Below are 51,729 nucleotides of genomic sequence, written 5' to 3'. Positions count from 1 at the left end.
TTAACTTGAATAAGGATTAGCGTCCGTTTACCTTTTGAGTTAAGGTTATATAGTATTAATGGAAAGTTCACAGGAAAAAAAGCAAAGACTGAGTGTTAGCTTTTAACAATTAAATGCCTCCGAAGAATCCATAGAAGGTTCTGCCAAACTTACTTAACCTAATTCTTTATTTTGATTTTTGTTTTATTCTAACTTTTGATATCTTTGGAGGCTTCATTTTACTTTTTCCATTTACATGTTCTATATATTTAACAATCTTATTAATTCCATCTTGTAATTCACTCATGTCATTGTCTATATCATCTTTTACTTCGAGTTCTAATAAACCACTCCGTTTAAGCGTTTCTCTAACCGAATTATATTGGTCATAAGACATTCCGTGTTTTTCCATCACATCTTTGAATGTTTCACGATTTTCCTCACTGTCAAATAAATACGAGCTTCTATAGTACAATCGCAGCACAGAGATATCGACCATTCGCAATTGTTTCAACAAATCATAATAGTGCATCACAAAATCAAATGTAATCTCGGTGTGGTCAGTCAAACAAATGTATCCATTTACCATATATTCAATTTTCTCTTCTTGGTGTTCCTCTGTCGCTATTTCTAAAACAAACAGAAGCAATTCATCTAGTTTTTCTCTATTTTCTTCTGTTTGTTTACTTAAATTTTCTATTAGTTTTTCATGATTATCATGAAGGTGATAAACGAGTGCTTTTAAATTTTTCTCTGCTCTTATCCTTTTATAAGAGGAGATAGTTCCTCCTACACCTGGAACAAGCGAACTGACGGTGTCTACCAGTAGTTCGCCCGCTGAATGAGTGATTGACTCTTTTGCCACCTCCGCTCCCATATCAGTACCTGCCGCTAAAAGAGAATCGGTAAGAAGACCAAACCCTGCTTTTGAAGCATCTGCAAAATTCCCTTTTTCTTTTTCTTTTTTCATTATCTCACCCTTTTAACATGGTTATGTTAGCATAAGATTACAACAAAGGTGAACGTTCGGTAAAGTGATTAACCAACTAATATGAATAAGGCTATGGCGAGATTACAAAGAAACTTAAAGTTAGCTAAAACTCGATACAGATTATAGACATAGACACAATGGGGTGAATTGGCTAAAGAAGAAGTGATAATATCCAAAAACATCAGAGACAATTATTCAATAAAGGGGCGCAATTCTGGAATTAGCCCTAATTTGGACAATATGAATTTAGCTTATATCGTTTTTAATGAGGGTGGTTAAATGAGTAAAAAAACTTTCAACATAATTGGATGTATTATACTTTTGGGAATGGGTATCTCGTGGATATGGATTGGTTATTCAAGTTGGTATTTATTATCACTCCCAATGGCATACATTTCTTTTTCCATTAACGATGGCAGCATTAAAAAGCTAGGAAAGATAAAACAGATATCCATATTACAAGCTATTCTAATCTTGTTTGCATTTGTCGTGTCGGTGGCTATTGTGTTTGGTCTTATTCAATTAGTTAATTACCTGATAAACGATGTATTTCATTTAACAGGGGGAATAAAGACACTCAGCGTGATTATTGCTATTATTCTTTCGCTATACCCTGTTAAGTTTATTTTTGGCAGTGTTGTTTATAAAGTAATGGACGCTACAAGATAAAAGGATTGCGAGTTTTGAAGGACGGGTGTAATTCCACAAAAGGGCGCAATTCGCTAACAAGAATTAGCGCCCAACATTAAAGAGACGGACCATTTAGTTTAATGACTAAGAGTATTAGAAAATTGGTGTTACTTGATGTGTAAGTAAAGAGGTGTTTTTTTGAAATTATGGGAGAAAGTCCTTGTTGTAGTGGCAATGACTTTACTAATCGTTGTAGCATTAGCTGTTGTTTTTGGCGGAATCTTTTTAGGACTTACAGGGTTTTTTTCACTTATTGGTGTTACATATGAATCAAATGGTTCTTTACTGCTATTTCTTTTTTATTGTTTTTTAGTAGGGATTTTCTTTGAAATAATAGAGCAGATTATCTTGTTATTTATCAAGAAGGCAAATTTACGTAGTAAAGAAAAATGGATTTGGATAGCCTTAATTAAGCTAGTTTTAACTTGGGTTGTTATACATACGGTTAATGAATTAATGACTACAGTAGTATTATCAAGTTTTGCAGAATTCCTGACAGCTCTACTTATAGTAAGTATAGATATAGTGTTTGACGATGATGAATAGTTAAAGAAAAATAGTTAAGGTTCAATTAACGGGCGCGATTGCTTAAAAAGAGATGTGCCAGAATCGAGCCAGATTCTATTAAATAACGAAAAGTGCTTTCTACTAAGGGGGAGGTGTTGAAAATAGGGGTGTTTTTTAAAAAGGAACAAGGGGAAGTTATAAAGCCGATGATAATAGTTAGAGTTATAATCGCAATATCGATGGCAATTATATTTGTTTTTGGCATTATCAATGATTTTGATTTCGCCTTGTTAAAATGGGTTTTTGTACTGGCAGGGATTGGTTCTGTATTCGATGGTATTGCAAAATACTTTCAAAATTACTCCAGCAGGGGATATGTTTTAGAATTTGTATTTGCTCTACTTTGGTTTGCGTTGGCATTTATTTAGTCTCTTTTGAATTGTGTTGTATCAGAATCGGGCGCAATTCTGTGATTGTACAAGGAGGGATAATATGAAAAATAGAAACAAATTAATTATACTAATCGGCACTTTGTCTTTTGTAATGGTCGCATTTTTAATTAGTACCCAATCTTATTTCAACAGTAAGGAAATACGTCTGGCGAGTGATAGATGTTATGAAATAGACGGTACGCCAAAAGTACAAGCGGACTCTTTGAATTTGAGTTATTCGTTTTCTTGTGAAAAAAACAACTGATTTTAAAAGTATGCTTTCTTCAATAAGCGGGCGTAGTTGTTGAATAACGGCTGTGCCTCAAATGAGCCTTATTGAGGAGAAATTTAGAAAGAAAAATGAAGGTGGTATGACATATAATGGGTGCTGGTTGGCTTAACCTCGGCAGTTTGATGCTTGGTTTAATAGCTTGGATAATTCCTTTTATTAATCTTGCGGTAGGTAAAAAACAGATGAATAAGAAATGGATTGCTCTTACCATTATCAGTTTCAGCGTTTGCGCTATCGCAATATGTTTTCAAATTTTTTATAACCTTTACTTGGTAAAAATTGAAGACTTTGCTGCTCTGGCAGATACAATGCGCGGTGTAGCTGTTGCTTCAACGGTGCTTGTCATTGTTACCATTTTGTTAAATGCACTTACGTTGCGTTTATATCGCAAAAGGAGCGCATTATAAAGCAATCGAGCGCAATTCTGGGGCGATATAAGCTACTTGGAGGTGAGTAAATGAATATAATTGCTAATCAAGATAAGGTCGGCACTTCCAAATTTGACCTTTACTTATTTAAATTTTTGTACTTGTTAAGTTTTAAAAAGTCAAAATGGCTAAAGAAACAAATCGTTCAAGTTACTAAAGAATTTGAAACAGTTAAAAATGGGAAAATATTCTAATTCAAAATTATTCACAATCGGGCGCTATCATCTAATATATTGCGCCTGAAATGGTCCATTTTTAAGGGAGGAGAAAAGAATTTGGTTACGTTCAAAAGATTAAGTTACATTACAATAATAATGACTGTGATTGCCTTAATTTCAGGGATTATATTTTTTTTTAGTTCGTGGTCCGGAAACTCAAGCATACCAGGATTTCCAATTTTTATTATAATGATTTTAACGTCAATTACAGGTATGGTTTTTGGAATAATTGATTTAGCAAAAAGTACCGGAAAACGGTCCAAAATTATTGGTACAATTAGTGTTGCTGTAGGAATAGGGCTTTTAATATTTTTGGCACTTATCATATGGATAGGTAGCAATTTCGCCCCTTAAAAAAGATTTTTGAGATAAACTTAATAACGAAAAGTGATAGAAAACAAAGACTATGCCAGAATCGGGCGCTTATCAGGAATAAGTGTGTCCTTCGAAATTGGGCTAGATTGTCGAATTAAAGGGGGAGATAAATTGAAAGAGTTTATTGGTACATTCGTTTTTTGCCTTATTATTAGTTGGATTCTCGCATTTTTTATTGTTTTTTTCTTGGAACATATTTACATATCAGCAACTGTATTCGCATTCATATTGGCACTTCTCATTACTATTTTTATAAAACAGGAATCCCGAATTGAAGAATTAGAAAAGAACGTGACAAAGCTCTTAAATAACCAACAAGACTCAGAAGAATAAACATGCTTCATCAATCGGGCGCGATTGTGGTATATCGATAAAACAACTTTTTTATCATAAATTGCGTACATCTCAAAGTTTGGAGTCTTCTAGACTTTCCGTGATCTTATCTTGGGTAATGTCGATATATCGCTTGGTGATGCTGGGGGTGGAATGATTCAAAATGTCGGTTAGCTTCATAATGTCTTTTGTATGCCGGTAATAATGGTACCCGAACGTTTTCCGCATCGTATGCGTGCCGATGTCGTGACGGCCGATCCAATCGCCGACGTCCCGTAACATCCGGTACACTTGGGTGGTGGTCATGGGCTTGTCGCCTTTTTGAGACCGAAACAAGTATTCCTCATTGGTTTTCCCCTCGACATACTGCGCAATTTCTTCTTGTAAGCCCGCCAGCAACACCTTCCGAGGTTTCGCGGCTTTTCCTTCCCGAAGCATCATCGCATCTTTTCCTTTGAAAAACACAAAGTTCGATTGATTTTCAATGCCTCCTGTTGTGTCACACAAAAGTAAAAGAAGAAGTGATAAAGGAGCTGCGGATCGTTACCTGGCATTTGAATCAGAATCGAAGTGATATCGTTCGACAAGCTATCAATCATTTTCGACAAACAGGATTCATAGGTGGTCAGAGTTATGTGAAGGTGTTGGCTGATGCGCAAGGTCAGATGGTTCAATCCACTTGGTAGCTCTGATAAGGTCTAATTTTAAAGGGACATGTTAGAATAAGACAATGATAGTTTTGCTTAGTACAGGTTGATTTCGACATTATCCCTATGAAAGAAGGGGATAGAAAGAGGGGGAGAGAATGAGAATGCGGGGAAAAAAGGTCATATCGGCAGGTTTACTCGCTGCCGGTATTTTTACAACGATACCAGCAGGTGCAGAGCCGGGATTTACGGACGTATCGAAAGGATTCTGGGCGGACGAAGCGATTTTCTATTTGAGCGAACAAGGAATCATTAGTGGATATCCGGATGGAGCTTTTCGGCCGAATCAATCGATTACTCGGCATCAAGTCGCAGGTATGATCGCGAAGGCTTTAGATTTAGATCTCGGAAACAGGCCAAACCCGGGATTTACTGATGTGAATACAAACAGTACCAATTATCGTTCGATTGCAGCTGTCGCAGATGAAGGGATTATTCGCGGGAGTAACGGGGCTTTCCGTCCTGGAGAAACCGTAACCAGGGGACAAATGGCGGCCATCTTGGCAAGAGCGTTTGACTTAGACAGAGTAAGAGGCCAGTATTTTACGGATATCGATCCAAGTCACTGGGCTTACTCTGATATCGGAACAGTAGCGGCGGCCGGCGTCGCAGGAGGATACGAAGAGGATGGCACTTTCCGGGCCTCGAATCCGACGACGAGAGCCCAGTTTTCGACTTTTCTAACGCGTGCTTTGGATGAAAGGAAACGAGTGGAAGAGCCCGCCACTGCTCCAACCGAGAAAGGAGCATTTGTAACAGAAGGAGACTGGCTTTACACTGTGGACGATGATGCACTTATTAGAAAACACCTCGACAGCGGGGAAATCGAGACTATTTTAACACGCCGGGACATTGCCGGTGATTATGAGGCAACCGATATTGATGGGAATAACGAATTTGCCGGTGACGGATTTAAACCGGGATCCGCCGTCCATGTAAAGGATGACTGGGTATACTACTACATTGAGGATTTGACTAATGGGATAACGAATTTTCCCAATTCGGTATGGTACCGGGTGAAAACGGATGGCACCCATAAAGAATATATTGGTGGAGGGCCGAATCCTAAAATTATCGGTAATCATCTATACTACGGGGAGCCTCAGGATTTTGAAGGTAACGTCCGTTCCGTAGCGCTGCAGCAGGCGAAACTGGACGGTAGTGGAGAAGAAAGCATTAAGACCTTTAAGACGGTGTTGGCACCGGCATACAGTCGTTACCGGGGAGAATGGTATCTGTTCGATTATTTAGGTCGGGCATTGATTAACTATAACGGAAATACTGTTACGGCATCAGATGTTCAGTCCGAGAAAACAGAGACGTTGTACAAGGGTGAAGTGAAGGATCTGTTTGTGCTGGGGGAGAATCTTTATCTGTATACCGGTGATAAGCTCATCCGTATGAAAGGGGATGGCAGTAATCAGGAAACGATTAGAAAAGCAGAACGATTGAAAAGAACTCCTGCGCAAGACGGGATGTATGTGGAAGTACAGAACAACGGCCAGGAAGAACTATTGCTGATTCATTCGAACAAACACATAGAATCTATTTTTACGGGTGACAAAGTAACAAACCTTTCCGTCCGTCATGACGGGATTACCGCAGTCTCCCAAAAGAATAACCGTACTGTGGTGCAGAAAACGGTTGATGGCAGCTATACAGAAATTGAAGTTGGTGGCCCGTTGCGTCGTGTTGCTCATATCTATGAGACGGAAACCGGAATCTATATTTTGGGTGAAGACGAGGATTTTAACGACCATCTGTATTACGTCGATCCATCCTTGAATGAAGCTGCTGAAGTGATGAGCCGTCCCCATATTTCTGTACGTGTGATCGATGAGAAATTGTATGGAACGACCACAGCCGCTAACGAAAAAGAAGGAAGCGTATTATTTGAGATAGACCAGAACAATGTGAAAGAATCCGAACGATATACAGGGGATGTATCTATCAAGGCCTATGAGCAGAACAACGTATATTTCGAGTCCGCGGATATGTTGAAGAAATGGGATACAACCACAGGCCGTGTCACCACGTTTGCATCGTACGACAAAGAAGAAACCGATTATCATAGACTGATAGCGGCTGCTGCTACGAATGATAAGGTGTATACCTTGCTCAGTTACGGTCTAGGGGGTGGCTATGAGAAAGTAGGTTACGAACTTTTTGTTTACGATCAGAATGGGGAAGAGTTGGACCGTGTTTATTTCACAACAGAGGCTCATTTGTATTATGAAGCGAAAGTAATGGATAATACTTTTTATTTCTTTATTAACAAAGAAGATTTCATAGGGGAAGAACCAGCAGTTACCATTGATTTAGAAACACTCGAAGTTTCCTTTTAAAAAACAGGTTGTATGAATAGGGTCATCTCCCCGCAGCTTTAACGTGTGCGAGGGACTGATCCTATTTCTTGATTGAAATGCATCTAGAGGAAGCACTGAAATCAGCTGTTCGTGAAAATAAGAACGTCAAAGCCCCTGAATGATGTCGCGAAAAACGTGATGAGCGGAAATAGAAGCATCATAGGGTCGCGATGGCGTCGTGAAAACGGTAAAGAGCTAAAATAACAGCATCATAGGGGTTCGATGATGTCGTGAAAACGAAGGAACCAAGAAATAAGGACGTCCAAACGCCTGGATGAAGCATTGAAATCAGGTGGTCGTGAAAATAGTGGTCTCTAAGCCTTGGTAGCTGGACCTTTTCCAATAAAAAAGAGTCACGTCTATATGAAACGAGCGACTCATTCTATAATCCTAAATATCGTTTTAATTCTGGATAAAAGTTTTCTCGTGTTCCTATCATAACTACTAATACCAACTCTCCGTTATCATCCTCTTCCAAGGTGTAACAAATTCTATAACTTGTTCTAATATGCTTCACGTCTAAACAAGAGAACCCTTTCAAATCTCCTTTTTTTGATTCTCCAATTAGAGGATCTTTCTGCAGACTATAAATGGCATCATTTATTTTTTCGTACAATGTTATATCGGTTTTTCTTATTTTTCTTAGGTCTTTTCCAGCTTGTTTACTAAGTTTCAGGGGCAAAAGGTCACTCATCTTCGTCTTCGTCCTCCACAGCATCTAAATACTCGTCGAGACTCCCTGTAACAGTAGGTTGTTTCCTTGTTTCTTGTTTCAAATAATCAAGTGCTTTCGAGATATTTGACTTTATCCTTGTAAACTCCTCTATTAATTGGTCTCCTTCATACCCCTGACTGACTAAGTCTCTTAAGATATCTTCAGAGAAATCAATTACTTCAGGATCTGCGGGACGAATAATGATTTCTTTTCCTGTAAACTCCAAGAAGGCTTCATCTTCTAAGTTCAAAGCTTCGTGGTATTCTTTGGGAATGTTAATTTGCCTTTGACGTGATATTTTTACGCGGCGCACTGATTTACCATTCTTCATGGCAAGTCTTCCTTTCTTGGTAGTGGTTACCATTAAGCTATGTCCCTCTCCGTTAAAAGTATTCTTTATTTCTTTAAAAATTTATTTCTTTAACTTTGTTATTTTTATTGTAGCACATATATTTCCCCGTGTTCATTAAAGGTTAATTCTAAGGAGAATAATCTGCGTCAAGATTGAAACGGTCCAGAATAGACGTTCTGAAATCAAGTTATTGTGAAAATAAGAGCGCCAATGCCCTTGTATGACGTCGTGAAAACGGGGGAGGGGTGGAAATAGAAGCATCATAGGGTCGCGATGGCGTCGTGAAAAGCAAGGCTCTTCGAAATAAAGACATCAAAGCGTGTGGATGAAGTAGTGAAATCAAGCCATTGTGAAAATAAGAACGTCAAAGCCCCTGTATGACGCCGTGAAAACGGGGATGAGCGGAAATAGAAGGATCAAGCGACAGTTACAACCAATTGGCTGAAGGTATCGTTGTATTAGCCATAACCCGATTATTCAGAAATAAGGGAATCAAAGGATTTAATATCAGATACTAAAGCTGACAAGATTTACACACTGTTTCCTTATAAGCAACACTTGTCAGCCATAGCCGCGCAACAGTAGTGGCAAAGATAGGCTCTAGATAAAATATGTTTATTACAGACCCGGTGTCCCCGACATAGCTAGCGGCTATCGTTTACATTACTACAAAATAACCCATACAAAGAGCTACTGTCGACAGGATATAAAGAAGAGCATGTAACCATTCTTTATGCTTGAAGTTCACAATCACATTTAAGCTTCCAACAACTATAACAGCTGCAACAGCTATTAACCATGAAAACATTCCTCTTATTAAGGTAAACTCTAAGACTGCTAATACTCCTACGAATAAAAATGCAACCTGCAAATACTTAATACTCTTCATTCCCTGCCTCCTTTGTTATCCTCATGCCTTCTAATGATAAATAAAAAACGATAAAATTTCTAAGATTTCGTCTGCTAACAAATCAGCTTCTTATAATTTCTCATCCTCAGAAGGGCTCTCTACCAACCGAATCAAGCTGCTCTTTTGTTTAATTTTTGATTTATACAATTTATTTCTGACCAATACCGGCCTCTTAAAACGAGGAAAAAACGTACGCTATTATCTCAAAACGTACGTTTAAAAGCCTATGTTTGGTTTTAGTAACTCAAAAAAAGTACTCGTCTTAAACTTTTAAGTGGATACGATTTCCAGAAGGGTCCGAGGTAATAAAAGTACCCTTTTCTTCTGTGACGGATGCACCTATCTTCTCCAGGTTCTCTGCCACCTTTTCTCTGGATTTCTCATTGGGTAAAATCAAAGTATAAAATTCTAATCCAACACTATTCTTGGCGGGCGCAGGAGCTCCTATTCCCATCCAAGTATTCAAGGCAATGTGATGGTGATAGCTGCCTGTAGAGATGAACAGTGCCTGATCTCCGAATCGGTTCACCACTTCAAATCCGAGTCCCTTTGTGTAAAATTCCTCTGTTTGTTGTAATTCTGATACATGCAAATGGATATGTCCCATGATTGTACCGGCAGGCAAACCTTGCCATGACTCTTCTTGTTTTACTTCGGAAAGAAGGTCTCTGAAATCCAGCGGATCTACAGTCATTGCCACTTCTCCGTTATTCCATTGCCAACTCGCGGGATCGCGGTCAGTGTACACTTCCATTACATTCCCATCTGGATCTGTCAAATAGAGGGCTTCACTTACAAGATGATCCGATGATCCAAGTCGAACGTTCTTTTCAATAAAATGCTGGACGATATTCGCTAAATCCGAGCGGTGTGGTAAAAGAATAGCAAAATGATAGAGTCCCGTTGTGTTAGGTTGTTTCGGCGAGGGTTCCGCCGGCTGTTCCAGGGACAAAATGTTCGTTTTGCCATCGGCTGTTAATTTTGCTGTTGTTTCGGTTTGTTCCAAAATGCTAAAACCAATCATTTCCTGGTAGTAGGTAAGCGATCGTTCTAAATTACTCACCTTAATCCGCACGTGGTTTACGAACGTATTGGGTTTACTATGGAATCCCATTTTTGTTCCTCCTTTGATAGTCTTCCTTATCCGCTTAAGAATCCTAATATCTCGGGAAGTGAGACATTAGGCTTCTCCTGCGTGTTGCTATTGCTGTCCTTTTTTCACCCATGAAGCGACGTCTGCCGTTCGTTTCGCTTGATGCTTCACTGCTTCTTCGACATCCTCTTGCACGTTACCTTCCTGATCGACCGTTAAACTGGTTTGCTGGTAAGAAAAGCAAAGTGGGATAATATATTTGATGTGGAAGCATTGTTATTTTTTTAAAAAAATAAGCAAATCATTTCACTGTATACCTGATCGGGTATATAGTGGGGGTGTGATTTGATACAAGAGTGTATGACACATTGTGATTTAATCGGAAGTCCGTTATCATGATGTCGATGCCACGGGGTTTGGTTATGCGTATGGTCAGGTTCCGCCGATGAGCTGATGAACGCATGATGAGCCTTACTGAAAATACAGCAAAGCAAAAGACAAACTTATTTTAAACATGGTGAAGGAGATGAAGGATAATGAGTAAAGAATTCGCAAACGTTGAAAGTTTTGATTTGGATCATACAGCTGTTAAAGCTCCCTATGTTCGCCTGGCAGGTAAGATAGAAGGAACGCATGATGTCGTCTACAAATATGATATTCGTTTCTGTCAGCCGAATGAATCCCACATGGACATGCCAGGATTGCATTCCATTGAACACTTGATGGCGGGTCTTATCCGGAATCATTTGGATGACGTCATTGACATCGGCCCTATGGGATGTCAGACAGGGTTCTACATGACGGTCTTGAATAATGACAGTTATGATGATGTGTTGGCAGCATTAGAAAAAACATTGGAAGATGTACTGGAAGCCGATGAAGTTCCTGCATGCAATCCGAAGCAATGTGGATGGGCCGCTAATCACAGTCTTGAGGGAGCCAAGGACATTGCCTCCAACATGCTGAAAGGTAAGGACGAATGGTCACAAGTGTTTGCAGATGAACATTAATCAATTTGCTTCACTTCTGATGATGAAAGGGAAAGGATGCATTATCAGGGAACGGATCCGGATGACCTGACCATTACGATGCGTATATGCCGGCGGGTATGAGCCTGTTACTGAAACACTGTTTGACGTGATTTACGTTGTCGGCTTCTTTTTGCCTCGACAGAAGAACGACAGTGGGCAAAACTAAGACACGTCACCAGTATGACACAGGACATTTGGAAATAATCAGGTAAGGTGATCATGAAGTATGTCAAAAGAACAGTGGGATAATAGTTTTTCAGACCAGGATTTTGTTTATGGTGAAAAAGAAAATGTGTTGATACACGATAGGAGTGGTTTCATTCCGGAATATTCAAAAGTTGGTTGCCCTGCGGAAGGTGAAGGGGCGCAATGCCGTTTATTTAGCAAAACTCGGCCACGATGTAACGAGCTATGACCAATCGACAGTCGGCCTCGAGAAGACGAAAGCATTAGCCGGGCGAAATGACGTCGACGTTGCAACCGTTGAAATGAATTTGACTCAAGAAAAGGTACCAACAAGGATCCTCGAAATAAAGCCATCAAAGCGTGCATCAAAGCCCCTGTATGACGTCGTGAAAACGGAAATCATCTGTGATGACTACTGGGAAATGACATAAGTGCCTGTCACCACCTGTATGATGTCTCATTCAATGACATAATTCAGGGAGTGACAGGCACTGTTATTTGATTTATATTAAGAGTCCATTCTTTCATTTCTTGTTAGCTTGCCGGTTTATTTTTCACGTATAATTCAACACTTGGAGATTTGTGTTTCGTTACTAGATGTAAGGTAAGACCGGTTAATAGAAACCCACTTAAAAAGTTCCCGATCGTTACGATAATTTGGTTCCACATCCACCAGTCTAGTATGGTTATATCCGCTCCAAGCATCATGCTTGTTGGGATCACAAATAAATTTACCACGGCGTGCTCTAAACCCAGCGCAAAAAATAAAAAGACAGGAAGCCACATAGCAACAATTTTCCCTACTGTAGAATTGGATGTGAAAGCCATCACGGCCCCAAGTGTCACCATCCAGTTACAAAGAATCGCTTTCACAAAGGCAACGAACATTCCTGCCGCACCATATTCTTTATAGGCAAGTGTTTTGCCTTCTGCAACTGCTATAATTTTGTCCATAATACTTAGACCTGTGATGTGGCCGAATTTCGTTATATAAATGCTAAACAAGATGGCAAAGAATACACTGCCGATGAGGTTGCCAGTAAATACCCAAAAGAAGTTTTTTAATATTTTTTTGTTATTGGTTTTTTTTCTTAGCCTTGCTAGAGGAAGCATGGCAAAGTTACTTGTCACAAGCTCCATATTCAATAAAAGGATCAGTACAAATCCAACTGGGAAGACAAGGGCCCCTAAAAAGTCGAGACCGGTTTGTGTTGCCGTCGTATAAGCTAATACGGTGGAATAGCCAAGAAAAGCCCCTGACATTCCCCCTTTTAAGAGAAGGATGTGAATCGGTGAATTTGATTTTTTCGCGCCTGTTGTTGCAACGTTTTCTACCATTTCCTCGGGTCCAACGTAGTCCAAAATACTCCCCTCATTTCCTGATTGCTATCTTTTTGATAAGTTAACTAATGGTTGTTGTTTCTAGTATAGACGAATTTCATTTATATCTATGTGATGGATATCACAGGTGGAGGTTGAAACAGAACCGTTGATCAAAGCGCCATAGCATCTGTATGGAGTCGTGAAAATGGAAATGAGCAGGAATAGCGTTATCAAAGGGGTTCGATGGAGTCGTGAAAATGTAGAAATCGAGGAATAAAGACGTCTAAGCATCTGGATGAAGTACTAAAATTAGCTATTCACGAAAATAACAACCTCAAAGCCATGGTATGGAGTCGTGAAAACGAAAAAGAGAGGGAATAGTGACTTCATAGGGGTTCGATGGCGTCATGAAAATGTAGAAATCGAGGAATAAAGACGTCTAAACACCTGGATGAAGCATTGAAATCAGCATATAGTGAAAATAAGAGTCTTAAATCCTTGTATGAAAGGTAAAAAGGGCGAACCCCTGGCATTTACAGTCGTTGAAAAACAAGAATTTCTCATCTATCCAAATTGGATTTTACTATTATAGTTGGTTGTGGGGCATTGGCTTCTTCATCGGCAAGTAAAGCGTGAAGAACAGTCATTAGTTCACATTTATGGTGATGAATATAAACAATATTGCAGAAAAGTCCGTCGATATCTTTAATTAAACGGATATTATTGGGAAATCGGTGTTTAGCGGTAAGGAGTTAATCCATTTAATTACAGGAGGATATATATTGAGCAAACACAAAATCTACACGATGAGCGTGGCAAGTGTCTATCCACATTATGTTACGAAGGCGGAGAAAAAAGGACGCACGAAAGCCGAAGTCGATGAAATCATCCGGTGGTTAACAGGGTACAGCCAGGAAGAACTCGAAGCACAACTAGAAAACCAAACAGACTTTGAGACTTTCTTTGCGGAAGCTCCGCAATTAAACCCCTCGCGAACGTTGGTTAAAGGTGTGATCTGCGGCGTTCGAGTGGAAGATATCGAGGAACCTCACATGAAGGAAATTCGCCATTTGGATAAACTAATCGATGAATTGGCAAAGGGAAAAACGATGGAGAAGATTTTACGTAAAAATAATTAAAACAATAAAGAGAAAGTTTAACATGACAGAAAGTAACAAAACCAGCAACCAAAGGGTGTCCACTAGAACAGAATTAATCAGAGCACAATGATCTCCCTGGAACAAAATGACCAATGTTAATTCAACTCTTTTTCTTAGGAAACACAGAATATGGGCCAAAGGGCAGCCGCATACTTCGGAACGGTATCAATGTTTAATGAAAAGGTGTGCGGCACCGATCAGGCGCAGAAGCTCATCGAAAAGCTAGAAAATACACATAAGAAAAGACCGGCTTTCATTGATGAACTGAGCAAAATGAAATAATGCCAATGAACGAATCAGCGGTGTTACCGGAAGAGTCATGCTGTTGCGCAAAAAATAACCCACCCTTGTGTTACCGGCTCTACGGGTTTTCATCTTGGCCGATATCCCTTGAAGGGAATCAAACTATTGTGGAGCGTAGGTGTTGTAAGTACCTATGGTCTCTTTTAATGTATGGAGTATTTACTCATCGTATATCCGAATTTTAGTGTGATGGAAACTATATTAACTATTTTTTCTAAAATCACCCAGGTCTGCCTCCGTTACTACACGAATGAAGCTATAAAATCGAATATTTATAAAAATAACATCGCCATAGCACCTGTATGAAGACATGAAAATAGGGATGAGCGGGGATAGCAGCATCAAAGGGTATCTATGGCGTCGTAAAAGCGAAGGATCCCTGAAATAAAGTCATCAAAGCGTTAGGATGAAGTCCTGAAATTATCTATTCGTGAAAATAAGAGCGTCATAGCTTCAATATGAAGTCGTGAAAACGAGAAAAAGCTGGAATAGCGGCATCATAGGAGTTCTATGGAGTCATGAAAACGAAGGGCCTCTGAAATAAAGTCGTCATAGCGTCTGTATGAACCCTCGAAGCAAGCGTCTAATAGGCGAGTGTGACTAATAGTTAAAAACTTCAAATAATCATATACTGATTTTTTTGCTGACTGTGACAAATTCTTCACCATTTCAACTAATTCTTCCTTACTGATAGCCGTATTTCAAACTCCTTTGTTCCGCATTCTTCCTTACATTTTACCTCATACAATACGCTTTTATATACAACTATATTTCTGAATTTTTAAACATCAAGTGTAATTTTTATGATAGGTCAACCCCCTTTTTACTGAGGGTTCGCTAGTGCTTGATTGAAACCATTCGCTAACTATTTATCTTTACTTCTTATCTGGCAGGGGTTTTGACTTTGTTTCTCATGAACAGTTTACATTACAAGTGAAAGGAAGTGAAAAATTTCAACGCTGATAAGAATAATTTCAAGATATTGTAAGAAGATATTAGGAAAAAACACAGAAAAACGGACGATAGAAGGTGCTTGGCCGGTGTTTGTAGGGACAGTTATTTTTATTATAAGTTGGATAGCGTTTCTATTTTTTTCTAAGAAAAAGAAATTCCCGCTGTACGTGCTCACCGGATACACAGGTATTATTTTGGCATTGACTTCAGATTTAATAATGTTTGTTTATCCATTATGGGAGTATCCAGGAACAAGTTTAGAAACATTTTTAATTCAATTATTGAACGGATTTGGGATATATTTTGTAGTTATTTATTTCTTTCTTCAAACGTTACCCAAAATACAAACAGTTTTATCGGTGGTGCGCCATGTATTTTATTGGTCGGTATTCGCTATTATACTTGAACTGTTATTAATGTCTGTAGACTTTATTGTACATGGGTTGTGGTGGAATATAGGTTTCTCCTATCTCGCTGACTGGATATTATTTACGGTTTTTTTCCTCCATCATAAATGGATATCCAATCATTCTTTAATTAATACGTATTGACCCCAATTTTGGAGCGTGACGAGATGCAGCCTACTTGGCAATATGTTAGAGAATTAACACAGCAATATCGGAATGCAAGAGTAGAGTATTGGTTGAATGAAAGCTTATTTACTTTCGGTTGGTGGACCCTTGTAGTGACAACCATTGGTCTATTTATTGTGTGGATTTTTATTTTAGATAAAAAGAGGATTTTTGAGATTGTCACTTACGGGTTGATGGTAACAACTATTGCCACATTTGGAGATACGCTCGGTCTCTCTTTGTTATTGTGGGATTATCCAAAGGCCTTAACACCGATACCGCAAATTGCCGAAATACATAACGTACAAATGCCTATCATTTATATGATTATTTACCAGTATTTTACTACATGGAAAGCTTTTCTGATAGCTGCGGCAATTAATGCGTTTGTCTTTGCATTAATCTTAGAACCTTTATTAGCCTGGTTACAAATATATCAACTATACGATTGGAATTCGTTGTATTCATTGGTGCCTTATTTTGTCATAGCCGCTGCCCTCAAATGGATAATCAATAAATTTAAACAAATGGACCAACATTATCAATAGCTGCTATTGGCAGGTAATATTTTATGCAACTGGCTTGATACCGATTTTTGGGAAAGGACAGCAGAAATGAGAATATTGGAATTAATAAACACTTTCAACGTTTCATTTTTTACGCTCATTCCACATTTCCTCTCTGACAGTTGAATTTTCAATACAAAGTAAAGTTCTTAAGTTAGGTCAACCTCCCTTGTTACCGAGGGCTGGTTTTCATGCGACTGAAACTATTACTTTAAAAGTAAAACCATGACTATTATAATAGATAAATAAGTACAGGGATAATTTAGAAACGGAGAAGATAGGGGTAGCGGGATGATTATTTATAATGAGCGGGCTTCTGATTTTTTGGAGCACGTATATGAGGATAAAATCGGGTATGTCTTGAAAGAAAATATGTTGAAAAAGATGAACAGAGTGGTGGCGGAGAAGGAATTTCTATCTTGGGAGAGGTCACTCCCTGAGATGGCTAAAATCATTCGGGATGCTGACTTGGAGAACGATCCGTATATCTTGTTGGAATATAAACTGCCGTCGACGGAGAAACGTATTGATTTTCTCATTACGGGCCATGATTCGGACAATAAGGAAAACGTGCTTATCGTTGAGCTGAAACAATGGCAGCGAGCGGAAGTAGCGGAGGGGAACGGGGTCGTGCAAACCTTCCTCGGCAATAGAGTAAGAGAGACTGTTCACCCCTCTTACCAAGCGTCTTCTTACCGAAGATATTTGCAGAATTTTAACGAGTCGCTGCATATGAATCCGTCTATCAAAATGAATTCATGCGCTTACCTACATAACTACACTTCTGCTAGGACGGAACCGCTCCTTGACAAGAGGTATGAGGAGTATACGAAGGAATCACCGATCTTCTTCCGATTTAATGACCGGGAGCTGACAGCCAAAATACGAAAGCACGTGTCGAATGGCAAGGGAAAGGACATAGCGGAAAAAATCGAGAACGGGCGAATCCGGCCATAGAAAAAGCTGGTCCAAACCGTCGGCTCCTTGCTGTAGGGAAATGATGAATTTATTTTGTTGGATGAACAGAAAGTGGCGTATGAAAAAGTCGTGTCTTTATACATGGAACACCGGGAAAGGACGAAAACGGACCTGAAAGAAGTGATACTGTTGAACTACCCACCACTTATCGACCTTACGGTCTGATTGAAGTGGGAGATTCCTAAGAACACCAACCTAACGGTTAGTTATGGATTAGGCTATCCCCGCAGTTCCTGCGGTTAATCGTAATGCCTCGTTACGAAGATTCATACTTGCGTTAATATCTCTTTGGTGATGCGTTTTGCACATAGGACATTCCCATTCACGCAAAGCAAGATTTTTAACGTCTTTATGCTTGTGACCACAATTCGAACACAACTGACTGGAAGCAAAATTTTTAGCTGCGGTCACAACTTGTTTTCCGTACCATTTCGCTTTATATTCGAGCATTGTTCTAAACTCTGACCATGCGACTTCACTAATCGCCTTTGCAAGATTATGATTTTTTAACATATTTTTAATAGACAAATCTTCAATCCCAATGATGTCGTGGTTTTTGACAATATCGGTAGAGATTTTATCTAACATATCTTTTCTTGCATTAGAAATTTTTTCGTGAAGGCGAGCCACTTTTATTTTTTGCTTGTTCCAATTAGAAGAGCCTATTTGTCGTCTTGAAAGGGTACGTTGAGCTTTTGCTAATTTTTCTTCTAATGTACGAAAGAATTTTGGGTTAGCATATACCGTTCCATTTGAAAGCGTGGCAAAGTCTTTCAATCCTACATCAATCCCGATGACTGAACCGGTCTTTTTTAATGGTTCAACTTCTGTTTCAGCTAAAATGGAAGTGAAGTATTTACCCGAAGGGTTACGTCGAATCGTTGCATTCATGATACGCCCTTCCACTTCACGACTTTTAGCAAAACGAACGAGACCGAGTTTTGGTAATTTAATATGCTTATCCAAAACACCAATATTCCCGTTTACACACTTTGTTGTATAGGATTGAATAGGATTCTTTTTTGATTTAAAACGTGGTTCACCATTTTGTTTTTTATAATATCGAGTGTAAGAATCATTTACAATTTCAACGGATTTTTGTAGGGCGATACTATCAACTTCTTTTAAAAAGGAATAGTGCTTCTTTAGTTCGCGAACCGCCTTAATGGATTGATTTTTATTAAAGAATTCACCCTTCCAACTGTTTTCAGTAAGTTGACCATTCTGCACCATTTCATTCACGATATACCAATACGCATCTTTCTCTTTTTGTTTTCCGACAAAATAATTGTATACAAAGCGAGAACATCCAATCGTTTTGTTAATCAGTTCAATTTGTTTTTTGTTTGGATAGATGCGGAATTTGTACGCTTTTTTTACTAACATTGATTTTCACCTCCCTCTCATGTATTATTTTAATATACAATGATTATACCATATGTTATTTTAATACACAACATAGGAGGTTTAAAATGTCACAGGTTTTAAATATGCGTTATCCAAAAGAACTATTGAGACGAATTGATGATTTTAAAGAAAAAAAGGGTTTTACGACTCGTACCCAAACAATTATCTACCTCATTCAATACGCTCTCGAACAGTCGGACAATCGAGATAGCTGAAGCTATCCCTTGTTCGAAGGCGATTCACCCCCCACTTACTCATTGGGCTTCGCCCTTCACATTCCTTGAAGATGGGGGTTTTCTCGCCTATTTCAGATAAAAGGCGGACCCGGCACCGGAAAGTCCGTGATTGGCTTACATGTGATGAGGCACATGCTGGAGGCGGGCGCCAATATGGAGTACATCACCCCGAATCAGGCATTCCGTGAAGTATTGCGCAGAAAGCTAATCGGCACATCAGGATCACTTGAAGTGAGAGACCTTTTCAAGGGATCAGGAAGTTACGTGAAAACACCGGAGGATCATTTTGATGTACTGGTGTGCGATGAAGCACATCGTTTAAAAGAGCAAGGACATATGCAGAAAAAAATTCCGGGAGAAAATCAAGCAACCCAAATTATCCGCTCTTCCAAACTCAGCGTATTTTTTGTCGATGACACACAAGTAGTATCGAAAAAAGACATCGGCAGCTACGATATGCTGAGACAAGAAGCTGAAAAAGCGGGAGCGAATGTGCACACCCTTGAACTCGACTCGCAATTTCGGTGCAGCGGGTCAGGGAATTATATCTCCTGGGTTGAAAGTTTACTAGGTTTTTCCGACCAATCGATGCAGTTGGAAGGAGACTTTGATTTTCAACTCGTCGACAGCCCGCATACGTTGAAAGAAGAAATAGTCGATAAAAGAGACGGCCGGCTAGTGGCGGGATACGCGTGGACCTGGACGAAAGACCGGAAAGGCGACGACCTCGCCAAAGACGTAGCGATCGAAGACCATGATTTTGCGATGCCTTGGAATGACCCGAATCGAATCGACTGGGCGATACACCCGGAATGCAAGAACCAAGTTGGCTGCATCCACACCGTCCAGGGGCTAGAGATGGATTACGTCGGCGTTATCATCGGAAAAGACTTAGGATACGATGAAGAAACGGACTCAATCATCGTAAGAAGAGACGAATTCCACGACCGCGGAGCCCGTCCAAAAAAACCAAAAAAAGGCGAAACAGACCCCTTATACGATCTCGTGAGAAACACCTACAAAACACTCCTAACGAGAGGAATGAAAGGTTGTTACGTGTATTGCTGTGATGAGAAGTTGGCTGAGTATATAAAAAGTAGATTGTAGTTTTGTTTTCTCTAAAATTCTATCTTTTCGCTTACAAAGTCAGCAATCTACACAATGTATTATATGTTAGACATGGAGAGGATATTATTTTGGTACAAGAATGTTAAGATAAATTTCTATTCAGGCAACCTTACGGAAATGTTGAATAGTAAAAATACAACGAGCATGCCCGTTAAAAAAACGGTTGTTATCTTAATGATACAGACGATAATAAAGGGAAAGTGGGATTGAGAACATGGACTTTAGTAAAATTAATCAACTAAAAGATGATCTAGACCGTTTACGTCCATTACCGCCTACTGCATTGAAAAACTTAAAAGAATACTACAGAGTGGAATGGACGTACCATTCTAATGCCATAGAGGGAAATACCTTGTCCTTAATGGAAACAAAAATCGTACTAGAAGAAGGATTAACGGTTGGGGGAAAAAAGCTTCGGGAACACTTTGAAGTGATCAACCATGCAGAAGCCATTGACTACATTGAAGAGCAAGTAAAACAAGACAAAGAAATTAATCATGATCTAATCAAAAACCTTCATTATCTTGTGTTAAAGAACATAGATAATGAAAATGCTGGCCAGTATCGACAAGTGAACGTTCGCATCTCGGGTAGTAAACATACTCCTTCGCATTTTTTACAAGTGAAAAACGAAATGGATCAATTAATATCGTGGTATGATGAGAATCAAGATAAGCTGCATGCAGTAGAATTGGCCGCTTTGTTTCATTTTAAGTTTGTCTATATTCATCCTTTTTCTGACGGGAATGGACGAACGGCACGTTTGCTTATGAATCTTATCCTCATGGCGCAAGGTTATCCGCCAGCTGTTGTAAAGGCGGAAGATGAGAAACGATACCAATACTACGAAACCCTTGAAAACGCTAGTGTGAATGACAATTATTCTCCGTTCATCCAATTAATTATGGAATGTGTTGAGGAAAGCCTTTCGATTTATGTAGATGCTGTTAGATAATGATTTTATTACTTGTTTTCACTGGTGATCTCGTGTCGCAAGGCTGTTAGATCACTTGTGGAGAAAACCATGTAGTCTCCATTTATTTTGTGCTCTGCATATATTGGATATGAGAAGTTCACTGATTGTATTTGTTTATCTTAGAAGCATAGGAAACACTGTTATTCCAACAGGTTACAAAACACAAATACCAGCTGATAAAAAGAAACTAAAAAATAAGTTCTTAAACGTTAATACAGGAATTACATTACTATCCGATGTCCATTCGTCAGGCTATCTCCTATAAAAACCAAAGGAGGCCTATCTATGTCTTGTCCTTTCTGTCATTTACCAGCCGCTAAGATCCTCGATGAAAACGAGGAGGCTTTTGCTTTCTATGACCTGTACCCTGTTCAAAAGGGGCATACGTTGATTGTTCCGAAGCGGCATATTGCCACTTATTTTGAAGCGAGGGAAACGGAGATTTTGGCTATCCACCGGCTTTTAGCTTCGCGAAAGAAAGTGCTGGATGAGGAGCTGCAGCCGGATGGTTATAACATCGGCGTGAATGTGGGGGAGGCTGGCGGGCAGACGGTGCCGCATCTTCATTTTCACTTGATTCCTAGATATAATGGGGATATCGAGGATCCGAGAGGGGGCATCCGGAAAGCGGTGCCTAATTTGGTCTCTTATCCGTGAGGAAGGTATACCGATGAGTGAATCTATTAAGTTAATAACGAAGCAGCTGTACCAAGAGCTGCAGCCCCGGTTAGCAAGGGCTTCTTCTATATACATACTTAGTTCGTTTATTATGAAGTCCGGTGTTGCGTTATTGCATTCCTCTCTACGGGAAGCGGCGGAACGCGGGTCGGATGTGAAAGTGCTCGGGGGTGATTATCTGTATGTCACCCAGCCGGATGCGTTGCGCACTTTACTTGCGATTCACTCGGATGTGGAAGTGCGCTTAAAACAAAGCGGTGGTGTCTCCTTTCATCCGAAAGCTTTGATCCTGAAGGAAGCGGATCAGGGGCAGCTCGTTGTCGGTTCGTCGAATCTTTCCCGCTCTGCTTGGACAGAGGGGACGGAGTGGAATGTGGCGATTGAACGGGAAGCAGCGGAATCCGTACACACGGAGGCTCTTGAGGAATTTACAAAATTATTTTACGGCTCTAACACGATACCGGTTAATAAGGAAACCATTAAGACCTACCAGGAAAACTATGATGCCTTCCACCGGGAAAATCCCAGTCTTGCTTCTACGTGGTCTGAAATAGAAGAGAGTGGTTTGAGGCTTCCGGTAGGAGGTGCAGGGTCTGGGTATGTTAAGGAAGATAACGCAGCTTATCCAGTAGAAAAACTGGAGCCACGCTTTGCGCAGCCAGAAGCGTTAGAGACGTTGACGGAGATGCGAGAAGAAGGGTATACGAAAGCACTGGTCGTGATGGCAACTGGGTTGGGGAAGACCTATTTGGCGGCATTTTTTGCGGAACATTTCCGAAGGGTCCTGTTTGTCGCGCACCGCGAAGAAATTCTGAACCAGGCGGAGGCTTCTTCTCGCCGCGTCCACCCTCGCCGGTCTACCGGACTTTTTCATGCGAAACGAAAAGAGTCGGAAGCAGACTGTGTGTTTGCGTCTGTTTTTACGTTAAGCATGAAGGAGAATCTGGAGCAGTTTTCCTCCTCGCAATTTGACTTGATCATTATCGATGAATTCCATCATGCGGCAGCGGCTACTTATCAACGAGTGCTGGACTATTTCGCTCCGGACTTCTTGCTGGGTATCACAGCGACCCCACACCGATTGGATAATAAAGATGTCTATGCGATTTGCTGCGGCAATGTGGCGTATGAAATAGATTTTTTAACCGCTATTCGTAGAGGCTGGCTGGCTCCGTTTGTTTACCATGGCGTTTACGATGATACGGATTATACTTCGCTGCGCTGGATTGGCAATCATTACGATCCCGAGCAACTCGCGCAGGTGCAACTGCGGGAGGGGCAGGCGGAGAACATTTATCAAAGTTGGCTTAAGCACCGGCAGTCCCGGACGATTTGCTTTTGTTCATCCATAAAACAGGCAGAGTTCTTGCAGTCGTATTTCCAACAACAGGGCGTCCAGGGGGCAGCGGTTCATTCTCAGTCAGCGGTCGGTCGGAACGAAGCGCTGGAGAAGCTCGAGAATGGTGACTTCGCTATTCTCTTTACGGTTGATTTATTTAATGAAGGAGTCGATATTCCGTCTATCGATACGCTTCTTTTTGTACGCCCGACCGAGTCCCTTACGATCTTCACCCAGCAAATCGGCCGCGGTCTTCGTTTAGCTGAAGGGAAAGAGTACTGCACCATTATTGATCTTATCGGCAATTACCGCAATGCCGATGTCAAGCTGTCTCTGTTTGATACCGAGGGGCGGGACTTAGCACGGGCGGGGAGCTATCCGGCCATCCCGGAAGTCTGTGAGTTCCACCTAGATACCAAGGTGATCGATCTACTCGATGTGATGAGACGGAAGCGGAGCCCGCGGAAGGAGCAGCTTCGCCATGAGTATTTTCACCTCAAGCAGGAATTAGGCCGGCGCCCTTCGTACATGGAAGCGGGAACACAGACAAGTGCCGGTGAAAGTGAATTCAAACGGACGTACGGCGGTTATTATGGTTTTCTTCATACCTTGGATGAATTAACGGAACATGAAAAGGCAGTTTACGTGGCCAATCGGGAGCTTGTGGAGGAAGTGGAGAAGACCGGGATGACGAAGGCGTATAAAATGGTGCTGCTTCGTATTATGCTGTCTCGCGGGGAAGAGAACATGCTTGCGCCGATCCGGCAGGAAGAAGCAGCGCAACCGTTTCATGCCTTTTACATGGCAAAAGAATACCGGCGGAACACCGACTTTAACGATAAGACGACGAAAGAGCTCTGGGAGTTTAACGAAAAAAGAACCGCCCGCTTAATCGCCAGCATGCCAATGACCAAGTGGGCCGGCAGTAGTAAAGGTATGTTTCAATTTGACGGGGACGTGTTTCGTACGAATGTGGACGTGAAAAGGGAGCATGCCGCCGAGCTTCGCGCCATGCTAATGGAAATCGTAGACTACCGGCTGATGATGTATTTTCGCCGGAAAGGTAGCAAAAAGGAGCGTAACCATGACCGTACACAATAAACTCGTTCGCGGCAAGATCTTAAATGGTGTCCTTTAAGGTAGAAAGATGAGTAATTATAGGGGTGATACGAATGAAGATTACAATAGAGATGAGTAAAGAGGCTTATGAAATTGCCAAAAAAGTATATTCTGGGCAAATGACAAAGAATGAAGGGAAAATTGAAATAAATAGATGTACTGGAATGAATGAAGGTTCCGCGGCAGCTTTTATTACAATATTTCTATCTATGATGAATGGAGAAGTATATAAAAGAGCATTCAATAACGATACAAACAAATTATTGTTTGAGAGTATTAGAAGAGATTATGGCCAAAAGTACTTGGAAAATGCTTTAAATGCAGCACAGAAACACATAGATTATTATTCTACCTTTGGAAATGGAAAATTAGTAGGTTTACAAAAGATTGTCAATCAAATGCGAAAGCACAATACTTAAAGTTGAAGTTGGATAAATATTCAATTAAGTACTTCTTTAAATTATGTTAAGCAGAAATCAGGCGCCACACTTCGTATGCGGAAGCGCCCAGGGTGCCGATGAAGATAAGTTCGAAAGTGGATAAAATGGTGCTGCCTCGTATTATGCTGACGCACGGGGAAGAGAACATGCTTGCGCCGATCCGTCCGGAAGATGTGGCGCAATCGTTTCATACCTTTTACATGGCAAAAGAATACCGGCGGAACATCGATTTTAGCGAGCGACGAAATCGCTCTGGGAGTTTAACGAAAAGAGAACCGCCCGTCTAATCGCCAGGATGCCAATGACCAAGTGGGCCGGCAGTAGTAAAGGTATGTTTCAATTTGACGGGGAAGCGTTTATTACTCATGCAGAAGTGAAAAGGGAGCATGCCGCCGAGCTTCGTCTCATGTTAATGGAAATTGTAGACTACCGGCTGATGATATATTTTCGCCGGTTAGGCAGTAAAAAGGGGTAATAATGATGACCGTACATAACAAACTCGTTCGCGATAAGATACCAGAAGTGATAGAGCGCGCAGGCAAATCATGCACAACCACGACGCTGACGGAAGCCGCATTCACTAGCGCGTTACGGGAGAAGCTTCAGGAAGAAGTAGCCGAGTATCTCCAAGCCGAGCAGGATGCAGAAGCACTGGAAGAACTGGCGGATATCACCGAGCTTCTTCATTTTCTCGCCGAAGCACACGGAGGCAGTATGGAAAGAGTAGAAGCGATACGGAAAGACAAACAAGAACAACGCGGCAGCTTTCACAAGCGACTATTTCTTCAAGAAGTACATAACAAGTGAACAGAGTAAGAGGGGCAGGATGTAGCCGGTGTTTACTGGTCTCCTGCTTTTCTCTTTTAGATAAAAAACAAACCAAACGTGTCCATCCTAGTAGTACTAATTAAATGAATGGGATAAAAAATTAACAATTTTGCATATAGTTTATACTATTTTGCCTTTAAACGTGGTAGTATTACATAGGTAGTAAAGCCCATATGAACGATAGGATAACACCTGTACCTATGAATAGACCTAAAGATGAGGAACCTTCGTTGTACAAGAAGCATATACAGGCACTATATGAAAAATAGATGATGATCGTGTGACAAGTAGTGAAAAACATGGAAGAAGGGGATTAACAAATGGGACGGTACAACCAATGGTGCCAGTTACATATCACACTTTTGTGCGCCGTCTTTTGTGTCCTCATCTTGTTGTTGCATCCTCTTTCGGCCGAGGGATCTTCCGACGAAAATCGTATGGTTCTTGGTCCTCATTATGAGGTGTTTCACGATCCAACGAATGATGTGACGGTGGAAGAGCTAATGGCCGGGACATATGATTCCTCCTTTCTGCCAAGCACGCAAACCTACCCTTTTTTTTGGCATACTACGGGTACGATGTGGCTTCGTCTGCCTCTTCATGAACTCATTCAAGGAGACACGAGTGGGTATGTGATCGAAGGCATTGATAAACAAGATCATGTCGAAGCGTACTTCGTTAAAGAAGACGGGTCTTACACGGTGCAAGAAGGGGGCATTGCCGGGGTGGATCATCAATCCATCCGGTACCGCTCCGCCGTGTTCTTTGTGGAAGAGCCGAATGTGGAGGAAGTATATATCGCGCTTTCTGGTGTATTGCCACTTATGTTCAGTTCTATTCTGTACACTGATGGCGGCTTTCTTGAAAGCGTGATGACGTATAAGTTTTCAATTGGGTTGTTTTACGGATTTGTATTGGCCCTGATGCTGTATAACTTGTTTTTGTTTTTTTCTCTTAAAGAAAAAGCGTATTTTTACTATGTGTTATATATGCTTAGCTTTATGGCGTACCAAGCTGCGATGAATTCCTTTGATCTTGAACTGGTGGGCCGTGCTTTTCCGGACTGGCTCCTATACCGGACCTTGCCGATAAGTTGTAATGTTTTAGTTGTCTTTATGATTTTGTTTGGGAAAGAATTTCTAGAGCTAAAGAGACATTTGCCGACCCATAACCGTGTGCTGAACATCTTTTTAGGTCTCTCCTTTCTTTCGCTGCTATCCGTCTTTATCGTGCCCAACGTCGAAGCTATCAATAATGTGACCACTTCTCTTACCGTGATCGTGTTAGCTTTTCTTTGGTTCTCCGGTTTAACGATGTTATTAAAGGGTTTTAAGATGGCTCGCTTCTACATGATGGGCTGGACAGCTTTACTTGGATCGATGCTTATCCAGGGTTTCGGGTTTTTAGGCTGGATTCCGTTTCATCCAGGACTCTATGAAACGGTGCCTGCCATTGCTGCCTGCGTGGAAGCGATTTTTCTCTCATTGGCCCTGGGTGATAAGATTAACCTAATAAAAAAAGAAATGAACAGTCACCTAGAAGAAAAAGTACAGGAGCGGACGCAACAACTCGAAGAAGCAACACGAAGGCTGGAACAGCTTGCCAATACTGACCGCCTCACCAATATTCCAAACCGTATGAGCCTTGATTTAGACTTGGATACGCAGCTGCAGGAAGCGACGGCAAATGGAACGCCGTTCTCCCTCATTTTGCTGGATGTGGATCATTTCAAAGCTGTCAATGACCAATATGGCCATCAAGTCGGGGATATGGTACTAACGGAAACAGCAAACCTTTTAAAAGATAATGTTCGTAAAACCGACAAGATCGGGCGCTGGGGTGGAGAGGAATTTCTCGTGATTTCCCCTCATACAGAAATAGAGGAAGCGCAGGAGCTTGCAGAGCGTATCCGGCAATGCTTTGAAACTCATTCTTTTGAGGAAGTCGACCAAACCACTGCTAGTTTTGGCGTCGCTTCCTACGTAGAAGGGGATACACTTAAATCCTTGTTATCTCGCTGTGATAAGGCGTTGTATGAGGCAAAAGAAAAGGGGCGGAACCTGGTCGCTGTCCAAAAGCTCTGATGATCCTGGCTAGTCGCCTTGTATTAGTACGTTGGAGAAAGGAGGGGATGGACATGACATCAGCAATGTCCTGGATTGTGGTAGGACTTATGATAGCTGTCTTATTTTATGCTATTTTCAGCATCTATTTGAAGAAGCCGGCTGGCTTGTATATTGCCGCGGCTTTTCATATTGTTTTGGGGATATTATCACTTCCTTCCATCGGATTATATGTATTCGGCTTAGCGGTCCTAGAAATCATCACAGGGATTATTATGATGGTAACGAGCCGTCGTTCCCGTTAAATGACTCGCTCCCTCTCCGCTTCTCGCAAGATGTTTAGGTTTGCCTTTTTGTCCATCTGCTTCACATAGATCCAGTAAGAGTAGTCGTACATTACCAAAGGGTGAGGTCATTGAATCGTAGCAAAGCTTATTTTATCGCTGCAACTCTGCTCATGTTGATCGTTATAGCTTTTTATTATGTGAGTGCCATGGAGAAGACACCACATGTTAAACGAGGAGAATTAGACCTTGCTCATACTGATTTTGATAATGAAGGTGTGATTGCTCTTAACGGGGAGTGGGAATTTTATTGGAATCAATTGTTGGTTCCGTCCGAATTCACACATGCGACACAACGAGAATTTCATTATGCGTATGTTCCGGGTAACTGGTTACAGGATGTAGAGGGAAATACATATCCTGATAAGGGCTATGCTACTTATCGGGTGACAATAAAGAATATTCCTAACACCACGTATTTTGGTTTAAAAAAGGCAAATATACGAAACGCCAGCAAGATATATGTGAATGGAGAGTTACTGTTACAGGACGGAAAGGTAGCGAAGAGTCTGGATGGAAGTGTTGCTGGTAATAATTCAGAAGTTGCTTATTTTGACATAGAGGATTCTACAGCGGAACTTCTCATTCAAGTAGCGAATCACGAGTACATCGTTGGTGGAATAGCCAAGCCGATTATCTTTGGTACGCAGAAGGAATTAATGCAACAAAACAATCACAAAATCATGTTTGAATTTGCGATGATTTTAATCGTTATTATTATCGGACTATTTTATTTATTGCTATTTTTAGTGAGTAAGGATTACCGAACAAAAGAGCCTGTGACACTTCCGCTTGCTCTCAGCAGCCTTTTTTTTGGTGTCATGAACGGTATATATAGTGAACGAATTATCATGAAGCTGTTTCCAGACATCACCTTAGATTTAACGTTTCGTTTTGGTCATTTTATGAATGCGTTATCTGTCATAATGGTTGTGATCATTGTGAATAAAGTGAACTCGTCTTTTGTACCTAGTAAAATACGAAACGTTATCATTGGTTTCTTTGGTTTATTTTTAGTTTTTGTCTTGACCTTACCGATAGAAATATATCTTAGCACGTTAACTTTTTACATGTTTTCCGCAGTAGGTATCTTTTTTTCTATATGGTTGCGAATCGTTCTTCTTTACTTCAAAAATAATAGGGCTGCGAGTAATGATGTCGAGCATATGACCCTTATCGTTGTTGCATTTTGTACGTTTCTCTTTTGGTTTGATATGACCTTGTACAGCATCGGTGTAAAGGTAGACCTGCTCGTATCTTTTCTTACCATTCCCGTTTACAGCATTGCTCTTGCTGCTCTGTTAATGGTGAGGTATACCAATTCCTACAAAAAAAATGAGGAACTCTCTCATCAATTAATAGAGACCTTTTCCACATTAGATCAAACAACGAAAAAAGTAGAGAGGAATGAGCTCGCATTTTTACAAGCACAGATCAAGCCCCATTTCTTATTTAATGCACTGAGCAGTATTATTAGCCTTTGTTACACGAATGGGGAGAAGGCTGCTAAGTTGCTGATGAATTTATCTAATTACTTGAAACGTTCTTTTGATATCGATTTACAAACAGACATGGTTACCATTGAAAACGAACTGAAATTGATTGAGGCATATATCGAAATCGAGAAAGCTCGATTTGGAGATCGCATTCACGTCACGTATGACATAGATCCGGACGCATTACCTGTGCAGATTTCACCGTTAATCATCGAGCCGCTAGTCGAAAATGCGATAAGACATGGCGTTCTGAAAAACAAACATGGCGGCGAAGTGAAACTTACGATAAAAAAACGGCACCAGGCTGTCATTTTAAGTATAGAAGATAACGGAAAAGGCATGGATATGGAGCAGATTAACGCGATTCAGAACGGGGAAAGGAACCATTTGATGTCTTCGCAAGGAAATGGTATCAGCTTAATGAACGTGTATGCGAGATTGCGAAATGTGTACGGGGTGGAGTTGCAATTTGATACGACGGAGAGCGGAACAACAGTGTCTTGTACAATTCCGGTCCAGGAGCACGATGGTAAGGAGGAGGACCATGATTAAAGCAGTGTTAGTCGATGATGAAATTCTTGTATTGAATCTATTGTACAAGGTTATCGGGGAAAGAGAAGATATCGAAATCATCGAGACGTTTACAGATCCGGAAGAGGCCTTGGTAGAGATTCCGAAGCTTCAGCCCGATGTCTTATTTTTAGATGTCGATATGCCTGTATTAAACGGGATTGAGCTTGGCACAAAATTATTGGAAGCACGTGGAAACGAAACCATGGCGATTGTCTTTGTGACAGCTTATGAGCAGTATGCCATCCATGCGTTTAAGCTTAATGCCATTCATTATATTTTAAAACCGGTCGACCCTCAATCTGTCGAGGAGATCATGAGTCGGCTCCATCAGAAAAAGGGAAGGCAAGAAAAAGCGAGCAGTGACGGGGGTGAGATTCATCTGTTTGGTCCCATGCATTTAAAAGTGAATGCTGGCAAGATTGATTTTTTGACAGCAAAAATGGAAGAGCTTTTGGCGCTATTAATCATTCATAGAGAAAAAGGGATTAGTAAATGGCGGATTATCGATGAATTATGGGAGAAATCGTCCCCGGAGAAATCACAGCAGAATTTATATACAATGATGTTCAGGCTGAAAAAGAAGTTGAAAAGTGCGGGAATCCAGGCCACAATCATGTACAAAAATAGTATATACACCATGGATCTGAAGGATGTGTATTGTGATTTACTCGAGTTCGATCAATTTATCGAGCAAGAGTTACCCGTAAACGAACAACATATTGCGGAGTATGAAAAGGTGATCTCCTTATATACCGGAGATCTACTAGAAGAAAAAGACTACGCATGGTGTGTACATGATAGAGAGAGGTATTACCACCGTTTCGTGGATGTTGTCATGACTGTTGCGGACCATTACAAGAAGAAAAATCAGCAAGAGCTTCTCGAAAAGCTGTATCGCCATACCGAACCTATCCTTATCGATGAAGATTACAGCCTGTTAAAACTGAATACTCCCATTTAATGCAGAGGCTGGAACAAAAGTATATCACCCACGAAATAATCCGAACGATTGAATACAATCAGTTCGGATTTTTAATAACTGGATTCCAATTATGAAATTGACTCATGTTACTGGAAATGTAAGAAAAATGTAATATCTCTTTCGTATACTAAAAGAGGCCTATTTCAATAGTAATAACACAAGACGACTTGCAAATTACTGTAGCAAGGTATCCAGGTAGTGTCACGCGACTGGAGGGCATGTATGGAGAAGCGACGTATATGGCAACTGTTTTTCCTAGGAGTGGTGATTGTTTTCTTAGTTGTCAGGTTGTATACGGAATCAGCTCAAGAACAATCAAAGCGTGCCATTTTCTCGTGGTCAAGTAAGGAAGTAACAAACAATCAAACACAATTCCTGCATGATTTAATAACATACCAATTTGACCGTGTGTTTCAATCGTTTTCGAGCGACGTAACCGTTGAAGAAATTGCCTCATTTGTTGCGGATCTAACCAATCAAAACATTAACGTATACGGTTTGTCTGGGACACCGGAGTGGGCGCTTGATCCAACGGGTAAAGGCATGTTGGAACAGTTGGAACAAATTGTAGAAGTGAATCATCAGTTATCTGAAGAGCAACAGATAAAAGGATTGGTTATCGATGTGGAACCGTATGTGTTGGATGGCTTTCAATGGGAGGACCAGTCTGTTCAACAATCCTATATATCAGGCATGAAACAGCTGTATCAAGCGGCCAAACGGGAAGGCCTGGAACTGCTTGTCGTCGTGCCGTATTTTTACGATACGCAGGGCTATCAGGAAGTTTTACGAACCATTATCCGGGAAGCGGCAAGTGAAGTGGCAGTGATGAATTATTATCGTGATCATGAAATTGAGCATCTCACGTTTGAAGCGCAAGAAGCCAGAAACGCACATATACCGTTAACGACGATCTACGAATTAAAACGGCCTGGTGACCATGATTTGACGGAGAAAAATACGTACTATGAGGAAGGGTTGTCAGCGGTACGAGAAAATGCGGATCAGGTAATACAGCATTACGAAGATCAGACAATCCATATTGCCTATCATGATTATCATGCATTTCGAGAGGTGTTAGAAAATGAATAATGTATTTCGTGAGGAAAAGAAGTACGTTATCACAAAAGATGTTTATTATAAACTGCGTCATTATATTGCACAAGTGATGCACCGTGATACTCATAGCGAGAAAAATCATTATCGCTATCGCAGAGGGGATGGATATACCATTCGGTCGCTTTACTTTGATTCATTGGACGATCGTGATTTCCATGAAAAAGTGGATGGTATTGAACTGCGCCGTAAATGTCGTTTACGAACGTATATGCATGATCCGGATTTTTGCTTGCTCGAGTTAAAGAAGAAGGAAGGTCATCATCAAAAGAAATCATCATACCGGTTAACGAAGGAACAAGGGAAGCGGTTAATTGCTGGTGATTATCAGCTTTTATTAGAATTAAATCATCCGTTTTTACTCGAGTGTTATTACATGATGATGCAACATGTGTATCGACCTAAGTCTATTGTGACCTATGAACGGGATGCATTTGTGGCAAAAGAAAATAAAATTCGTGTGACATTTGATCAGGCAATTCGTGGAACGGAGAGTAATTTTGATCTATTTTCTGAACAATTACAGGAAAATGATTTGATGGATGCAACCCATGTCGTACTTGAAGTGAAATATAATGGTTTTCTCCTTCAATATATTAAGGAGTTATTAGAAGAGGTAGAGAAGGATCAACTGTCTGTAAGTAAGTATTGTTTAAGTCGAAAAATCAGCAAGAATTATGTGCTTTAGGGGGAGATGCCATGCGTGAGTTATTAAACCAACTTTCTGACCAATCACCTAACCTGACATTACCTGATATTCTAACCAATCTTTTAGCAGCTACTGTGATTGCGTTTGCCATATTTATTTCTTATTGGTATACGCATGTTGGCACTGCGTATAGTCGCAAATTTAATGTTTCGCTTATTACGCTAACGATCTTAACCGCAACGGTCATGATGGTTATTGGTAATAATATTGCGTTATCCCTAGGGATGGTCGGGGCGTTGTCCATTGTCCGTTTTCGTACTGCGATTAAAGACTCTCGGGATACGACTTATATCTTCTGGACGATTATTGCCGGGATTGGTTGTGGAGCGGGGTATTATCTTGTCGCTACGGTAGGGACAATTGTTGTGTTTATTATTTTATTGTTCCTAGGTCGGGTGACGAATAATCAACGTTTACTATTAGTTATTAAAGCAAAGCGGTCGAGCGAGATGGAGATCGAAGGCACCGTTTTTCGACATTTTCATAAGAGGGCGTTATTAAGAGTGAAGAATACAACAGAAGAAAGTGTTGAATGGATTTATGAGTTGTCGCGAAAAGATTACGAAATAGGAGAGAAAAAAGATCAAACCATTACGGATGCCCTCTATCTAATAGGAGGTATTGATTATGTTAACACTGTGGCACAAAGCGATGAAATTAGTGGGTAGTCGATGAAACATCGGTTGATTTTTGTCTTCACTATTTGTGGCTTAATCGGTTTTGTTTTGGTCGTAACCGTTATGGACGAAACTGATTTTAATAAACGCTATCATCAACACGAGGAATGGAATACGGCAGTTCAGACCGCACTTGATTCTTCAGATAGTAAGACCCATTTACCTGTCATTAAGATCGATACAGCAGGACAGCAAATACCAAGTAACCGGATAAAAGGGTCAAAGACGAATTCATTAGCTGAAGACGGTGAAGGTGAAATAGAGACTACTTTTACACTGTACCAGGGGGAATCATCCCCGATATCCCTCCTTACCAATATACATTATCGCGGGAATTCGTCCCAGTCTTTTAGAAAAAAATCGTATTCTCTGCAGTTTGTTGATCAGAACAACAAGGAAAAAGCCGTCACTTTACTCGGGATGGAGGCGGATAATAATTGGGCGCTTCATGGGCCTTATTTGGACCGTAGTTTCATTCGTAATTATGTGGCGATGAATATCGCGGGTGAAATGATGCCTTACGCGCCAGATGTTCGCTTTGTCGAACTGTTTATCGATGAAAGCTATGAAGGACTGTATCTTTTAATGGAAAAGGTAACAAAAGGAGAGGGACGCGTCCCCCTCACCACACCGGAAACTAACAGTCGGCAAACGAGTTACATCGTGGAAGTCGATCGTCCCGATAAAATGAAATATAGGTTGAATGAATTTGTAAGCTATACGAATAAATCCTATCCATCGGGCACTGAGTTCATATATCCGACGGGTAAACAGTATACGGAAGAACGGCAGCAATTTGTGGAACGTGATTTTTCTTATATTGCCCATTCTATTTATCAAATACCGTACGCCCAAGAAGGCGATCGGTATCAAGACCTATTGGACGTTCAAGCTTTCTACGATTATTTCATCATAAATGAGCTCTTTCGTAATGTCGATGCCGGGCGCTATTCCACTTACTTTTATCGTGATATGAGAGGGAAATTAACGCCGGTGGTGTGGGATTTTAATAATTCCTTAAATAACTATCAATCTACCGTGTTTGATGAAACGGGTTTTTCATTGACGCAACGTATTTTTTACGAACAGCTTTTACAGGATGAAGACTTTGTGAATGGCCTAATTCGACGTTATGATACGCTACGGAAAACAAAGTTAAAGACGGAACGGCTTCATCATTATATGGATGAAACTGTCGCCTTTTTGGGCGACTCGATTACACGTAATAACGAGCGTTGGCGTAATATGTATGATTTAACGGAGTATGACACCTTTAATTACCTGCGGCCGATGGAACGTAATGTTACTAGCCACCAGGAAGCTGTCCAGCAAATGAAACGGTACGTGGGGAAACGTGCTGCATGGCTGGATGCGCATATCGGTACACTCCACCAATATGCGCATCCATCTCGTCATAGTCACGAGTCCATTAAATGACGTTTGCCTGACATGTGGTGGCGAACGAAAGGGGGGAGGGGATGAAGCGATTTATTATCACGATGGTTGTATTATTACTGGTTATTGTGGCGGGACATTATCTTTATTACATGGAAGGCTTTTATATGAACGTTGATCAGGATGCTCCGATCTCCACTCCTTTCTATATGGAAAATGACACGATCTACCATAAAAATGGGGCAGACGTGAAGCCTTTTATTATAAAAGGGGTGGAAGTAGACAGTGCTTACGGTCCGAAGAGGGGAACGGACTTTTCCATCGAGGAAGAAACGTGGTTACGATGGTTTCAAATGATTCAACAAATGGGAGCAAATACAATTCGGGTTTCAACGGTGTTGGATGACCAATTTTATAATGCTTTTTATCACTATAATAGAGATCGTGAAGAACCGCTTTATCTGTTTCAAGGCATACGCGTTGCGACAGATGATTGGAAAACAAATAAAGACAAGGAAAATCTACTGTTCTATCAAACATTAAAAAAAGACGGAAGAGATATCGTTGATATGATTCACGGTAGAAAAGTACGGCTCGTTAACGAGCATAAAGGCACGGGTATATATCGCCATGATATTTCTCAGTGGGTGATCGGATTTTTAATTGGCGATCACTGGAATCAAGACATGGTTGCCTATATCAATCAAACCTTGGATACAGGGGAAGCTTTTACTGGAGATTATGTGACTGCGACACAAGAGGCGACAGCGTTTGAACGAATGATGGCCAAAACGATGGAACATATCGTGAGTTATGAATCAGAGAAGTACGGCAGCCAACATCTTGTATCGGTTAACAGCTCCTTTATTATGGACCCTTTTCAATATGAGGAACCGTATGCGCTGCAGCTCGGTAAATATAATACGTTTTTGATCGATCATATCAAGCCGACAAAGAAGATGAAAGCTGGTTTGTTCGCGAGCTATGCATATGAAGAACAAACATATCCGTTGGTGACGATGCTTGCGGACGAAGAAAAAGCTAGGTATCCACATGCTTCCAATTATCTTGACCTGCTTCAGCAGGTACATGAGGTCCCTGTTGTCATCAGCAGTGTTGGATATCCAAGCGCTAGTTATGTTCATCACACCGGACAACAAGATAGAGAGATCATGGAGGATCTGAAACGATTTGATGCGAACGGGTTTAACGGGGTATTCATTCGTTCTTGGCAGGATGTGTGGGATCGGCGTGTTCTTGAAACATCCTATTCTGTGGACCTTCAACAAATTAACAAATGGCATGACCCTCTGACGCGGACACAACACCTTGGGTTACTTGGATTTAAACCTTACCGTGATGATGTGTTAATGACGGTAGATGGCAAAAGTGACGATTGGCAGGATGTAACCGCCGATTATCAAGATGAAGCGACAAGCGTAACGATGACTCGAGATCATGCTTATGTGTATTTTTGGATCGAGGATGCAAGTATCACAGAGGAGAAGCCACTTTATGTAGGACTGGATGTACATCCTGAATTAGGTAGTCAAACACCAGATATAGTGGATCTCACCTTCGACCGGAGAGTGGACTTTGTCATAGAAGTGAAACCAGAACAGGGGGCACTTGTCTATGTCCAAGATCGTTACCAAAGTGTGAGGCAAAACTTTTTAGAACAGGTGACCGGCGAGAATCCGTATGTCTCCTATCCGAAGCAAGAGTCCGATACATTTGAAGTGGTGAAGTACGTGGAGAAAGAAAAAAAAGTCTTTACAAAAGAAGAAATGGATCAAAAACCAAACGTCTATCCCTATAAGTTTGCAGAGATGAAGCCGTTGAGAATGGTAAATGGGAAAAACGCAGAAGAGGCGGATGTTGCGATGGGAGACGGGCGTCTGGAAATTCGTTTGCCCTATCAATTGCTTCATATATACGATCCCTTAACGTTTACCATTCATGATGATTATTATGAGCATTACGGTGTTGAACCACGTAACGTGGACGCTTTTTATGTAACTCTTGCTAGTGGTAAACAGAGACGATCACCAAGTGTGAAAATTCCTGTGCAACAACTGGAGCCATTAGCCCGTGTAAAAGAATATGTGAAACCATCTTACGAAAAGGTGAAAGCGTATTGGAAAGGAGAGGATTAACGATGTTTATGATAGTAATTTATGTTTATTTTGTCATTTGCTTGTTAATTCTCTTCTATACGATTAGTTATATTACCTATCAATCGCACTACTACTTTCGCGAAGCACAACATGTCCAACAATTTGTCCGTATGATCTCTGATCAACAACAGTTGCTTCGGCAAGGGGCTTTTATTGATCGTACGCATCGCAACTTACTTTGCAAACGGCTCAAGCAAATAAATCAATTAATCGCTTTTGAGAAGGCCTTGAATCAACTTGACCGAGAAGACGGCACACATGCTGTTTATGTAAAGCAACTAGAGCCTGTCATACAAGAACTAGTCATCCATTATCAATCTCATGATGAAATAAAACGGGCGTTTCTCGCTAATTTCATCGCGTCCTATGCCAAGGATAAGTGGTATGATCCATTCATTTATCAGACGCTTTTTTCCTACATGGATGATGCGGCCATTTATCTGCGTCAAAATGTGTTATTGGCGATGTATCAACAACCAGATCCGAAGTTGATTATCAAAGTGTTCCATTATCTAACAGAAAATAATCTGTTTCATCATGCGAAGCTCATCCAAGACGGATTACTAAAGTACCCTTACGACTGTGAGGAATTGTTTGACGCATTATGGGAAGAGCGTGAAACGTTTCATCTATCCATTGTTTTAGGATTGATTGGTTTTATCACGTATCGAAGTGATCGCTATAAAGAGACATTTTATCACTTGTTACAAGAGGAACAGGTTGATCTTGAGGTCCAAACACGGGTGATGCGTTATTTTAAAAGACATCATGATTCGAGAGTGGAGCCTCTATTAGTAGCTTTGGCATCAGATCGTAAATCTCCACTCAGAATTGTAGCAGTTTCTGTGTTAGGGGAATATCCCTCTGAAAAGGTTATGGCGACGTTGAAGAAAGCACTGAAAGATGACAATTGGTATGTACGACGCAATGCCGGTCAATCATTGGCAGCGATGAATGGGTCTGCATTCGACCAAGTAGAAGTTGTAACTGGATACAACCGCTATACGAAAGAAGTACCTCGTTACGAGCTTCCCGTCGAAGGGGGAGTGGATGCATGAATCTATTTATGGAGCGATTTCTGGAATTCATAGCTCTCTTCTTTGTTGGTTATATGATCTTGTATACGACCTTTTTGTTTTTATCGGTATTATTTGGTGCTATCCGACTTTTTGAAAAGGATCGGAGGGTGAGGTTAAGAAATGAAATAAAACATGACTATTATATGCCAATATCCATTTTAATGCCTGCTTATAACGAAGGTGTGACCATTGTCGATAATGTCAGACGCTTACTGCAATTGGACTATAAGTTATATGAAGTTATTATCATTGACGATGGGTCAACAGATGAAACAACAGACCTATTATTGGAAGCTTTTCCTTTTCAACAGGCAAGCAGCCCCATTCATCGTGTGCTGCCTTGTAACAAGGAAACAGCAATCTATGAAGCCACGATACACAACGTCAAGTTAACGTTAATTCAAAAGGAAAGAGGAGGAAAAGGTGATGCATTAAATATGGGCATTAACGCTTCTCTCTATCCTTATTTTGTTACCTTAGATGCCGACTCTCTTCTTCAAAGCAATGCATTAGAAAAAATCATTCAGCCTGTATTTGCGGATGACCAAATTATCGCGGTTGGTGGAATGGTACAGCTATCACAATGTGTGGAAATGACCGATGGACACGTACGTCATTATTGGATTCCCTGGCAGCCCATTGTCGGCATGCAAGTGATGGAATATGACCGTTCCTTTTTAGCTTCACGCATTTTATTTGATCAATTTAGTGGGAACTTGATCATTTCAGGTGCTTTTGGTTTATATAAAAAAGATATCGTGCTTGCTGCCGGTGGATATAAAACGGATACGATTGGGGAAGATATGGAGCTTGTGATGCGGCTTCATTCTTACATGCTGCATAATAAAGGGTCCTATAAAATTCGCTATCAGCCAGAAGCGATTTGTTGGAGTCAAGCACCTAGAACACTTCGTGATATTGTGAAACAAAGAAGCCGCTGGCACATAGGATTATTTCAATCGTTAATTTCTTACCCAGAGATGCTTCGTCGTTTTCGCTATAAACCGGTTGGCTTTATTTCCTATTTGTATTATTGGGTCTTTGAATTATTAGGACCGTTCATCGAAGTATTTGGTATCTTTACCATTCTACTATCTTTACAATTTAATATATTGAATGTCCCGTTCATGATTAATTTATTTTTCATATACACGGGTTACGGCATTGTATTATCCTTGACCGCTTTTTTTCAACGAGTCTTTTTTCAAGGTATCAAACTAAAAGTTATAGATATTATGAAAGCGATCCTTTTTGTTGTATTAGAAAACACGATCTTTCGCTACTTTCTTTCCTTTGTCCGAGTTACGTCTTTTATTGGGTATAAAAAGAGACGCAACATCTGGGGCTCCATTACACGGACGACACATAAGAACGGTTCTCGTGCTTGATCAGGAGCGAGGCGCATTCAAGAGAAGTAACCTCTCAAAAGCCTGCAAGCACACGAGGGGTTATTTTTAAGTTTTATCGGACGTGATAAACGCAATTAACATGCCGAATGAAATCATCAGCGTTAAAACGTTTGCTATGTCCATAAGCGACACCCCTTGGAGTTTTTCCAAAGAAGGTTAGTCGGTGTGCTCCCCTTTCATAGGACGTCAGTCTATTGGGTCTTATTCATCTATTTTAAACATTTGGACAAGCTAATTAGAAACATATGTTCGTATAGCGTTCGGTATGCTATAATAAAAGAACAATAGATTGGGATATTCAAGGGTGGTCGGCCTCATCTCCTTCGAAAGGAGGTGATGTCGGATGACAGTATTCGAAAGCTTGATCATTATGATAAGCTTTTCCAATCTCATCGTGATCATACTGTCATGTAACCAAAAAAAATAATCCACCCTTGAGCTGACAGGCCAGGTGGATTATTCATACTGCCTATGCCGATCCCCCTTAGAGGGAACCAACTATTGTGAGACCATAGGTGTAGGAGCACCTGTGGTCTTCTTAATAATATGCGTTCATACTACTTTTATTATACCTGAAAACATGTGATTGTCAAAAGATGAAGGGAACCATATTTACGCATTTGAATAGGATCACTCTAATAGAAAAGATAATAGAAGAGAACGATAGGTTGGAATAATTCAAGGGTGATTTCGGCAAGCAGGGTGACTTATTCACTCGCATGCCGATCTCCCATTGAAGGGAATCAACTATTGTGGACCGTAGGTGTTTGCGCACCTATGGTCTTTTTTTGCTATATGACTGGTTTACTACCACTATACCCGAACTGAAGAATGTTGAAAAATTTTTTAATGAAGGTTAACGGATTCTCAAAGATTTCTTTCATGAAGAAAGTAAAAAAAATTAACATAAATTATCTTTAACAAAATGACAATTTTTGTTGACTTAATGTCAATGATCATTTACATTTAATGAGCAGGAAATGGTAAGAGGGGTTGCGAATGACATGCTGAAAAATCGAGTGAAGGAATTAAGAGCGAGACATCATTTTACCCAATCGGATTTGGGGAAATTGGTCGGAGCCACCCGCCAGACAATCGGCATGATTGAAAAAGGGGATTATGCTCCTTCCGTGCTGTTAGCGTTGAAAATTTCCAAAGCACTGGATGTCGATTTAGAGGATGTGTTTTGGATAGAGGGGGAGGAGGAATAAGGATGGAACGGTTTTTGCGCTCGCCTTATACAATGAGTGTTTTTCTCATTGGTCTGGCATTGATATATTCCACGAGTTCTTTAATGAAACAGCAGAACGATCTGTTTATCGTCATTTCTATGGCATACGCGATTTTTGTCGCTTTTTACTTTGGACTAATGGTGTATTACAACTACAAGTTTCCGGAGCGGAAGATTCGCATTTTGACGTTCATCCCGTATGAGCTAAAAGAAGAAGATGAAGGGCATCAATATGTGACGTACCGGGCTTGTCGAAAAGTCTACATTTATTATTATTTTGCGATTCCGGCAGCCATTGTGGTACTCGTTCTGTTTAAAGAGTTCGAGCTGCTCCCTGTCATCGTCTTGACGGCGCTTGGGATCGGGCAGTATTTTATTTTCTGGTCGGAAGTAAAACAGTTATATGACTAAGAAGGGGAATGGGGACTATGTTTTTATCGTATTTGTTTGTATTTGTCTTGGCAGCGATCCCGTTATTTGAGCTTGTTGCGGTGATCCCATTAGCCATTATTGGAGGCCTGTCTCCATTACCGACAGCCATACTAGCTTTTTTAGGGAATGCACTGACCGTGATTTTGTTAATTGTTTTTGTTGACCACGTAAAGAAATGGAAGAGAAAGCGACAACGAAAGCGGATAGAAGAGATTGACCTAGAAGAAGGAATAGAAGAAGACTGGGAAGCGGAAAAAGAAGAGTCAAAGAAAGGGAAACGCGCAAGAGCCCTGTTTGATAAATATGGTTTGCCAGGCTTAACGATCATCGGCCCTTTCTTCGTCGGCTCGCACATCTCTGCCTTTATGGGGATGAGCTTCGGTTCGAAACGAAAAATGGTGACCAGCTGGATGATGGTGAGTTTATTACTATGGACCGTCGTTACAGCAGTTGCTTCCCGTTACGGAGTCACCTATTTCATGCCGAATGTAGAAGAAGATGGCTTTTTAATACGCCTTTTTAGCAGGTAACATCTGTAGGTTGACCAGGACACTTTGGATAAGTTTAGTGATGAGTTAGCGAAAGGGAAAGCGATGGAAAAAGTGTTGCAAAAATAATGGTTGAACTTCTGGAGTAACTTAGCTTGTGGGCATAGTGGGAAAACCTGCAGCAGCCGAATTTATGGAGACCTACATGTTCCTATCTCTATTCTCCAATAGCTCTGTGATAAAGGGCTGGTGCACTCATTTTCTCTCCATAGCCTTTAGTGTCACAACTTTAGGGTATCGAAAGAGAGAATAGAGTGCACTTTTTATATTCTCTTGAACGACCGATAGAACAAGCTAGACCACCATATTAATGGGAGAATCCTGCATCATTCAGATATATATAAAGCGAAAACAGGCGCGAGAATAGACAAGGGAGATTGTCGAACCGATTCGGCGCCTTGGGGAATCTATGGCACGATTAATAAAAGGGAAGTCCCCAACTGTGTTTTCACAACCCTATCAGTGCGCTTCAATGAGACAGACAAAAGCGGGGTACAAAATTTTTTTAAAAGAGGTTGACAACATACCTATAGGGGTATATGATAGTGGCAGAAATCGAAAAACAACGCATCACATAGAATGACAGACAAGGAGTTATCAGTCATGGAATTCGATCAAGACGTTAAAAATAAAATCAAATAGTAGTTATAAGAAAGCAACTATTATTTTTTAGATTTTTATATACCCATACCTGTATATGTAAAAAAGGATAATTGGGGTAGTGGTAATATAAAATGCAACATTCAGGGTAAGATAACGAGACAATGAAATTACCGGTGCTTGGCATATCCAGCTTGTAGAGGAGCCGTGTTTTTGACCCAGGAAGGATACAACGTCACGAATGCATGGTGATAAGCTTGAGTGAAAAGAGGAAGAAGAACAATAGGAGGGTCTCTATGAATATTACTGCAAATGAAACGTTGGATGCGAAAGGTTTGGCGTGTCCAATGCCAATTGTACGAACAAAGAAAGCCATGGCGGATCTGGATCCAGGTCAAGTGATGGAAGTGCAGGCGACTGATAAAGGCTCGACGGCTGATTTGAAAGCCTGGGCACAAGGTACGGGTCACCAGTATCTCGGTACAGTGGAAGAAGGGGAGGTTCTTAAACATTACGTCCGAAAAGCAAGTAATGAAGAGACGAAAGAAGAAAAAAAACATGAGGATGTCATTGATTTAGAAGAACTTCGCAGCAAAGTAGACAGTCAGGAAGCGATTACCATATTAGATGTGCGTGAGCCGGCAGAATACGCGTTTGGTCATATTCCAGGTGCCATAAATATTCCGCTTGGCGAATTAGAGGATCGAATGGTTGAGATTAATCAGGAGAATGACGTCCATGTGATTTGTCGGACGGGGAACCGAAGCGACTTGGCGTCTCAAAAATTAACGAAAAAAGGGTACAAAAAAGTAAGAAACGTGGTCCCGGGTATGACAAAGTGGGACGGGCCGACAGAACGCAGTAATTAAAGAAAGGGTGGATAAAAATGGCAAACACAAAAGTAGCGATTGTCGCAGCAAACGGCACTTTGTTTGATGCATACAAAGTATTCAATATAGCGAGCGCGGCTGCAGCATCCGATGCGGAGGTAGGGATTTTCTTTACATTTGAGGGATTGAACTTGATTCACAAGGAAGCGCATAAGGACCTGCCTCTCCCTGAAGGGAAAGAACATTTTCAAGAAGGATTCCAGAAAGCGAATGTCCCTTCGATTGAGGAATTGGTAAGCATGGCAGAAGAACTAAATATAAAACTAATTGCCTGCCAAATGACGATGGACGTGATGAGCTTGGAGAAAGACGCCTTCGTGGATGGAATTGAAGTAGGCGGTGCAGCAACCTACATCGATTTTGCCAAGGATGCAAACATCACATTGTCATTTTAATGAGGGAGGTAAGCCGGAATGACACAACCAATAACGAGCAAGGAGTTAGCAAGCAAAATTGTTAACGATGAAAAAACGTTGATTTTAGACGTACGAAATACCGACGAATTTGATAATTGGAAAATTGAAGGCGGTAATGTAGAAGTTATCAACGAACCGTATTTCAATCTCCTGGATAGCGTGGATCCGGTGATGGGCAAACTAGATAAAAACAGTGAAATTATTGTGGTCTGTGCGAAAGGCGGCTCCTCCGATATGATAGCGGACATGATGGAAGAAGCTGGTTTCCGCAATGCACGTAATCTAGAAGGCGGCATGAAAGCTTGGAGTGAACATCTCGAGCCGGTGAAATTGGGCGACTTAAAAGGTGGAGGAGAGCTATATCAGTTCGTCCGAATTGGGAAAGGCTGTCTCTCGTATTTCATTGAATCTAACGACGAGGCTGCCGTAGTGGATGCCAGCCGCATGATTGACGTATATGAAAGCTTTGCAAAAGAACGCGGCGTACAAATCAAGTATACGTTCGATACCCACTTGCATGCTGATCATATTTCTGGAGGGCGGATGTTGGCGGAAAAAGCAGGAGGGACCTATTACCTTCCTGAAAAAGACGCCAGCGACGTCACATTTGATTATGCAGCGTTGGAAGAAGGAAATGATATCACCGTGGGAAACACGGCAATTAGAGTCCAGCCGCTGTACTCTCCTGGCCATACCATTGGGAGCACGTCCTTAATTATCGATGATCAGTACTTGCTGACTGGAGACATTCTATTTGTACGATCCATTGGCCGCCCGGATCTTGCCGGAAAAGCGGAAGACTGGGTGGACGATTTGCGCAATACTTTATACAACCGCTACAAAGAGTTATCCGATGATCTGATTGTACTGCCGGCTCACTATTCCTTCGCGGAAGAACTGGGCAAGGATGGAAGTGTTTCTGCACGATTGGCAGATTTGTATCAACAAAACGCCGGACTGCAGGTAGAGAACGAAAAGGATTTTAGAAAAATGGTGACAGAGAATCTGCCGCCACAGCCCAATGCTTACGAAGATATTCGTAAAACAAACATGGGTAAAATCACACCGGCAGTGGAAGATCAAAAAGAAATGGAAACCGGTCCGAACCGCTGTGCGGTCGAAGGATAATTATAACTATAGGAAAACACTCGCTCGGAAGGTGTTCAAATGATGAGCTGTAATCAGAATGGGTGACGTACATGCGCCTTCGAGCAAACTAGACAATGAATGTAGAACGATCAAAAGATTTACTAAGATGGAGGAGGAATTAGAAATGGAATCAACAAAAGTATTAGATGCAAAAGGACTGGCATGCCCAATGCCGATTGTGAGAACGAAGAAAGCAATAGAAGAACTGAACACGGGAGATATTTTGGAAGTTCATGCGACAGATAAAGGATCGAAGAGTGATATTACAGCTTGGACGAAATCTAGTGGCCATGAACTACTGGAGAATACAGAAGAAGATGACGTATTGAAATTCTGGATTAAAAAATCGTAAGAGATGGCCCATTCCAATGGGCCCCTTTTTATGAAAGGAGGGGAAGGCATGATGGAGTATAGCATTTTATTTATCATCACTCTTTTTCTTATCGGTTTTATCGGTTCTTTTATCTCGGGCATGGTTGGTATCGGCGGTTCAATTATTAAATACCCGCTGCTTTTATACATCCCTCCCCTCATCGGTTTGTCCGCTTTTACGGCCCACGAAGTATCCGGAATCAGTGCGGTTCAAGTGTTGTTTGCTACCATAGGAGGAGTGTGGGCTTACCGAAAAGGGGGCTATTTAAATAAAACGCTTATTCTTTACATGGGGGTGGCTATTTTACTTGGAAGCTTTATCGGCGGGTATGGTTCTGAATTAATGACAGAAGGTGGCATTAACCTGGTATATGGTATATTGGCAACCATCGCTGCTGTCATGATGTTTGTTCCTAAAAGAGGCCTGGATGATATCCCGCTCGACCAAGTCACTTTTAATAAATGGCTTGCCGCATCTCTTGCCTTTATCGTAGGGGTTGGTGCAGGAATTGTAGGGGCAGCAGGAGCATTTATTTTGGTACCCATTATGCTCGTCGTCTTAAAGATTCCAACAAGAATGACTATTGCTTCGTCCCTTGCCATTACATTTATATCCTCTATTGGTGCGACGACAGGTAAAGTACTCACAGGACAAGTGTTATATGTGCCGGCAGTGGTGATGATTGTTGCCAGCTTGCTTGCATCCCCGCTGGGAGCTAAAGCAGGTCAAAAAATTAACACGAAACTGTTACAGGGAATTTTAGCAATTTTAATTCTGGGTACTGCTATAAAAATTTGGCTGGATGTCATGGGATAACAGAGGATAATTCGGTTTTCCGTAAAACCCGGCAACCGGAGGGGAGAGCTATGAAGGAGTCGCGTGCTCACACGTGAGGAACGAAAAAGAAGTCACGGGTGAAAAAGTTTCCACCGATATGACCCGGGATTTTCTTATGGCTCCTGGCAGGAGTCATCTTATTCATTCAACAAATACTTAGTAACTTTTTTTAACAGAGCAGATATTAAAGGTAATTGGGGTGTTAATCTTGTATTATCCATGAGTAGTGACAAAAGAGGTCATGTATGATCTTAAAGACTCAAGGTGGTTAAAAAATGTAAGACGACCCGGTGATAGAAAACAGCCTCGGGTGGTACTCACATTTGATGACGGTCCGAGTCACCTATTGAAGCCGATACTAGACGTACTTCAGGAAGAAAACGTTCCAGCCGTTTTTTTCTGGCAGACCCGATTAGTATACAAACAAAGATTATGGCAACGAGCACTGCAAGAAGGCCATTACCTTGGATCTCATACCCATAGTCATAAAAACTTAACAAAGTTAACAAGAGACGAGCAGTATAAGCAGATTAAAACGAGTGTAGACCAACTGCGAGATGTTACAGGCAGGGATGTGTGTTTTTTCCGTCCGCCTTTTGGTCAATATAACGAAACAACGATGCAACTTCTCAATGACCTGCATTTAACGCCTGTGATGTGGGAGATTTCTGGCCTTGACTGGGAGCATAAGCAGGACCCTGCCAGGATTGTAAAAAACGTTACAGAACATATGAGGGACGGTTCCATTATTCTGCTGCACGAATTAGAACAAACCCTTTCGATACTTCCCCGACTCATCGATGAAGTTAGAACAAAAGGATTCGCTTTTACTAATTTGAATAGAAAAGCATCGCCATAATCATAATCAACTTAGTAAGGTTGATTATGATTTCATGTATACATTTTTCATTGTACCTGTTCGTTTACCATCTCTTACAGAAATCTTGCCAATCTGCCAGGTAATCAAACGGAGGAAAGCAACACTCTTGATTTATGGGGTGTTCATCCATAGGCTGGCTTTCTCTATCGAATTTTCGACGAATTTTTTGTATGAGTAAAATGTTTGTAGGCGAATGGGCGTTTCTCCCGTTTGGGAGTACAAAGGGGATGGCTCTTGCGATGTGCTGTCGACGGCTTTATATGGAGGGGCGGGCATGATAGCCTCCATTGGCGAGCCAGTTTATTAACCTGCTGGCTTCCTGGCGAGAATGTCATGCCCGCAGAGGCTCCATGTCAAGCCCCCAAGGGGTTACCACCTAACCAAGCGAGACGCTCATAAGCAGATTCCATGAAAAAAGGGCCACTCCTTAGTAGAATCAAGGTCGACTAAAACAAGATTCGAAAAGGAGAGCCTCATTGTGAAAAATCATAACATAGCTTTACTAACTTTAAAAGAAATGGAGCACCTGGTCTGGAGGAATCTCCAGGAAACCTATTCCGCGCGACCGTGTGGCAAATCAATACGTTTATCTATTGGACCAGTATTTGGCCTTTGATGGAGAAAAGGAAGTAAGCAAAAATATCCGCCTACAATTGGTTGACACAGACCACTGTGTCCAATAATTAGACTAACATCATATTTTAATGTAAAATAGTGATCAAATTAAATAACCAAATGTTTTCTAGGGTTCCGCAACTAATCGTTGGACTGGTCCAAGAGAAAACTCATAGATTTTTCTATGTCACGGAAGGATAAAAGCCTGGGAGATACTGGTAAACAGTGTTCTCTCAGGCTTTTATTATGTAAAAATAATGGAGAGGAGTCATTAAATGAACCGGAATTGGATTAAAGTGTTTATAGCAGCTTTTTTGGAGATTTTTTGGGTGATTGGATTAACACATGCTTATGATTTTTGGACATGGACTGGAACCATTATTTTTATTATAGTTAGCAACTACCTAATGATTACGGCGGCACAAGTGCTTCCAGCCGGAACAGTTTATGCCATTTTTGTGGGATTAGGTACGGCAGGTACTGTTGTTGCAGGAGTGCTTTTCTTTGGTGAATCATTCAATTGGGGAAAAATCATTTTAATTATAACGTTATTGATCGGAGTTATTGGATTAAAATTAGTCACGCCTGAAAAGGTGAAGGAAAGGGTTGAATCCTAATGGCATGGTTTGCTTTGATTGTTGCTGGACTGTTGGAGACTTTCGGTGTCGCAATGATTAACCAACTTACTGTAAAACGTGATTTGCGAACGGTCACATTGCTAATTTTAGGGTTTGGTTCAAGTCTTGCGTTCCTAAGTTATTCATTGCAGTTTATCCCTATGGGAACAGGCTATGCAATTTGGACTGGGATCGGCGTTATCGGCGGTGCATTAGTTGGAATGATATTCTTTGATGAATCAACAGACTGGAGAAGAATGGTTTTTATTACAATTGTTTTATGTTCAGCAATCGGTCTTAAACTTGTTGGATAATCATGTGAGGCTTACAGTTTTATGTTGCAATCGGGCAAAGTTGCAGAGCAAACCGTACGCCCGTCGTGGCTTTATCGGGCCAGATTGTAGTATTTGGAGGTGGTGATTATAACTTTGATAGATATGGCTCTTGCGGTTCTATCCATAGCCGGATTACTATTAATTATTTTGGACTTTCAAAAAAAACAAACAATCATATATCTTATTTGGTGGAATGGCTTTTTTTGCAATAATATTTTATCTGATTGGATGGGCCTTCCTTTTGCCAATGGCTCCTCCGATTGCATTGGCAATTTTATTTTTTGCAAAGAAAAAGGAAGATTCTGCTTAATTTTTCAGTTCAACAAATGGGCACCATTCTTGAATAATAACCGACGCCCAACTATACATTTAAAAGGCCATTTAATTAAATACTCAGAAACGGTTAGTATCGTGTAGTTCAAGTAAAGGATTGGAGAGTCAGGATGACCTTATATCCGTTTTTAGTCGAATTATTCAAGAAAAGGCGCAAATCTGGAATAAAGGTTTGCGCATATCATACATATCAGAACACGCTATAGGTACCCCCCCTTATAACGTCACCCGTGAAGGTGAAGCTGTATTCAATTTTTCAGATTCCCCTCTGCTAATCTCTACAAATACTTTTCTAAATTTGTTCCCCGTCAATTATTTTTTATTCCATCTGCCTTATGATTAAATCAGAAAGAAAACAAGGAGGCAGATGGTCATGGTAAAAATGATCAACGATTATAAAAACCAGATTACTGCAATTTCTGGAGGATTATTGATACTAGCACTGGTTTTTTATTTTATAGAATTATCAGGTTGGCAGAATCGTTCACTGCTTATCGCAACAATTGTTGCGGGTACCCCAATCGCCATCAAGGCATTTCAAGCACTTAGAATGAAAGCATTCAGTATTGAACTGCTCGTTACGATCGCTGTTATCGGAGCATTGTTCATCGGGGAGTTCGTGGAATCTGCTGTTGTAACATTCCTGTTTATGTTCGGAGATTATTTGGAAGCTCGTACCTTGAACAAAACGAGGTCATCGCTGAAAGAATTGGTGGACATGGCGCCACAGGAAGCAACCGTCATCCGTGAAGGAGAGCACGTCACGATTCCTATTGAAGATGTCAACGTAGGCGATCATGTTGTGATTCGCTCCGGCGGAAAAATTCCGGTGGATGGCAGCATACTCCATGGTCATGGAACCTTGAATGAGGCTGCGGTTACTGGTGAATCTGTACCTCGGACAAAAAAGCGGAACGACCAAGTTTTCGGAGGAACCCTTGTTGACCATGGCTATGTTGAAATGGTGGCCGAAAAAGTCGGGGATGACACAACATTTGCTAAAATCATTGAACTTGTTGAAGAAGCTCAAGAATCGAAGTCTAAAACGGAAAAGTTCCTGGACCGGTTTGCCAACATTTACACACCTGCCGTTGTGGTCCTGTCCATTCTCGTCTATGCATGGACACAGAACCTGCACACAGCGATTACCTTCCTGGTTGTAGCTTGTCCCGGCGCTCTTGTCATCGGTGCACCAGTCTCGAATGTTGCCGGCATCGGCAATGGCGCGAAAAACGGTGTGTTGGTTAAAGGCGGCGAAGTGATGGATAACTTCTCCAAAGTGGATACACTTGTCTTTGATAAAACGGGCACACTGACAAAAGGAAAACCGGAAGTAACTGACATTCAAACATTCGGAGGAAAAAACTCAGATGAATTACTACGCCTCGTTGCTCAGGCGGAAATCATTTCAGAGCATCATTTAGGCCAAACAATCGTGAAAGAAGCCCAGGAGCGTAAAATCACACTTGATGGGGAACCAATTGATAGTAAAGTCATCAAAGGAAACGGTATCCGGGCTACAGTGGATGGCCATGTCCTGGTTATCGGGAACCGGAAACTGATGGCAACGAGCAATATTGCCATTCCTGCTGATGTGGCAAGCTACGCCATTGACCGTGAAAAAGCAGGTAACACTGCCGTATTTGCAGCAGTAGACAGTCATATTGCAGGCATCTTTTCCATTGCTGATCAGATTCGCGAAGATGCCAAAGAAGCACTGGACGACATGCGTCAACATGGTATTAAGAAAATCATCATGCTGACAGGTGACAACAAGCATACGGCAGAACTGGTTGCATCCCAGCTTGGTATTGATGAAGTCCATGCCGAATTGCTTCCCGAAGATAAAGTGGCAATTGTAAAACAACTGAAAGCAGACGGACATGTTGTCGCAATGGCTGGTGACGGCATTAACGATGCACCATCGATCGCTACCGCTGATATCGGTATCGCGATGGGTGAGGGCGGCACAGATGTTGCAATGGAAACCGCGGACGTCGTATTGATGGCAGACAAACTCAAGCAATACGCACATGCTTTCAAATTATCGAAAGCAACAATCCGCAACATGAAACAAAACACAGTGTTCGCCATCGGAATTGCCTTTGTTCTTCTGGCTGGTGTCCTGGCCGGTACTGTTCATCTCGCATCCGGCATGTTCATCCATGAAGCCAGCGTGCTGATTGTGATCCTAAACGCTATGCGGTTAATGCCTTCAATCAAAAAGCCGAAAGTCAAGAGAAGAACAAATTGCAAACAGCCGAAGTGTAAAACAATAACTTCTTAATGCGGAAAGGAAGGTAATCGCGTAAAACATTCCATTCATGCAGCGATTCCTACATGAAAAATAGAGGAAAAAAAGAGGAGAGAGTAAAATGAGAACGATTAAATTTCAATTAGAACCACTTACCTGCCCATCCTGTATTAAAAAAATAGAAGGCACCCTTGGCAAAATGGACGGAGTGGAGAACGTGAAAGTGTTATTTCACTCAAGCAAAGTCAAGTCCACTTATGATGAAAGCAAAATAACATCGGACGAGCTGAAGAACACGATTGAAAAACTCGGTTATCCGGTCGCAAGCTAAAATTCGTAAATCAGAATGTACCGTACCAAGGGAAAAGTACTCACCGAGTAGATGGATGGGTGAGTACTTTTCTTTTTTACTAGTAAAAACCTTTGAGAGCTGTTCTCTTAATGTTGATGGATGAAACTTCAGCGTGCGTCGGCTTAGTTAGAGGAAGTTCTGCTAGAACCGCACACGTCCTGCGCACAGCGGTATGTGTAAAATATTACTCGACAACTTCACAAGAAAACTGATAGTTGTGAACTGAAAAGAGCGTC

58 protein-coding genes, 1 pseudogene and 1 riboswitch are annotated in these 51,729 nt (G+C 41.1%); of the genes and pseudogenes, 49 read left to right on the top strand and 10 right to left on the bottom strand.

Features of this window, described 5'->3' with window-relative positions; genetic code table 11:
- Window positions 1–166: 166 nt before the first annotated feature.
- Entirely contained in the window at window positions 167–949 is a 783-nt protein-coding gene (locus LOR49_RS16050; protein ID WP_240377962.1) for a hypothetical protein, read from the bottom strand.
- Between the two features lie 348 nt (window positions 950–1,297).
- Between LOR49_RS16050 and LOR49_RS16045 the strand changes: the two genes are divergently transcribed.
- The 8 genes from LOR49_RS16045 (at window position 1,298) to LOR49_RS16010 (ending at window position 4,244) form a co-directional block, all read left to right on the top strand.
- Window positions 1,298–1,639: a disulfide bond formation protein DsbD gene (locus LOR49_RS16045; protein ID WP_240377967.1), complete on the top strand. Its 342-nt coding sequence runs from the start codon at window positions 1,298–1,300 to the stop codon at window positions 1,637–1,639.
- A 159-nt stretch (window positions 1,640–1,798) separates the two neighbouring features.
- Window positions 1,799–2,206: a YrvL family regulatory protein gene (locus tag LOR49_RS16040; RefSeq protein WP_240377961.1), complete on the top strand. Its 408-nt coding sequence runs from the start codon at window positions 1,799–1,801 to the stop codon at window positions 2,204–2,206.
- 116 nt (window positions 2,207–2,322) lie between these two features.
- The gene (locus LOR49_RS16035) at window positions 2,323–2,595 is read left to right on the top strand and encodes a hypothetical protein (protein ID WP_240377960.1); all 273 of its coding nucleotides are present in this window, start codon (window positions 2,323–2,325) and stop codon (window positions 2,593–2,595) included.
- Window positions 2,596–2,659: 64 nt separating this feature from the next.
- Complete coding sequence (locus LOR49_RS16030; RefSeq protein WP_240377959.1) at window positions 2,660–2,863, top strand: hypothetical protein; 204 nt, start codon at window positions 2,660–2,662, stop codon at window positions 2,861–2,863.
- Between the two features lie 116 nt (window positions 2,864–2,979).
- Window positions 2,980–3,297 (top strand): hypothetical protein, encoded by a 318-nt coding sequence (locus LOR49_RS16025; RefSeq protein ID WP_275899711.1) that lies wholly within the window; start codon window positions 2,980–2,982, stop codon window positions 3,295–3,297.
- Window positions 3,298–3,347: 50 nt separating this feature from the next.
- Window positions 3,348–3,512 carry a hypothetical protein gene (locus tag LOR49_RS16020; RefSeq protein WP_240377958.1) on the top strand — a complete coding sequence of 55 codons (165 nt, stop codon included), beginning with the start codon at window positions 3,348–3,350 and terminating at the stop codon, window positions 3,510–3,512.
- Between the two features lie 81 nt (window positions 3,513–3,593).
- Entirely contained in the window at window positions 3,594–3,890 is a 297-nt protein-coding gene (locus tag LOR49_RS16015; RefSeq protein WP_240377957.1) for a hypothetical protein, read from the top strand.
- Window positions 3,891–4,022: 132 nt separating this feature from the next.
- A complete protein-coding gene (locus LOR49_RS16010; protein ID WP_240377956.1) occupies window positions 4,023–4,244 on the top strand; it encodes a hypothetical protein in 222 nt (73 codons plus the stop codon).
- Between the two features lie 72 nt (window positions 4,245–4,316).
- Here the strand turns inward: LOR49_RS16010 and LOR49_RS16005 are convergent, their stop codons facing one another.
- Window positions 4,317–4,685: a tyrosine-type recombinase/integrase gene (locus tag LOR49_RS16005; protein ID WP_240377955.1), complete on the bottom strand. Its 369-nt coding sequence runs from the start codon at window positions 4,683–4,685 to the stop codon at window positions 4,317–4,319.
- Window positions 4,686–5,055: 370 nt separating this feature from the next.
- Here LOR49_RS16005 and LOR49_RS16000 point away from each other — a divergent pair, with 370 nt between their 5' ends.
- Complete coding sequence (locus LOR49_RS16000; RefSeq protein WP_240377954.1) at window positions 5,056–7,296, top strand: S-layer homology domain-containing protein; 2,241 nt, start codon at window positions 5,056–5,058, stop codon at window positions 7,294–7,296.
- Between the two features lie 403 nt (window positions 7,297–7,699).
- Here LOR49_RS16000 and LOR49_RS15995 read toward each other — a convergent pair whose 3' ends face one another.
- From LOR49_RS15995 to LOR49_RS15975, 5 genes and pseudogenes are all read right to left on the bottom strand, one after another.
- Entirely contained in the window at window positions 7,700–8,011 is a 312-nt protein-coding gene (locus tag LOR49_RS15995; protein WP_240377953.1) for a type II toxin-antitoxin system mRNA interferase toxin, RelE/StbE family, read from the bottom strand.
- Window positions 8,004–8,363: an AbrB/MazE/SpoVT family DNA-binding domain-containing protein gene (locus LOR49_RS15990; RefSeq protein ID WP_240377952.1), complete on the bottom strand. Its 360-nt coding sequence runs from the start codon at window positions 8,361–8,363 to the stop codon at window positions 8,004–8,006. The genes LOR49_RS15995 and LOR49_RS15990 overlap by 8 nt, the downstream gene beginning before the upstream one ends.
- A gap of 679 nt (window positions 8,364–9,042) precedes the next feature.
- Window positions 9,043–9,273, bottom strand: a complete 231-nt coding sequence (locus LOR49_RS15985) for a hypothetical protein (RefSeq protein WP_240377951.1) — start codon at window positions 9,271–9,273, stop codon at window positions 9,043–9,045.
- 283 nt (window positions 9,274–9,556) lie between these two features.
- Window positions 9,557–10,408 (bottom strand): VOC family protein, encoded by an 852-nt coding sequence (locus LOR49_RS15980; protein ID WP_240377950.1) that lies wholly within the window; start codon window positions 10,406–10,408, stop codon window positions 9,557–9,559.
- A gap of 87 nt (window positions 10,409–10,495) precedes the next feature.
- Window positions 10,496–10,612, bottom strand: a pseudogene (locus LOR49_RS15975) (NAD(P)H:quinone oxidoreductase, type IV); the annotation flags it as partial.
- Between the two features lie 311 nt (window positions 10,613–10,923).
- Between LOR49_RS15975 and LOR49_RS15965 the strand changes: the two are divergent.
- Together LOR49_RS15965 and LOR49_RS15960 are read left to right on the top strand one after the other, a co-directional pair.
- Window positions 10,924–11,397 carry an S-ribosylhomocysteine lyase gene (locus tag LOR49_RS15965; protein ID WP_240377949.1) on the top strand — a complete coding sequence of 158 codons (474 nt, stop codon included), beginning with the start codon at window positions 10,924–10,926 and terminating at the stop codon, window positions 11,395–11,397.
- Window positions 11,398–11,774: 377 nt separating this feature from the next.
- Window positions 11,775–12,035, top strand: coding sequence for a hypothetical protein (locus LOR49_RS15960; RefSeq protein WP_240377948.1), 261 nt, complete (start codon window positions 11,775–11,777; stop codon window positions 12,033–12,035).
- A 103-nt stretch (window positions 12,036–12,138) separates the two neighbouring features.
- Here LOR49_RS15960 and LOR49_RS15955 read toward each other — a convergent pair whose 3' ends face one another.
- Window positions 12,139–12,966 carry a formate/nitrite transporter family protein gene (locus tag LOR49_RS15955; protein WP_240377947.1) on the bottom strand — a complete coding sequence of 276 codons (828 nt, stop codon included), beginning with the start codon at window positions 12,964–12,966 and terminating at the stop codon, window positions 12,139–12,141.
- A 743-nt stretch (window positions 12,967–13,709) separates the two neighbouring features.
- On the opposite strand from LOR49_RS15955, the gene LOR49_RS15950 reads away from it, so the two are divergent.
- The 4 genes from LOR49_RS15950 to LOR49_RS15940 all read left to right on the top strand — a co-directional run bounded on the left by LOR49_RS15950 (window position 13,710) and on the right by LOR49_RS15940 (window position 16,464).
- Window positions 13,710–14,066 (top strand): DUF2200 domain-containing protein, encoded by a 357-nt coding sequence (locus LOR49_RS15950; RefSeq protein WP_240377946.1) that lies wholly within the window; start codon window positions 13,710–13,712, stop codon window positions 14,064–14,066.
- A 150-nt stretch (window positions 14,067–14,216) separates the two neighbouring features.
- A complete protein-coding gene (locus LOR49_RS15945; protein ID WP_240377945.1) occupies window positions 14,217–14,369 on the top strand; it encodes a hypothetical protein in 153 nt (50 codons plus the stop codon).
- A gap of 1,061 nt (window positions 14,370–15,430) precedes the next feature.
- Window positions 15,431–15,895, top strand: a complete 465-nt coding sequence (locus LOR49_RS17780; RefSeq protein WP_420830492.1) for a CBO0543 family protein — start codon at window positions 15,431–15,433, stop codon at window positions 15,893–15,895.
- A 23-nt stretch (window positions 15,896–15,918) separates the two neighbouring features.
- Window positions 15,919–16,464 carry a CBO0543 family protein gene (locus LOR49_RS15940; protein WP_240377944.1) on the top strand — a complete coding sequence of 182 codons (546 nt, stop codon included), beginning with the start codon at window positions 15,919–15,921 and terminating at the stop codon, window positions 16,462–16,464.
- On the opposite strand, the gene LOR49_RS17560 is transcribed toward LOR49_RS15940, so the two are convergent.
- Window positions 16,458–16,583 carry a hypothetical protein gene (locus LOR49_RS17560; RefSeq protein WP_275899709.1) on the bottom strand — a complete coding sequence of 42 codons (126 nt, stop codon included), beginning with the start codon at window positions 16,581–16,583 and terminating at the stop codon, window positions 16,458–16,460. The genes LOR49_RS15940 and LOR49_RS17560 overlap by 7 nt on opposite strands.
- Before the next feature lie 190 nt (window positions 16,584–16,773).
- Here LOR49_RS17560 and LOR49_RS15935 point away from each other — a divergent pair, with 190 nt between their 5' ends.
- The gene (locus tag LOR49_RS15935) at window positions 16,774–17,439 is read left to right on the top strand and encodes a hypothetical protein (protein ID WP_240377943.1); all 666 of its coding nucleotides are present in this window, start codon (window positions 16,774–16,776) and stop codon (window positions 17,437–17,439) included.
- Window positions 17,440–17,673: 234 nt separating this feature from the next.
- On the opposite strand, the gene tnpB is transcribed toward LOR49_RS15935, so the two are convergent.
- Entirely contained in the window at window positions 17,674–18,846 is a 1,173-nt protein-coding gene (gene tnpB / locus LOR49_RS15930; protein WP_240377942.1) for an IS200/IS605 family element RNA-guided endonuclease TnpB, read from the bottom strand.
- An 86-nt stretch (window positions 18,847–18,932) separates the two neighbouring features.
- On the opposite strand from tnpB, the gene LOR49_RS15925 reads away from it, so the two are divergent.
- From LOR49_RS15925 to LOR49_RS15765, 33 genes are all read left to right on the top strand, one after another.
- Window positions 18,933–19,082: a ribbon-helix-helix domain-containing protein gene (locus tag LOR49_RS15925; protein ID WP_240377941.1), complete on the top strand. Its 150-nt coding sequence runs from the start codon at window positions 18,933–18,935 to the stop codon at window positions 19,080–19,082.
- A 96-nt stretch (window positions 19,083–19,178) separates the two neighbouring features.
- On the top strand, window positions 19,179–20,210 hold the full coding sequence (locus LOR49_RS15920; protein ID WP_338021158.1) for a DUF2075 domain-containing protein: 1,032 nt from the start codon (window positions 19,179–19,181) through the stop codon (window positions 20,208–20,210).
- Window positions 20,211–20,445: 235 nt separating this feature from the next.
- Entirely contained in the window at window positions 20,446–21,186 is a 741-nt protein-coding gene (locus LOR49_RS15915; protein ID WP_240377940.1) for a Fic family protein, read from the top strand.
- A gap of 306 nt (window positions 21,187–21,492) precedes the next feature.
- Complete coding sequence (locus LOR49_RS15910; RefSeq protein WP_240377939.1) at window positions 21,493–21,864, top strand: HIT family protein; 372 nt, start codon at window positions 21,493–21,495, stop codon at window positions 21,862–21,864.
- A gap of 13 nt (window positions 21,865–21,877) precedes the next feature.
- Window positions 21,878–24,325, top strand: coding sequence for a DEAD/DEAH box helicase family protein (locus tag LOR49_RS15905; protein ID WP_240377938.1), 2,448 nt, complete (start codon window positions 21,878–21,880; stop codon window positions 24,323–24,325).
- 71 nt (window positions 24,326–24,396) lie between these two features.
- Window positions 24,397–24,762: a hypothetical protein gene (locus LOR49_RS15900; protein WP_240377937.1), complete on the top strand. Its 366-nt coding sequence runs from the start codon at window positions 24,397–24,399 to the stop codon at window positions 24,760–24,762.
- Between the two features lie 92 nt (window positions 24,763–24,854).
- Window positions 24,855–25,070, top strand: coding sequence for a hypothetical protein (locus LOR49_RS15895; RefSeq protein ID WP_240377936.1), 216 nt, complete (start codon window positions 24,855–24,857; stop codon window positions 25,068–25,070).
- Window positions 25,071–25,084: 14 nt separating this feature from the next.
- The gene (locus LOR49_RS15890) at window positions 25,085–25,258 is read left to right on the top strand and encodes a hypothetical protein (RefSeq protein ID WP_240377935.1); all 174 of its coding nucleotides are present in this window, start codon (window positions 25,085–25,087) and stop codon (window positions 25,256–25,258) included.
- Window positions 25,259–25,260: 2 nt separating this feature from the next.
- Window positions 25,261–25,590, top strand: a complete 330-nt coding sequence (locus LOR49_RS15885; RefSeq protein ID WP_338021157.1) for a nucleoside triphosphate pyrophosphohydrolase — start codon at window positions 25,261–25,263, stop codon at window positions 25,588–25,590.
- A 341-nt stretch (window positions 25,591–25,931) separates the two neighbouring features.
- Window positions 25,932–27,695 carry a GGDEF domain-containing protein gene (locus tag LOR49_RS15880; protein ID WP_240377934.1) on the top strand — a complete coding sequence of 588 codons (1,764 nt, stop codon included), beginning with the start codon at window positions 25,932–25,934 and terminating at the stop codon, window positions 27,693–27,695.
- 53 nt (window positions 27,696–27,748) lie between these two features.
- Window positions 27,749–27,979 carry a hypothetical protein gene (locus tag LOR49_RS15875; protein WP_240377933.1) on the top strand — a complete coding sequence of 77 codons (231 nt, stop codon included), beginning with the start codon at window positions 27,749–27,751 and terminating at the stop codon, window positions 27,977–27,979.
- Between the two features lie 110 nt (window positions 27,980–28,089).
- Entirely contained in the window at window positions 28,090–30,066 is a 1,977-nt protein-coding gene (locus LOR49_RS15870) for a sensor histidine kinase (protein WP_240377932.1), read from the top strand.
- Entirely contained in the window at window positions 30,059–31,048 is a 990-nt protein-coding gene (locus LOR49_RS15865; RefSeq protein ID WP_240377931.1) for a response regulator, read from the top strand. Before LOR49_RS15870 ends, LOR49_RS15865 begins: the two co-directional genes overlap by 8 nt.
- 243 nt (window positions 31,049–31,291) lie before the next feature.
- Window positions 31,292–32,161 carry a hypothetical protein gene (locus tag LOR49_RS15860; RefSeq protein WP_240377930.1) on the top strand — a complete coding sequence of 290 codons (870 nt, stop codon included), beginning with the start codon at window positions 31,292–31,294 and terminating at the stop codon, window positions 32,159–32,161.
- On the top strand, window positions 32,154–32,873 hold the full coding sequence (locus LOR49_RS15855; protein WP_240377929.1) for a polyphosphate polymerase domain-containing protein: 720 nt from the start codon (window positions 32,154–32,156) through the stop codon (window positions 32,871–32,873). Before LOR49_RS15860 ends, LOR49_RS15855 begins: the two co-directional genes overlap by 8 nt.
- Window positions 32,874–32,884: 11 nt before the next feature.
- Window positions 32,885–33,562 (top strand): DUF4956 domain-containing protein, encoded by a 678-nt coding sequence (locus LOR49_RS15850; protein WP_240377928.1) that lies wholly within the window; start codon window positions 32,885–32,887, stop codon window positions 33,560–33,562.
- Between the two features lie 3 nt (window positions 33,563–33,565).
- Window positions 33,566–35,008 (top strand): CotH kinase family protein, encoded by a 1,443-nt coding sequence (locus tag LOR49_RS15845; protein WP_240377927.1) that lies wholly within the window; start codon window positions 33,566–33,568, stop codon window positions 35,006–35,008.
- A gap of 41 nt (window positions 35,009–35,049) precedes the next feature.
- A complete protein-coding gene (locus tag LOR49_RS15840) occupies window positions 35,050–37,122 on the top strand; it encodes a hypothetical protein (protein ID WP_240377926.1) in 2,073 nt (690 codons plus the stop codon).
- Window positions 37,123–37,124: 2 nt separating this feature from the next.
- Window positions 37,125–38,201, top strand: a complete 1,077-nt coding sequence (locus LOR49_RS15835) for a HEAT repeat domain-containing protein (RefSeq protein ID WP_240377925.1) — start codon at window positions 37,125–37,127, stop codon at window positions 38,199–38,201.
- The gene (locus LOR49_RS15830; RefSeq protein WP_240377924.1) at window positions 38,198–39,610 is read left to right on the top strand and encodes a glycosyltransferase family 2 protein; all 1,413 of its coding nucleotides are present in this window, start codon (window positions 38,198–38,200) and stop codon (window positions 39,608–39,610) included. Before LOR49_RS15835 ends, LOR49_RS15830 begins: the two co-directional genes overlap by 4 nt.
- 1,025 nt (window positions 39,611–40,635) lie before the next feature.
- The gene (locus tag LOR49_RS15825; protein ID WP_240377923.1) at window positions 40,636–40,842 is read left to right on the top strand and encodes a helix-turn-helix transcriptional regulator; all 207 of its coding nucleotides are present in this window, start codon (window positions 40,636–40,638) and stop codon (window positions 40,840–40,842) included.
- A gap of 2 nt (window positions 40,843–40,844) precedes the next feature.
- Window positions 40,845–41,273 carry a hypothetical protein gene (locus LOR49_RS15820; RefSeq protein WP_240377922.1) on the top strand — a complete coding sequence of 143 codons (429 nt, stop codon included), beginning with the start codon at window positions 40,845–40,847 and terminating at the stop codon, window positions 41,271–41,273.
- Between the two features lie 17 nt (window positions 41,274–41,290).
- Window positions 41,291–41,824 carry a small multi-drug export protein gene (locus tag LOR49_RS15815; RefSeq protein WP_240377921.1) on the top strand — a complete coding sequence of 178 codons (534 nt, stop codon included), beginning with the start codon at window positions 41,291–41,293 and terminating at the stop codon, window positions 41,822–41,824.
- Window positions 41,825–42,738: 914 nt separating this feature from the next.
- Window positions 42,739–43,311: a sulfurtransferase TusA family protein gene (locus tag LOR49_RS15810; protein WP_240377920.1), complete on the top strand. Its 573-nt coding sequence runs from the start codon at window positions 42,739–42,741 to the stop codon at window positions 43,309–43,311.
- Between the two features lie 17 nt (window positions 43,312–43,328).
- Complete coding sequence (locus LOR49_RS15805; RefSeq protein WP_240377919.1) at window positions 43,329–43,727, top strand: DsrE/DsrF/DrsH-like family protein; 399 nt, start codon at window positions 43,329–43,331, stop codon at window positions 43,725–43,727.
- Window positions 43,728–43,745: 18 nt separating this feature from the next.
- Complete coding sequence (locus LOR49_RS15800) at window positions 43,746–44,876, top strand: MBL fold metallo-hydrolase (RefSeq protein WP_240377918.1); 1,131 nt, start codon at window positions 43,746–43,748, stop codon at window positions 44,874–44,876.
- A gap of 145 nt (window positions 44,877–45,021) precedes the next feature.
- Complete coding sequence (locus tag LOR49_RS15795; protein WP_240377917.1) at window positions 45,022–45,249, top strand: sulfurtransferase TusA family protein; 228 nt, start codon at window positions 45,022–45,024, stop codon at window positions 45,247–45,249.
- A 51-nt stretch (window positions 45,250–45,300) separates the two neighbouring features.
- Window positions 45,301–46,086 (top strand): sulfite exporter TauE/SafE family protein, encoded by a 786-nt coding sequence (locus tag LOR49_RS15790; RefSeq protein ID WP_240377963.1) that lies wholly within the window; start codon window positions 45,301–45,303, stop codon window positions 46,084–46,086.
- Window positions 46,087–46,348: 262 nt separating this feature from the next.
- Entirely contained in the window at window positions 46,349–46,966 is a 618-nt protein-coding gene (locus tag LOR49_RS15785) for a polysaccharide deacetylase family protein (protein WP_240377916.1), read from the top strand.
- Window positions 46,967–47,718: 752 nt separating this feature from the next.
- A riboswitch (guanidine-I (ykkC/yxkD leader) is annotated at window positions 47,719–47,816 on the top strand.
- A 61-nt stretch (window positions 47,817–47,877) separates the two neighbouring features.
- Window positions 47,878–48,219, top strand: a complete 342-nt coding sequence (locus LOR49_RS15780) for a DMT family transporter (RefSeq protein WP_240377915.1) — start codon at window positions 47,878–47,880, stop codon at window positions 48,217–48,219.
- The gene (locus LOR49_RS15775; RefSeq protein WP_240377914.1) at window positions 48,219–48,533 is read left to right on the top strand and encodes a DMT family transporter; all 315 of its coding nucleotides are present in this window, start codon (window positions 48,219–48,221) and stop codon (window positions 48,531–48,533) included. The genes LOR49_RS15780 and LOR49_RS15775 overlap by 1 nt, the downstream gene beginning before the upstream one ends.
- Before the next feature lie 727 nt (window positions 48,534–49,260).
- The gene (locus LOR49_RS15770; RefSeq protein ID WP_240377913.1) at window positions 49,261–51,174 is read left to right on the top strand and encodes a heavy metal translocating P-type ATPase; all 1,914 of its coding nucleotides are present in this window, start codon (window positions 49,261–49,263) and stop codon (window positions 51,172–51,174) included.
- An 88-nt stretch (window positions 51,175–51,262) separates the two neighbouring features.
- A complete protein-coding gene (locus LOR49_RS15765; RefSeq protein WP_240377912.1) occupies window positions 51,263–51,472 on the top strand; it encodes a heavy-metal-associated domain-containing protein in 210 nt (69 codons plus the stop codon).
- Window positions 51,473–51,729: the final 257 nt, after the last annotated feature.

The sequence above is a fragment of the Bacillus piscicola genome (assembly GCF_022458745.1).
Lineage (GTDB): Bacteria > Bacillota > Bacilli > Bacillales > Marinococcaceae > Alteribacillus_A > Alteribacillus_A piscicola.
Note: the sequence above shows the minus strand (reverse complement) of the source record. Positions and strands in the feature narration are given on the sequence as shown.

Excerpts from the sequence above, each read along its gene's own strand:
- LOR49_RS15965 (WP_240377949.1), top strand. The coding sequence starts at position 10,924 with ATGAGTAAAGAATTCGCAAACGTTGAAAGTTTTGATTTGGATCATACA.
- LOR49_RS15940 (WP_240377944.1), top strand. The coding sequence starts at position 15,919 with ATGCAGCCTACTTGGCAATATGTTAGAGAATTAACACAGCAATATCGG.
- LOR49_RS15910 (WP_240377939.1), top strand. The coding sequence starts at position 21,493 with ATGTCTTGTCCTTTCTGTCATTTACCAGCCGCTAAGATCCTCGATGAA.
- LOR49_RS15995 (WP_240377953.1), bottom strand. The coding sequence starts at position 8,011 with ATGAGTGACCTTTTGCCCCTGAAACTTAGTAAACAAGCTGGAAAAGAC.
- LOR49_RS15890 (WP_240377935.1), top strand. The coding sequence starts at position 25,085 with ATGACCAAGTGGGCCGGCAGTAGTAAAGGTATGTTTCAATTTGACGGG.
- LOR49_RS15815 (WP_240377921.1), top strand. The coding sequence starts at position 41,291 with ATGTTTTTATCGTATTTGTTTGTATTTGTCTTGGCAGCGATCCCGTTA.
- LOR49_RS15805 (WP_240377919.1), top strand. The coding sequence starts at position 43,329 with ATGGCAAACACAAAAGTAGCGATTGTCGCAGCAAACGGCACTTTGTTT.
- LOR49_RS15925 (WP_240377941.1), top strand. The coding sequence starts at position 18,933 with ATGTCACAGGTTTTAAATATGCGTTATCCAAAAGAACTATTGAGACGA.
- LOR49_RS15775 (WP_240377914.1), top strand. The coding sequence starts at position 48,219 with ATGGCATGGTTTGCTTTGATTGTTGCTGGACTGTTGGAGACTTTCGGT.
- LOR49_RS15855 (WP_240377929.1), top strand. The coding sequence starts at position 32,154 with ATGAATAATGTATTTCGTGAGGAAAAGAAGTACGTTATCACAAAAGAT.
- LOR49_RS15860 (WP_240377930.1), top strand. The coding sequence starts at position 31,292 with ATGGAGAAGCGACGTATATGGCAACTGTTTTTCCTAGGAGTGGTGATT.
- LOR49_RS15795 (WP_240377917.1), top strand. The coding sequence starts at position 45,022 with ATGGAATCAACAAAAGTATTAGATGCAAAAGGACTGGCATGCCCAATG.
- LOR49_RS15770 (WP_240377913.1), top strand. The coding sequence starts at position 49,261 with ATGGTAAAAATGATCAACGATTATAAAAACCAGATTACTGCAATTTCT.
- LOR49_RS15915 (WP_240377940.1), top strand. The coding sequence starts at position 20,446 with ATGGACTTTAGTAAAATTAATCAACTAAAAGATGATCTAGACCGTTTA.
- LOR49_RS16000 (WP_240377954.1), top strand. The coding sequence starts at position 5,056 with ATGCGGGGAAAAAAGGTCATATCGGCAGGTTTACTCGCTGCCGGTATT.
- LOR49_RS15840 (WP_240377926.1), top strand. The coding sequence starts at position 35,050 with ATGAAGCGATTTATTATCACGATGGTTGTATTATTACTGGTTATTGTG.
- LOR49_RS15800 (WP_240377918.1), top strand. The coding sequence starts at position 43,746 with ATGACACAACCAATAACGAGCAAGGAGTTAGCAAGCAAAATTGTTAAC.
- LOR49_RS16030 (WP_240377959.1), top strand. The coding sequence starts at position 2,660 with ATGAAAAATAGAAACAAATTAATTATACTAATCGGCACTTTGTCTTTT.
- LOR49_RS16025 (WP_275899711.1), top strand. The coding sequence starts at position 2,980 with ATGGGTGCTGGTTGGCTTAACCTCGGCAGTTTGATGCTTGGTTTAATA.
- LOR49_RS16005 (WP_240377955.1), bottom strand. The coding sequence starts at position 4,685 with ATGATGCTTCGGGAAGGAAAAGCCGCGAAACCTCGGAAGGTGTTGCTG.
- LOR49_RS16045 (WP_240377967.1), top strand. The coding sequence starts at position 1,298 with ATGGGTATCTCGTGGATATGGATTGGTTATTCAAGTTGGTATTTATTA.
- tnpB (WP_240377942.1), bottom strand. The coding sequence starts at position 18,846 with ATGTTAGTAAAAAAAGCGTACAAATTCCGCATCTATCCAAACAAAAAA.
- LOR49_RS15885 (WP_338021157.1), top strand. The coding sequence starts at position 25,261 with ATGATGACCGTACATAACAAACTCGTTCGCGATAAGATACCAGAAGTG.
- LOR49_RS15980 (WP_240377950.1), bottom strand. The coding sequence starts at position 10,408 with ATGGGATTCCATAGTAAACCCAATACGTTCGTAAACCACGTGCGGATT.
- LOR49_RS15935 (WP_240377943.1), top strand. The coding sequence starts at position 16,774 with ATGATTATTTATAATGAGCGGGCTTCTGATTTTTTGGAGCACGTATAT.
- LOR49_RS15845 (WP_240377927.1), top strand. The coding sequence starts at position 33,566 with ATGAAACATCGGTTGATTTTTGTCTTCACTATTTGTGGCTTAATCGGT.
- LOR49_RS15900 (WP_240377937.1), top strand. The coding sequence starts at position 24,397 with ATGAAGATTACAATAGAGATGAGTAAAGAGGCTTATGAAATTGCCAAA.
- LOR49_RS15785 (WP_240377916.1), top strand. The coding sequence starts at position 46,349 with ATGTATGATCTTAAAGACTCAAGGTGGTTAAAAAATGTAAGACGACCC.
- LOR49_RS15820 (WP_240377922.1), top strand. The coding sequence starts at position 40,845 with ATGGAACGGTTTTTGCGCTCGCCTTATACAATGAGTGTTTTTCTCATT.
- LOR49_RS17560 (WP_275899709.1), bottom strand. The coding sequence starts at position 16,583 with ATGAGCGTAAAAAATGAAACGTTGAAAGTGTTTATTAATTCCAATATT.
- LOR49_RS16050 (WP_240377962.1), bottom strand. The coding sequence starts at position 949 with ATGAAAAAAGAAAAAGAAAAAGGGAATTTTGCAGATGCTTCAAAAGCA.
- LOR49_RS15790 (WP_240377963.1), top strand. The coding sequence starts at position 45,301 with ATGGAGTATAGCATTTTATTTATCATCACTCTTTTTCTTATCGGTTTT.
- LOR49_RS15780 (WP_240377915.1), top strand. The coding sequence starts at position 47,878 with ATGAACCGGAATTGGATTAAAGTGTTTATAGCAGCTTTTTTGGAGATT.
- LOR49_RS15830 (WP_240377924.1), top strand. The coding sequence starts at position 38,198 with ATGAATCTATTTATGGAGCGATTTCTGGAATTCATAGCTCTCTTCTTT.
- LOR49_RS15825 (WP_240377923.1), top strand. The coding sequence starts at position 40,636 with ATGCTGAAAAATCGAGTGAAGGAATTAAGAGCGAGACATCATTTTACC.
- LOR49_RS15765 (WP_240377912.1), top strand. The coding sequence starts at position 51,263 with ATGAGAACGATTAAATTTCAATTAGAACCACTTACCTGCCCATCCTGT.
- LOR49_RS15850 (WP_240377928.1), top strand. The coding sequence starts at position 32,885 with ATGCGTGAGTTATTAAACCAACTTTCTGACCAATCACCTAACCTGACA.
- LOR49_RS15810 (WP_240377920.1), top strand. The coding sequence starts at position 42,739 with ATGAATATTACTGCAAATGAAACGTTGGATGCGAAAGGTTTGGCGTGT.
- LOR49_RS15990 (WP_240377952.1), bottom strand. The coding sequence starts at position 8,363 with ATGAAGAATGGTAAATCAGTGCGCCGCGTAAAAATATCACGTCAAAGG.
- LOR49_RS15985 (WP_240377951.1), bottom strand. The coding sequence starts at position 9,273 with ATGAAGAGTATTAAGTATTTGCAGGTTGCATTTTTATTCGTAGGAGTA.
- LOR49_RS15865 (WP_240377931.1), top strand. The coding sequence starts at position 30,059 with ATGATTAAAGCAGTGTTAGTCGATGATGAAATTCTTGTATTGAATCTA.
- LOR49_RS15945 (WP_240377945.1), top strand. The coding sequence starts at position 14,217 with ATGGGCCAAAGGGCAGCCGCATACTTCGGAACGGTATCAATGTTTAAT.
- LOR49_RS16020 (WP_240377958.1), top strand. The coding sequence starts at position 3,348 with ATGAATATAATTGCTAATCAAGATAAGGTCGGCACTTCCAAATTTGAC.
- LOR49_RS15835 (WP_240377925.1), top strand. The coding sequence starts at position 37,125 with ATGTTTATGATAGTAATTTATGTTTATTTTGTCATTTGCTTGTTAATT.
- LOR49_RS15875 (WP_240377933.1), top strand. The coding sequence starts at position 27,749 with ATGACATCAGCAATGTCCTGGATTGTGGTAGGACTTATGATAGCTGTC.
- LOR49_RS15880 (WP_240377934.1), top strand. The coding sequence starts at position 25,932 with ATGGGACGGTACAACCAATGGTGCCAGTTACATATCACACTTTTGTGC.
- LOR49_RS15905 (WP_240377938.1), top strand. The coding sequence starts at position 21,878 with ATGAGTGAATCTATTAAGTTAATAACGAAGCAGCTGTACCAAGAGCTG.